Below are 57,671 nucleotides of genomic sequence, written 5' to 3'. Positions count from 1 at the left end.
CCCTCGACGCGGTCACCTTCGACATCCGTCGAGGCGAGATCCTGGGTCTGATCGGACCCAACGGGGCCGGCAAGACCACCTGCTTCAACGCGATCACCGGTGTCTACCGCCCCAGCGGCGGACACGTCAGGTTCGACGGCGCTCCGCTCGGCCGCATCAAGCGCCACCAGATCACCCGCCGGGGCATCGCGCGCACCTTCCAGAACATCCGGCTGTTCGGCGAGATGACCGCGCTGGAGAACGTGGCCGTCGGCACCGATGCGCGGCACCGGACCTCGGTGCCCGGCGCGTTGGTCCGCTCACCGCGGCACCGCCGGGAGGAACGCGACGCCGTGGAACGGGCGGCGGCGCTGCTGCAGTTCGTCGGGATCGCCCACCGCGGCGACGAAAAGGCGAAGAACCTGTCCTACGGCGATCAGCGGCGTCTGGAGATCGCCCGCGCGCTGGCCACCGAGCCGAAACTGCTATGCCTCGACGAGCCGGCCGCCGGGTTCAACCCGGGGGAGAAGGCCGCACTCATCGACCTGATCCGGAAGATCCGTGACGACGGCTACACGGTCCTGCTCATCGAGCACGACATGCGGCTCGTCATGGGCGTGACAGACCGGATCGTCGTCCTGGAGTTCGGCCGCAAGATCGCCGACGGTCTGCCCAAGGACATCCGCGAGGATCCCGCGGTGATCGCCGCCTACCTGGGGGTGCCCGATGACGAACTCCACTGACCGCACACCCATCCTCGAACTGCGCGACGTCGCCGTGAACTACGGCAGGATCGAAGCGCTGCACGGCATCTCGCTCGTCGTCCACGAAGGCGAGCTGGTGACGCTGCTGGGCAGCAACGGCGCCGGCAAGACCACCACCATGCGGGCGATCTCGGGGCTGCGGCCGCTCAGCCGCGGCTCGGTGTGGTTCGAGGGCCGGGACATCTCACGCGTCAAAGCGCATCGGCGGGTCGCCGACGGACTCATCCAGGCACCCGAGGGGCGAGGCGTCTTCCCCGGCATGTCCGTCGTCGAAAACCTCGAAATGGGCTGCTACGGGCGGAAATTCGCGTCCCGCGCCGAGCACCGCGAACGGCTCGACTGGGTGTTCGCCACCTTCCCGCGGCTGGCCGAGCGGCGCAGCCAGGTCGGCGGCACGCTCTCGGGCGGCGAGCAGCAGATGCTGGCGATCGGTCGGGCGCTGATGGCGCGACCACGGGTGCTGCTGCTCGACGAACCGTCGATGGGCCTCGCGCCGATGGTCATCTCGCAGATCTTCGGCATCATCGCCGAGATCAACGCCCAAGGCACCACGGTGCTGCTGGTCGAGCAGAACGCGCAGCAGGCGCTCAGCCGCTCCGATCGGGCATACATCCTGGAGACGGGGGAACTCACGCGCGAGGGACCCGCCCGTGAGCTCCTGCACGACGACAGCGTGCGGGCGGCGTACCTCGGGGTCGCCTGAGGCGGCACAGTGTCCAGGGGGGCGACATGGTGAGCAGCCGGGTGGGGCGTCGCCGCCTGACCGCGCTGGCCCTGGCTGCGATGCTCTGCGGCGGTGTCGTCGCCGCCGTCCGCCTGCACACCCCGGACCTGCACGTCGTGCCCGTCGCCCGGATCGGGCTCGACGGGGCGGTGCGCACCGATACCCCGACGGCCGCCGACCCGGCCGGCGACGGCGCCGCGGTGTGCGCACCGGTGTCGCTGGCGTTCCTCGGTCCGCTCAGCGGCGACGACGCCGGGCTGGGAGCCGACATCCGCGACGGCGTCCGGTCGGCCGTCGACCGCCACAACACCACGAATCCCGGCTGCCAGGTGCAGCTCAAGGAGTTCGACACCGGCGCCGACGAGCAGCGCAGCCGGCAGCTGGCCGGCGACCTGGTCGCCGACGTCTACACCCTCGGCGTCGTGGGCCCGGTGCTGTCGGACGTCGTCGAGGCCACCGCCGGGGCGTTCGAGAGCGCCGGCCTGGTCACCGCCACCGCATCCGCCCGGCGCGACGCGCTCGCCGAGCGGGGCCGCCGCACGTTCTTCCGCGGGCTGGCCGGAGTCGCCGCACAGGGCCGGGCGGTGGCCAACTACCTCACCGCCACACTCGACGCGGCGACGGTGTGCGTCACCGACGACGGCACGGCGTTCGGCACGGCGATGGCACATGCGGTCGCGGCCACGCTGGGTCCGGCCGAGTGCGGCGCAGCCGTCGGCCTGGCCGACCCGGACGCCGCGGCGCAGCGCCTGGCGAGCGAGGCGCCGGGCGCGGTGTTCGTCGGCGGCCGGGCCGAACCCGCGGCGCAGCTGTCGCGGCGTCTGCGGGAGCTCGGCTGCCCGGCAACAGTTCTCACCGCGGACTTCGTGCCGCCGGCCGAGCCGGTCGACGGCTCCGAGGGCATGCTGCTGTCCGATCCGTACGGCCCGACGCCGGCCGGCTTCGTCAGCTCCCACGCGGCGATCGGCTACGACCTCGCGACCGTCATGGTGCGCGGCATCGACGCCGGTGCGCTCACCCGCGCGCAGCTCGTCGACTGGATCCACCGCTACGACGGGCAGGGCGTGACCAACCACTACGCCTGGGATACCACCGGCGAACTGGTCGACCCGACGGTGTGGATCTCGCGGGTCGAGGAGCGCTAGTCAGCGCGCTTGCCGCTTTCGCCCGCTCAGCGCACTTGCGGCTTTCGCGCGCTCTCAGCGTGCGACCACCACCGCGGAGCCGTGCCCGAACAGCCCCTGGTTGGCCGTCACGCCGACCGTCGCGTTCTCGACCTGGCGACCGGTCGCCTGCCCGCGCAGCTGCCAGGTGAGCTCACAGACCTGCGCGATCGCCTGCGCGGGGATCGCCTCGCCGAAGCACGCCAACCCACCCGACGGGTTCACCGGGATGCGGCCGCCGAGGGTGGTCGCGCCGCTGCGCAGCAGGCTCTCCGCCTCGCCCTTCGGGCACAGCCCGAGGTGCTCGTACCAGTCGAGCTCCAGCGCCGTCGACAGGTCGTACACCTCGGCGACGCTGAGGTCCTCGGGCCCGATGCCCGCCTCGGCATAGGCCGCGTCGAGGATCTGGTCCTTGAACACCCGGTCCGGTCCGGGCACCACGGCCGTCGAATCGGTGGCGATGTCCGGCAGTTCGGGCAGGTGCTGCGGATACCGCGGCGTGACGGTGCTGACGGCCCGCACCGACGGCACGCCGGTCACCGACCCCAGGTGTTTCTCCGCGAACGCCTTGCTCGCGACGACCAGCGCGGCCGCGCCGTCGGACGTGGCGCAGATGTCGAGCAGCCGCAGCGGATCCGACACCACCGGGCTGGCGAGCACGTCCTCGACCGAGCTCTCCTTGCGGTAGCGGGCGTTGGGGTTGTTCAGCCCATGGCGGGCGTTCTTGACCTTCACCTGGGCGAAGTCCTCGAGCGTGGCGCCGTGGAGATCCATCCGCCGCCGCGCCAGCAGCGCGAAGTACACGGTGTTGGTGGCGCCGATCAGGTGGAAGCGCTGCCAGTCGGGATCGTTGCGGCGTTCCCCGCCCACCGGGGCGAAGAAGCCCTTCGGCGTGGTGTCGGCGCCGACGACCAGCGCGACGTCGCACAGGCCGGCGAGGATCTGCGCGCGGGCGCTCTGCAGCGCCTGCGAACCACTGGCGCAGGCGGCGTAGCTGGAGCTGACCGGCGTGCCGTTCCACCCGAGCTTCTGGGCGAACGTCGCACCGGCGACGAAGCCGGGATAGCCGTTGCGGATGGTGTCGGCGCCGGCGACGAATTGGATCTGCCGCCAGTCGAGGCCCGCCTCGGCCAGCGCTGCGCGGGCGGCGACGACGCCGTACTCGGTGAAGTCGCGCCCCCACTTGCCCCACGGGTGCATGCCCGCGCCGAGGATGTAGACCGGTTCGGGGCTCATGGGATCCTCCAGGCGTAGACCTCGCGGTCGACGCCGTCGTCGTCGGTGTAGAGCGTCATGGTGGTCAGTTCCATCTCCATGCCGACCCGCAGGTCCGCGGCCAGCGTGCCCTCGACGACCTTGCCGAGGATGATCAAGCCCTCGTCGGCCAATTGCACGGCGGCGACGGCGAACGGCTCGAACGGGTCGGGCGACGGATACGGCGGCGGCGGGGCGTACCGGTTCTCGGTGTAGCTCCACAGCGTGCCGCGCCGCGACAGCGGCACCTGCTCCAGCTCGTCGCCGTCGCACGCCGGGTTGGGGCAGTTCGACGAGCGGGGCGGGAAGACATAGGTGCGGCATCGTGTGCACCTGCCGGCGATGAGCCGGGTCTGCCCGTCCGCGTCGGTGTCGAACCAACCGTCGACGGCCGGTAGTCGGTGGGCGGTGTCTGCTGGTCCTGGCACGCGGGTCAGCGTACCCATCGCGCGGCCCGGAACTGAAACGTGTTCCAGTATCAGTTCTGTGCCACGTCGAGCAGGATCCGCAGCAGCTCCTCGGGTTTGTCGCGCATCAGGTTGTGCTTGCCGTCCAGTTCGTGGCACGTCCAATGCGGATCGTTGCGGACGCGCTCGTACGACTGCCGCAGGGGCGACTCGCCGGGCCAGTCCAGTGCGTAGACGTAGTCGCGCCGCCGGAACCGGTTGAGGTCGACGTCGAACCGCAGCGGCTGCATCACCGTCGCGAGGGGATGGGCGGTCGCCCGCGGGTCGAAGAACGGCAGCGGCGGCACGCCGAAGCCGGTCTCGTCGACACCGACGTACCAGGCGCGCTCCTCGTCGTTGACGACGTGCCAGCACGCCTCGCCGTCGCGGGGCACCACGGCATCGAGGTACACCAGCGCATCGACGCGGTCGGGAATGCGGTCGGCGACGCCGGTGATCACCATGCCGCCGTAGCTGTGTCCGACGAGCACGAGATCGCCCGGCTCGCCGGGCAGCGCCGCGATCGCGGCGAGCACATCGGCGATGTGGGTGTCGAGGTTGACGCCGCCGCGCAGCAGGTGCGCGCGCTCGGCCACGCCGGTCAGGGTCACCGCCAGGACGTCGTGGCCAGCGCCGCGCAGCCCGGCGGCGAGGTCGTCGAAACACCAAGCGCCGTGGCACATTCCGGGGACGAGGACGAAGGTGGTCATGATCGGGTGCTCCTTGCGAGGTCGTCGGGGTAGGAGGTGGTATTTCGGTAAGAGGTGGTGATGTGGGCGAGGCCCGCGGCGGTGTTGCCACCGGCAGCGTGCATTGCCCGGTTGGCGTAGACGACGCGGGCGGTGTCGGGCCGTCGCCGCACCGCGTAGCGCGCCAGCCCGGCGGGGATGCCGTGGCGGTCGACCATCGCGGCGAGCACGGCGCCGTCGACGACGGCCTGCGACGCCCCGTTGGCGCCGACCGGGTACATCGGGTGCGCTGCATCGCCGAGCAGTGTGACGCGGCCGGCGGTCCACCAGGGCAGCGGATCACGGTCGACCATCGCGTGCCGGGTCACCGGATGGGTGCGGCGTATCAGCGCCGCCGCGTCGAGCCACCCCAGCGACCAGCTCGCCACGTGCCGGGCCACGGCGTCGGCGTCCACCGGTTCCGGTGAACTGACCGGGCCGGTGAACGGGCCGGGGGTACCGGCGGGTACCTGCAGGACCCAGTTGAGCAGGTCGTCGCCGATTCGGTACAGCACCATGCTGACCCCGTCGTCACCCACGACGATGACCATGCTGCGGCCGTCGAGGAACGCCGGGGCGGTCGTGGCGCCGCGATACATCTGGATGCCCGACCACAGCAGTGGGTCACCGTCGGGGTGCAGTTGTCGGCGCACGGTGGAGTGCAAGCCGTCCGCGCCGATCAGCGCCGCGGCGGTGACCTCCGATGCGACGGTGTCGACGCGGACCCCCTCGGCGCACTGGCGGAATCCGGTGACGGCAGTGCCGGTGCGCACGCTGTCGGCGCCCAGCCGGGCGTGCACCGCCGAGAGCAGCAGGGATTGCAGCCGGCCGCGGTGCACCGACAGCTGCGGATGGCCGTAGCCGCCGGCCACGCCGCGGGGCTCGACGTAGATCTCTGCTCCCCGGGCGTCGACGTAGCGGAGGTACTCCGGGGCGACGGCGATGTCCGCGAGCGCGGCTCCGAGGCCGAGCCGGTGGAGCTCGCGCACCGCGTGCGGCAGGAGGTTGATTCCGACGCCGAGCGGCTCCAACTGCTGCGCACGGTCCACGACGATCGCCCGGATGCCGCGCGCGTACAGCGCGAGCGCGGCGGTCAGCCCGCCGATGCCGGCACCCGCGACCACGACGGGCGCTTCGGATTTCGTCATCGTTGCTCCTTTCGTCTTCTCCTTCCACGGTGGCGGCATCAGCGCGATAAGTCCAATACATGTTGGTGCTCTATCCCATAATTCATGGTTATGGATCTGCGTCAGCTGGAGTACTTCACGGCGGTGGTCGACGAAGGCGGTTTCACCCGGGCCGCGGGAAAGCTCCTGGTCGCCCAGCCTGCGGTCAGCGCCGCCGTCGCCCGGCTGGAACGCGAGGTCGGTCAGCCGCTCCTGGACCGCCGCGGGCGGTCGGTCCGGTTGACGGCCGCAGGGGAGGCCATGTTGCCGCACGCGCGGGCCGCCCTGCAGGCCGTGGCCCACGCCGCCGCCGCGGTGGACGAGGTCGCCCAGCTGGTCCGCGGCACCGTCGCGATCGGCGCCGTCACGTCCCATCCCGTCGACCTCGCGGCGCTCCTCGCGGAGTACCACGACCGTCATCCCGGCGTCGAGATCACGCTCGGCACCGACGCCTCCGCCGCGCTGCTCGCCGGGGTCCGCGACGGCCGATTCGACGTCGTGATCGCCTCGATCGGGCCGCACGAAACGCCCGCGGGGCTGTCCGTCGAGGTCGTGACGGACGAGGCGATCGAGGCGGCGGTGGCACCGCGGCATCCGCTGAGCAGCCGCACCGCCCTGCACCCGGCCGACCTGGCGCGGCATCCGCTCATCGCGTTGCCGGTGGGCACCGGCATCCGCCACCAACTGGACACCCTGTTGGCCGCCGCCGGCGTGACGGCCCGGATCGCGTTCGAAGCCACCAACCCGCTGGAGCTCGCCGAGCTCGCCGCGCGCGGGCTGGGCGTCGCGATTGTTCCCAGCTCGGTGTCGCGGCACCGAGCCGGCCTGCGCGCGCTGCCGATCGATCCGCCGATACGGGGCCGGCTGGTGCTGGCATGGCGGTCGTCCGGCCCCGTCAGCCCGGCGGCGCGGGCGCTGATCGCCCTCGCCCGGCATCAGGTCGTCAGTGCCGGTGCCTAGAGTTGACCGCGTGAGCCCAGCCCGGTCCGGCGTGACGAAGACTCAGGCAGCCGCACAGGCGGCCGCCAAGGCGTCCACCAAACCGACACTGCTGCTGCTCGACGGCAATTCGCTGGCCTTCCGGGCGTTCTACGCGCTGCCCGCCGAAAACTTCAAGACCCAGGGCGGGCTCCACACCAACGCGGTGTACGGGTTCACCGCCATGCTGATCAACCTGCTGCGCGACGAGACGCCCACCCACGTGGCGGCGGCGTTCGACGTGTCGCGGCAGACCTTCCGGGCCGAGCGGTATCCCGAGTACAAGGCCAATCGCTCCAGCACACCCGACGAGTTCCGCGGCCAGATCGAGATCACCAAGGAGGTGCTCGCCGCGCTCGGCATCACCGTGCTGGCCGAAGCCGGCTTCGAGGCCGACGACATCATCGCGACGCTCGCCACGCAGGCCGCTGCCGAGGGCTTCCGGGTCTTGGTGGTCACCGGCGACCGGGACTCACTGCAACTCGTCACCGACGACGTGACGGTCCTCTATCCCCGCAAGGGCGTCAGCGATCTCACCCGGTTCACCCCGGACGCGGTGCAGGAGAAGTACGGCCTCACCCCGGCGCAGTACCCGGACTTCGCGGCGCTGCGCGGCGACCCGAGCGACAACCTTCCCGGCATTCCGGGCGTCGGCGAGAAGACGGCGGCGAAGTGGATCGTCGAGTACGGCTCGCTGCAGGGGCTCGTCGACAACGTCGAGGAGGTGCGCGGCAAGGTCGGCGACGCACTGCGCGCCAACCTGTCCTCGGTGGTGCTCAACCGCGAGCTCACCGACCTGGTGCGCAACGTCCCGCTTCCGCACACCCCGGACACCTTGCGGCTGCAGCCGTGGGACCGCGACCACATCCACCGGCTGTTCGACGACCTGGAATTCCGCGTGCTGCGCGATCGGCTGTTCGAGACGCTCGCCGCCGTCGAACCCGAGGTGGACCAAGGCTTCGACGTGCGCGGCGGGGCACTGGTGGCCGGCGAACTCGCCTCCTGGCTCGCCGAGCACAGCGACGGCCGACGCTTCGGGCTTGCCGTCGTCGGCGCGAACCGGGTGTTCGATTCCGACGCCACTGCGCTGGCGATCGTGTCGGCCGACGGCGACGGCCGTTACATCGACACCACGGCACTGCACCCCGACGACGAGGCCGCGCTGGCGTCCTGGCTGGCCGAAACCGGACCGCCCAAGGCCCTGCACGAGGCCAAGCTCGCAATGCACAACCTCGCCGGCCGCGGCTGGAACCTTGCCGGCGTCACCTCCGACACCGCGCTGGCCGCGTACCTGGTGCGGCCGGGACAGCGCAGTTTCTCCCTCGACGACCTGTCGCTGCGGTATCTGCGGCGCGAACTGCGCGCCGACAACCCCGAGCAGCAACAGCTGTCGCTGCTCGACAGCCTGGACGGCGGCACCGACGACCAGGCGGTGCAGACGCTGATCCTGCGGGCCGTGGCGGTGCTCGACCTCGCCGATGCGCTCGACATCGAGCTGGCCCGCATCGAGTCGTCGTCCCTGCTGGAGCGGATGGAGCTGCCCGTGCAGCGGGTGCTCGCGCAGCTCGAGGCGGCCGGTATCGCCGTGGACGTCGACAAGCTCACCGAGCTGCAGAGCGACTTCGCCGCGCAGATCCGCGACGCCGCCGAGGCCGCGTATGCGGTGATCGGCAAGCAGATCAACCTCGGTTCGCCCAAGCAGCTGCAGACGGTGCTCTTCGACGAACTGGAGATGCCGAAGACCAAGCGCACCAAGACCGGCTACACCACGGATGCGGACGCGCTGCAGTCGCTCTTCGACAAGACCGGTCACCCGTTCCTCCAGCACCTGCTAACCCACCGCGACGTCACGCGGCTGAAGGTCACCGTCGACGGCCTGCTCGCTTCGACGGCCGAGGACGGTCGGATCCACACCACCTTCAACCAGACCATCGCCGCGACCGGCCGGCTCTCGTCGACGGACCCGAACCTGCAGAACATCCCGATCCGCACCGACGCCGGCCGGCAGATCCGCGACGCCTTCATCGTCGGCGAGGGTTACAGCGAGCTCATGACGGCCGACTACAGCCAGATCGAGATGCGGATCATGGCGCACCTGTCGCAGGACGCCGGCCTCATCGAGGCGTTCCGCACCGGGGAGGACCTGCACTCGTTCGTGGCGTCGCGGGCGTTCGACGTCCCCATCGACGAGGTGACGCCGGAGCTACGGCGCCGGGTGAAGGCCATGTCGTACGGGCTCGCCTACGGCCTCTCGGCGTACGGGCTGGCCGCTCAGCTCAAGATCTCCACCGACGAGGCGAAGCTGCAGATGGAGCAGTACTTCGCCCGGTTCGGCGGCATCCGCGACTACCTGCGCGACATCGTCGACCAGGCCCGCAAGGACGGCTACACCTCGACGGTGTTCGGCCGCCGGCGCTATCTGCCCGAGCTCGACAGCAGCAATCGCCAGGTCCGCGAGTCGGCCGAACGCGCCGCGCTCAACGCGCCGATCCAGGGGAGCGCCGCCGACATCATCAAGGTCGCGATGATCGACGTCGACCGGGCGCTACGCGACGCCGGGCTGCGGTCGCGGATGCTGCTCCAGGTGCACGACGAGCTGCTCTTCGAGGTCGCCCCCGGTGAGCGGGACACCGTCGAAGCGCTGGTGCGCGACAAGATGGGCGGCGCCTATCCGCTCGACGTGCCGCTGGAGGTCTCGGTGGGCTACGGCCGCAGCTGGGACGCGGCGGCGCACTGACGGTCGGGCCGTCCGGCGAACCGCTCGCGCTGAGTTGGCCGCGCTGTCCCGCGGATACTTCGACCAGACCGAGTTGTGGAGCAGGACAGCAGACTTGCTGATCACCGCGCACCAGCTGGTGTGCTTCAAGGACTGACGGTCGATGCGGTCACCGTGCCAGGCGGGTTTGTCCCGGTTTACCGCGTCGCGTAGCCTCGTTCGGTACCTGTGTGCGCGTTTCGCAGGCACAACACGAAATCTCTGTCCCTACGATTGAACCTGTCCGGAGCAACCCAAACATATGCCAAGTCCCGCCGTCACCTCGCCGCAAGTAGCCGTCAACGACATCGGCTCTGCCGAGGACTTCCTCGCCGCCATCGACAAAACGATCAAATACTTCAACGATGGCGACATCGTCGAAGGGACCATCGTCAAGGTTGACCGTGACGAGGTACTCCTCGACATCGGCTACAAGACCGAGGGTGTCATCCCCTCCCGCGAACTCTCCATCAAGCACGACGTCGACCCGAACGAAGTGGTGTCCGTCGGCGATGAGGTCGAAGCCCTGGTCCTCACCAAGGAGGACAAAGAGGGCCGGCTGATCCTCTCCAAGAAGCGCGCGCAGTACGAGCGCGCCTGGGGCACGATCGAGGAACTCAAGGAAAAGGACGAGGCCGTCAAGGGCACCGTCATCGAGGTCGTCAAGGGCGGCCTGATCCTCGACATCGGGCTGCGCGGCTTCCTGCCCGCGTCGCTGGTCGAGATGCGCCGCGTCCGCGATCTGCAGCCGTACATCGGCAAGGAGATCGAAGCCAAGATCATCGAGCTCGACAAGAACCGCAACAACGTGGTGCTGTCCCGCCGCGCGTGGCTGGAGCAGACGCAGTCCGAGGTCCGCAGCGAGTTCCTCAACAAGCTGCAGAAGGGCGCCATCCGCAAGGGTGTCGTGTCCTCCATCGTCAACTTCGGCGCGTTCGTCGACCTCGGCGGCGTCGACGGCCTGGTGCACGTTTCCGAGCTGTCGTGGAAGCACATCGACCACCCGTCGGAGGTCGTGCAGGTCGGCGACGAGGTCACCGTCGAGGTGCTCGACGTCGACATGGACCGCGAGCGGGTCTCGTTGTCGCTCAAGGCGACGCAGGAAGATCCGTGGCGGCACTTCGCCCGCACCCACGCGATCGGGCAGATCGTGCCGGGCAAGGTCACCAAGCTGGTGCCGTTCGGAGCGTTCGTCCGCGTCGAGGAGGGCATCGAAGGGCTGGTCCACATCTCGGAGCTGGCCGAGCGCCACGTCGAGGTGCCCGACCAGGTGGTGTCGGTCGGCGACGACGCCATGGTCAAGGTCATCGACATCGACCTGGAGCGTCGCCGGATCTCGCTGAGCCTCAAGCAGGCCAACGAGGACTACACCGACGAGTTCGACCCGTCGAAGTACGGCATGGCCGACAGCTACGACGAGCAGGGCAACTACATCTTCCCCGAGGGCTTCGACGCCGAGACCAACGAATGGCTCGAAGGCTTCGACAAGCAGCGCGAGGAGTGGGAAGCCCGCTACGCCGAGGCCGAGCGGCGCCACAAGATGCACACCGCGCAGATGGAGCGGTTCGCGGCCGCCGAGGCGGAAGCCGCCAGCCGGCCCGCGACGCAGAGCTCCTCGTCGCGGTCCGACGATTCGGGCAGCGGCGGCGGATCGCTGGCCAGCGATGCGCAGCTCGCGGCGCTGCGGGAGAAGCTCGCCGGCAACTCCTGAACCAGGCAGTGACGCGGCGCCCCGGATCTTCGGATCCGGGGCGTTGTCGTTGCCGGCGGACCTGACAGACTGTGGTGATGCTGCGCATCGGCCTGACCGGCGGGATCGGCGCCGGGAAATCGACCGTGTCGGCCACGTTCAACGAGCTCGGGGGAATCGTCGTCGACGGCGACGCCATCGCCCGCGAGGTCGTCGAACCGGGCACCGAGGGGTTGGCGGCGCTCGTCGAGGCGTTCGGGGAGCAGATCCTGCGCGACGACGGCAGCCTCGACCGGCCGGCGCTGGCGGCGATCGCGTTCAGCGACGACCAGCAGCGCGCCACGCTCAACGGGATCGTCCACCCGCTGGTGGGTAAGCGCCGCGAGGAGCTGATCGCGGCCGCACCCGACGACGCCGTGATCGTCGAGGACATCCCGTTGCTCGTCGAGTCGCACATGGCGCCGTTCTTCCCGCTGGTCGTGGTGGTCCATGCCGACGTCGAAACCCGCGTGCAGCGGCTCGTCGCGGCGCGGGGGATGGCCGAGCCCGACGCGCGGGCCCGCATCGCGGCGCAGGCCGACGACGAGCAGCGCCGCGCGGTGGCCGACGTGTGGCTCGACAACTCGGCGAGCCAGGACGATCTGACGGCGCGCGCACGCCGGCTCTGGCACGAGCGCATCGTGCCGTTCGCCGAGAACGTGCGGGCGCAGCGGCCCGCGGCGGCGCCGAGCACGCTGGTGCCGACCAATCCGGAGTGGGCCGCGCAGGCGAAACGGATCATCGCTCGGCTCACGACCGCGAGCGGTCACCGCGCGCTGCGGGTCGACCACGTCGGCTCGACGTCCGTACCGGGTCTGGAGGCCAGGGACGTCATCGACATCCAGGTCACCGTCGCAGCACTGGCCGACGCCGACGCGCTCGCCGAGGCACTGCTGACGGCCGGTTATCCGCGCGTCGCCGGGGTCGATGCGGACGTTCCGAAACCCGACGGCCGCAGCACCGTTGCGGAGTTCGACCACACCGACGACGCCGCGTTGTGGCGCACGCGGTTCCACGCCTCCGCCGATCCCGGCCGTCCGACACACGTGCACCTGCGGGTCGCCGGCTGGCCCAACCAGCAGTTTTCGCTGCTGTTCGCCGACTGGTTGCGGGAGCACCCGCGGATGGCCGACGACTACCTCGCCGCCAAGCGCAACGCCTTTGCCGCGCCGGACTACGGGACCGCCATGCAGCCGTGGTTCGCGGGCGCCTACCGGCGGGCGTGGGACTGGGCCGACGCGTCGGGCTGGCGACCCTAGGCGGCCGCCTCGGGAACCGCGGGCTCGGCCGGCGCCGGGTCGAGGACGCCGCCGACGGGCGCGGCGCAGGTGATCGCGCCGTAATCCGGGTCGTCGCGCATCGGGGTGACGCGCGGCGCGATGAAGTCGTCGGCCTGGGCGACCACGGCGTCGTCCACGAGGATCTCGCAGTGCAGGTTCGCGGAGTACGGCCACTCGATCGCCACCCGCATCGTGGCCTGCTGCGTCGGGGGAAGGACGGCGTACACCTCGAACACCCGGCCGGGCACCATCATCGGATCGGCCTGGCGCTCGCCGGCTTCGTCGGCGTAGGTGATCTTGGCGCCACGGGCGACGCCGTCGATGCGCGCCCGGTAGATGATGTTGCGCAGCGTCCCCGGTGGCGGCTGGGTGGCGCCCTCGAGCGTGGGCGCGGCGGGATCCGGTTCGGCCGCCGCGGGCGCCGGGATTAACTGGCCGCCGGCGAGGGCCACGGCGACGGATGCCACGCCGAGCCACCGGCGTGCGGTAACGGTCACGGTCGCTGAGGTTACGCCGTCCGCCACGTCAAATCCATGCCGTTGCCCGCAAGCCAGCGGTTCAGGTCATGACCGTGAGCGGCCAGCCCGGCCACGGCGGAGGTGGTCCGCAGGATCGCCCGCTCGGCGGCGACGGGGGACACGACGCCGTGGGTGAGCGCGGCCAGGAGTTCGTCCACGTCGACCACATCGGTGCCGACGCCGGTGTGCGTCACCAGGTCGATGTAGAGATCTTCGCCGCGCCAGGCCGTCTCGCCGGCCGTGTACTCGCCGACGTCGAGGTAGAAGTCCTGGTCCCGTTCGTGGCCCGGGTTGAAGTGGAAGACCGACGCCCGCAGCCCCAGCGACGGCAGCAGCCACGATTCGAGGTAGTAGAACTGCGCGCGGCCCGGCGTCGGCCGGGCCATGTACAGCCCCCAGGGCCGCACGGTGTAGACGTCGACGGCGCGCACGATGCCCTTGGGGTCGGTGTTGGTGCGCGCGACGAGGTCGAACGTCTCGGTCTTGGGCGGGTGCACGGCGGTGGGTTCGATGGGCTCAGCGTAGGTCCCGCGGTCGCGGAACAGAATCTGTCAGACCGTGGTTCTACGCTGGTGATCATGGCTTTCGCGACCGAACGTCCCGTGCTCGCGCACTCGGACTACCGCCCCGTCGAGGCGATGGTCCGCACCGGAGCGCCGTTCAAGGTGGTGAGCCCCTATCAACCCGCCGGAGACCAGCCGGCCGCCATCGACGAACTGGAACGCCGGATCCGGGCGGGTGAGCGCGACGTCGTCCTGATGGGCGCCACCGGCACCGGCAAGTCGGCCACCACGGCCTGGCTCATCGAACGGTTGCAGCGGCCCACGCTGGTGATGGAGCCGAACAAGACGCTCGCCGCGCAGATGGCCAACGAGCTGCGGGAAATGCTGCCCAACAACGCCGTCGAGTACTTCGTCTCGTACTACGACTACTACCAGCCCGAGGCCTACATCGCGCAGACCGACACCTACATCGAGAAGGACAGCTCCATCAACGACGACGTGGAGCGGCTGCGGCACTCGGCGACGTCGAGCCTGCTGTCCCGGCGCGACGTGGTGGTGGTCGCGTCGGTGTCGTGTATCTACGGCCTGGGCACGCCGCAGTCCTACATGGACCGGTCCGTCGAGTTGAAGATCGGGGACGAGGTGCCACGGGACGCGCTGCTGCGGCTGCTCGTCGACGTGCAGTACACCCGCAACGACGTCGCCTTCACCCGCGGATCGTTCCGGGTCCGCGGCGACACCGTCGAGATCATCCCGTCCTACGAAGAGCTCGCTGTCCGCATCGAGTACTTCGGCGACGAGGTCGAGGCTCTGTACTACCTGCACCCGCTGACCGGCGACGTCGTCCGCCGCGTCGACTCGCTGCGGATCTTCCCGGCCACCCACTACGTGGCGGGGCCCGAGCGCATGGCGCAGGCCATCTCCACCATCGAGGCCGAGCTCGAGAGCCGGCTGGCCGAACTGGAGTCGCAGGGCAAGCTGCTGGAGGCGCAGCGGCTGCGGATGCGCACGAACTACGACATCGAGATGATGCGGCAGGTCGGGTTCTGCTCCGGCATCGAGAACTACTCGCGCCACATCGATGCCCGCGGCCCGGGCACCGCGCCGGCGACGCTGATCGACTACTTCCCCGACGACTTCCTGCTCGTCATCGACGAATCGCACGTCACCGTGCCGCAGATCGGCGGCATGTACGAAGGCGACATGTCGCGCAAGCGAAACCTCGTCGACTTCGGCTTCCGGCTGCCGTCGGCCATGGACAACCGGCCGCTCACCTGGGAGGAGTTCGCCGACCGGATCGGGCAGACCGTCTACCTGTCCGCGACGCCGGGCCCCTACGAGCTGAGCCAGTCCGGTGGCGAATTCGTCGAACAGGTCATCCGGCCGACCGGGCTGGTCGACCCGCAGGTCGTGGTCAAGCCGACGAAGGGACAGATCGACGACCTGATCGGCGAGATCCGCAAGCGCACCGAGCGCGACGAGCGCGTGCTGGTGACGACGCTGACCAAGAAGATGGCCGAGGACCTCACCGACTATCTGCTCGAGATGGGCATCCGGGTGCGGTATCTGCACTCCGAGGTCGACACGCTGCGCCGCGTCGAGCTGCTGCGGCAGCTGCGGCTCGGCGAGTACGACGTGCTGGTGGGCATCAACCTGTTGCGCGAGGGCCTCGACCTGCCCGAGGTGTCGCTGGTGGCGATCCTCGACGCCGACAAGGAAGGCTTCCTGCGGTCGCCGCGAAGCCTCATCCAGACCATCGGCCGTGCGGCCCGCAACGTCTCCGGCGAGGTGCACATGTACGCCGACACCATCACCGACTCGATGAAGGAGGCCATCGACGAGACCGAGCGCCGCCGGGCCAAGCAGATCGCCTACAACAAAGAGCACGGCATCGACCCACAGCCGCTGCGCAAGAAGATCGCCGACATCCTCGACCAGGTGTACCGCGAAGCCGACGACAGCGAGAGCGTGGAGATCGGCGGTTCCGGCCGCAACGCGTCGCGTGGCCGGCGGGCGCCGGGGGAGGCCGGGCGCGCGGTCAGCGCCGGCATCGTCGAGGGCCGCGACACCAGGAACATGCCGCGCGCAGAGCTGGCCGACCTCATCAAGGACCTCACCGCGCAGATGATGACCGCGGCCCGGGACCTGCAGTTCGAGCTGGCGGCGCGCATCCGCGACGAGATCGCCGACCTCAAGAAGGAGCTGCGGGGCATGGATGCCGCGGGCTTGAAGTAAGCCGGGCGGCGGGACGGAGACCTCGCCGGTGGTGTCGCCCGGGCAACGCGTCTACGCCTGGGTGACGTCGGTGTACGGGCTGAGCGCGTACGGCGCCGGCAGCCTCGGGTGCGCACTGCCCCGACGATGGAGCTCCTCCTGCTGGGACGCGTGGTGCCGGGCGGGGTGCTTAACGCTCACCGCGAGCGAAACCATGGGCGCCGGGGTGGGGGGGGCTGGCACTGTGGGCGTCAGTGCGGGTGTGGCTGAGTGGCTAGGCACCGGCCTGCAAAGCCGTTTACACGGGTTCGAATCCCGTCATCCGCTCGCACTGTCGATCCGCATCGCCGTCGCCGGCAACGCGGCGACGCCACCGTGGGCGAACGCCGCCCAGCGCGACCGCATCCCGTGGGCGACGTCGTCGGGCACCGGGTGACGCCTGGCGCCGAGCATCGGCGCGTCCTCCCAGGCATCGGGTGCGCCGAACAGCAGGGGCAGCTCGATGCAGTGGCAGGCGCCGAGCGGCGCGTCCGGCGGCGCCCAGTCGACGCGGTAGGTGGCGGCCGTTCCGCCGTGCGACTCCCAAGTCGCCGCCAGGGTCGCGGCGGGTCGTCCGAAGATCCGCTCGGTCATCGCACGCCCGAGCCGGCGGGTGAGGAACCGCCCGGGGGCACCGGCGGCGGCGAGGCGGTGGGCCCGCCGGTCGAGCGCCACGAACGGCGCGGCGTCGTCGCGGGTGTGGCCCACCAAGATCTCGACGTCGCGTGCCCGCTCGGCGAGTCGGCTGCGCTCGTCGGCGGCGGCCGGCAGCGGGTCCGCGCCCGCGATCGGGGCGAACGGGAGTCCGCCGGGGGCGCCGAACCTGCGGGCGGCCGCCACGGCGGCGTCCTGGGCGTCGAGGAGTTGCGCCACGGTGGCCGACCCCGGTTCGGCGCCGCCCAGCGCCGCGGCGACCGCACGGCGCATGGCGGCCGTCATCGCCGAACGCCCGTGCCGGAGGCCCAGGGGTGCGCTCTGCAGGATCGCCCGGATGAACAGACCGGCGGTGTGCTCGCTGAGGATGAGCGACAGCACGGCGTCGCCGCCAGCCGACTGGCCGAACACGGTGACGCGCGCGGGGTCACCGCCGAAGGCGGCGATGTGCTGGTGGACCCAGCGAAGCGCGGCGATCTGATCCCGGAGGCCGAGATTCGCCTCGCCGTCGGGGTCGGGGTTCAGATACCCGAAGATGCCGAGCCGGTAGGTGACGCGGACGACCACCACCTGTCCCTCGAGCGCCAGCGCATCGGCGTCGTACTTGGCCGCCTCGCCGCTTCCCGACAGGTAGGCGCCGCCGTGGAACCACACCATCACGGGCAGCCGGGCGGCACCGGATGGCGCTGTCACGCTGAGGACCTGGCACGCCTCGCTGACGGCGAGCCCGTCGGTCACCGGACCGGCCACGAAGTCCAGCCGCGAACGACGTTGCGGACACGCCGGTCCCCGTGCGGTGGCATCGCGGGGCGCCGCGTGCGCACCGGTGGCCACCGGCGCGGCGAACCGGGCGGCGGTGGCGTAGCCGATGCCCCGCCCCCTCACCAGCCTGCCGTCGTCCTCGACGAGCAGCGGACCGGCTTCGGTCGGCAGGAGCCGGTGTGTCCCGCAAGCGCACATGCCGCGCTCAGCCGGCGAGCAGCGTCGCCGCCACCCGCAGGTCCGCGACGAAGCCGTCGAACGCCTTCTCCCGCTCCTCGGGTGGTCCGCGCAGGATGGACGACGGGTGGACGGTGGCGACGACGCGGGGATCGAACCCCGGATCGGCGTCGGGGAGCGCCAGCACCTGACCGCGCTGAGCGGTGATGCGGAAGTCGTTGCCGAGCAACGACTTCGCGGCGGTGGCGCCGAGCAGGACGACGATCTCCGGCCTGACGACGTCGAGCTCGGTGACGAGCCACGGCCGGCACGCCACCACCTCGGTCCGGCTCGGCGTCTTGTGCAGCCGCCGGCCGCCGCGCTCGGAACGGGTGAACTTGAAGTGCTTGACCGCGTTGGTGACGTACACCCGCTCGCGGTCGATCCCGGCGGCCACCAGGGCCTTGTCGAGCAGCTTGCCCGCCGGCCCGACGAACGGGGTGCCCGCCCGATCCTCCTGGTCGCCGGGCTGCTCACCGACCATCACCAGCCGCGCATCGGCCGAGCCGGCACCGAAGACGGCCTGCTCGGCGTCCCGGTACAGGTCGCAGCCCTGGCAGGCCTGCGCGGCGGTGGCGAGCTCGTCGAGGCGGTCGGTGACGGGGATGTAGGCCGCCGCGCCGGGTGCCGCCATGTCATCTGCCTCCGGAGGGGACTGCCTTGACTACCTGGGCGAAACTGAATTGCCACCGCTCGACGATGCGAAACCCCAGTTGCTGTGCGACGCCGTAGGCCGGTGCCTTCGCCAGGCGCGGCCCCGCCGGCAGCGACGCCCCGGCCGCGTGGTCCGGCTGGGTGAGGTCGCGTTCGGACACCAGCCACACCGTCGGGCACCCCGCGATCCTCCGGGTGACATTCCAGACGGGAATATGGCTGTCCCACAGCATGTTCCGCGCCCGCGCGGTGCGTCCCCGCGCCGGGTCGACGAGCGTGCGGTAGGTGTCGGGGCGGGCTGCGGTGAGCGGCCGGATCGGCCCGGGCAACCAGTCGGTGGTGTTGTCGAGCAGCAGGCAGTCACCCGGCGCGGCGCCGGCGTCGATCACGTCGGCGACGGCGCTGAAGTCCATCTCCTCCTTGGCGTAGGGACCCCGCTGCACGACGACGAAGTTGGGTGCCGCGGCCAGCGCGAGCGCCGCGATCAACGCCAGCACCGGTCCGCGGGCAGGGGCCACCGTCGCCAGGCACACACCGAGCAGCAGGGCCATGGCCGGCGCGGTGAACGTCAGGTACCGCGGGTAGTACACCGGATCGCCGACCACCGAGTACACGACCATGACGAGGGTCGGCGCCGCGGCCCAGGCGATCGCGAACACGGCCAGCCCCGCGGGGCGGTCACCGGGTGGCCGCGGCACGAGCCGCCAGCACAGGGCCGCGCCGACCAGCAGCGCACCGGCGGTCACGGCGAACGGCAGGCTGTTGTCGAAGTACTGCTCGACGGCCACCTCGCCGACGGTCTTTCCGCCCGGCGGCGTGATCCAGCCGACCTGGCGGATCTGGGTGCGCGCGAACAGCGCGAACGGCACCAGCGCGCCCGCGGCCGCGACCGTGGTCACCACCAGCCAGCAGCGGGCCCAGCGCCGGGCGCCGACCACCGCGGCGAGCACGGGAAAGGCGATCACCGTCAGCGCGACGAACATGTTCATCAGCACCGCCGACGCCAGCAGCAGCGGATAGAGCAGCCACAGCCACCACCGGTTGCGCCGTAACGCGGCAACGACGAACACCGTCAGCCAGACGGCGAGCAGCATGGCCATCGCGTACGGCCGCGCCTCGATCGCCGCCCAGGTCACCCGGGGCAGCAGCGCGAACACCACGCCGGCACACACCGCGACCGCCCGCGTGCTCAGCTGCCGGGCCAGCAGCACCACGCCCGCCGCGGCCCCGGCCACCGCCAGGCAGCTCGGCAGGCGTAACCAGAACTCGGTCGGCGGGAACACGTTGAGCCAGCCGTGCATGACCAGGTAGTAGAGGCCGTGGACTGCGTCGATGTTGCCGAGCAGTCTGGCGAGCTCGTCGAGCGGCCGCTGCGCCGCCGAGACCGTCGCCGCCTCGTCGAACCACAGCGACGGTCGCGACGCTCCCGCCGCACCCACCACGCCCGCGAGGACCGCAATCCACGCGGCGTCCCACCGGCCGGGTCGCCGGCGCTGCGGCGCCTTCGCCTCGACCGGCACCGCGTCGCGAGTGAGCACGGCGGCGTCGGGCACGGTTCAAATTAGCGTGTGCGCCGCAGGTCGGCGGTTCGCGGGCGGCGGCCCCGCCGACGCCAGGCCCCTGTCACCAACGTCACGTCAGCCGTCGCGCTCCCGTTTCCGCCGGTAGAGCCGGGGGCAGCCGTGGCCGGAGCGCCGCAGTGTCCTCAAACACTCCCGACGTCGACTGGCGAGAGGATAGGGTTCGGTGGCGAATGCGGCACATGCATCAGCTAATGGGATGGGAAGGTAGATGAGCGCTTATCAGACCGTGGTCGTCGGTACGGACGGTTCCGACTCGTCACTGCGTGCAGTCGAACGGGCGGCAGGCATCGTCGGATCCGACGCGAGGCTGATCGTCGCCACCGCCTACTTCCCGTCGAACGACGACCCGCGCGGGCAGGACCTGCTCAAGGACGAGGGGTACAAGCTCTCGGGCAACGCCCCGATCTACGCCATCCTGCGTGAGGCGCGCGAACGGGCGCACGCCGCCGGCGCCGCCAACATCGAGGAGAAGGCGATCGTCGGCGCCCCCGTCGACGCGCTCGTCGAGCTCGCCGAAGAGGTCAAGGCCGACCTGCTGGTGGTCGGCAACGTCGGTCTGTCGACCATCGCCGGCAGGCTCCTGGGCTCGGTGCCCGCGAACGTGTCCCGCAAGGCGAAGATCGACGTTCTGATCGTCCACACCACCTAGCCGGGGCGGGGCCGGTCACCAGCCCCGTTCCCGCCACTCAGCCAGGTGCGGCCGCTCGGCGCCGAGCACGGTGTCGTCGCCGTGGCCGGGATAGACCACGGTGGTGTCCGGGTAGACGTCGAACACCCGCTCGGTGACGTCTGCGAGCAGCTGCTCGAAGTCGCCGGGCTGCCAGGTCTTCCCGACGCCACCCGGAAACAGGCAGTCCCCGGTGAACAGGTGCACCGCGTCGCCCGCGGCCGCGCCGCCCAGCGCCAGGGCCACCGATCCCGGGGTGTGGCCGCGCAGGTGGATCACGTCGAATGTCAAGTCGCCGACCCGCAGGGTGTCGCCGCCTTCGAGCAACCGGTCCGGCGCCACCGGCAGGGGTTCGGCGTCGAGGGCGTGCGCCGCGGTGGGCACCCCGGTCGCTCCGGCGACCGCTTCGAGGGCCTGCCAGTGGTCGAAGTGCTGGTGGGACGTCACGAGCAGCGACAGCCGGGGCGCGTACCGGTCGATCAGCGACAGCAGCACGTCGGCGTCGTTGGCGGCGTCGATCAGCAAGGTCTCGCCGGTGCGGGAACAGGTGACCAGGTAGGCGTTGTTGTCCATCGGGCCCACCGAGACCTTCACGACGGACGCGCCGGGCAGCACCCGCCGCGCCGCGGTCCCGGGGTCCACGTGCCCGGTGTAGTGGTCGTCGACGGGGACGTTCGAGCCGGTCATGGCAGTCACGGTACTGGCATCGGAAAGACCTGTCGGTGGGGACACTTAGCATGGTGCGCAACTGCGTCTGCCGGGTCCCGTCGGGGTCCGTCGAGGAGGAAACGGGTGGCCGACCGGCTGATCGTCAAGGGTGCGCGCGAACACAACCTGCGCGGCATCGACCTCGACCTACCCCGGGACGCGCTCATCGTGTTCACCGGACTGTCCGGTTCCGGCAAGTCGTCGCTGGCGTTCGACACCATCTTCGCCGAGGGGCAGCGGCGCTACGTGGAGTCACTGTCGGCCTATGCGCGCCAGTTCCTCGGCCAGATGGACAAGCCGGACGTCGACTTCATCGAAGGCCTGTCGCCCGCGGTGTCCATCGACCAGAAGTCCACCAACCGCAATCCGCGCTCGACCGTCGGCACCATCACCGAGGTCTACGACTACCTGCGCCTGCTCTACGCGCGCGCCGGCTCGCCGCACTGCCCGGTCTGCGGGGAGCGCATCGCCCGGCAGACGCCGCAGCAGATCGTCGACCAGGTGCTCGCGATGGACGAGGGGCTGCGGTTCCAGGTGCTGGCGCCGGTGGTCCGCACCCGCAAAGGCGAGTTCGTCGACCTCTTCGAACGGCTGAACACGCAGGGCTACAGCCGCGTGCGCGTCGACGGCGTCGTGTATCCGCTGACCGACCCGCCCAAGCTGAAGAAGCAGGAGAAGCACGACATCGAGGTGGTGGTCGACCGCCTCACGGTCAAGGCCTCGTCCAAGCAGCGGCTCACGGACTCGGTGGAGACCGCGCTCGGTCTCGCCGACGGGATCCTGGTACTCGAGTTCGTCGACCGTGACGACGACCACCCGCACCGCGAGCAGCGGTTCTCCGAGAAACTCGCGTGCCCGAACGGCCACCCGCTGGCCGTCGACGACCTGGAACCGCGGTCGTTCTCGTTCAACTCGCCGTACGGCGCCTGCCCGGAGTGCAGCGGCCTGGGCATTCGTAAGGAGGTCGACCCCGACCTCGTCATCCCCGACCCGGAGCTGACGCTCGCCGAGGGCGCGGTGGCGCCGTGGTCCATGGGGCAGACGGCCGAATACTTCACCCGCATGCTGGCGGGGCTGGGCGACCAGCTCGGCTTCGACGTGAACACACCGTGGCGCAAGCTGCCCGCCAAGGCCCGCAAAGCCATCCTCGAGGGGTGCGACGAGCAGGTCCACGTCCGGTACCGCAACCGGTATGGCCGCACCCGCTCCTACTACGCCGACTTCGAAGGCGTCATGGCGTTCCTGCACCGCAAGCTGGAGCAGACCGAGTCCGAGCAGATGAAGGAACGCTACGACGGCTTCATGCGCGACGTGCCGTGCCCGGTCTGCGACGGCACCCGGCTCAAGCCCGAGATCCTGGCGGTCACCCTGGCCGCGGGCGAGCGGGGCCAGAAGTCCATCGCCGAGGTCTGCGACCTGTCCATCGCCGAGTGCTCGGAGTTCCTCGGTGCGCTGACGCTGGGGCAGCGGGAGCAGGCCATCGCCGGACAGGTGCTCAAAGAGGTGCAGTCGCGGCTGGGCTTCCTGCTCGACGTCGGGCTGGAGTACCTGTCGCTGTCCCGGGCCGCGGGCACGCTGTCCGGCGGCGAGGCGCAGCGCATCCGGCTCGCCACCCAGATCGGCTCGGGCCTGGTCGGCGTGCTCTACGTGCTGGACGAGCCGTCGATCGGGCTGCATCAGCGGGACAACCGCAGGCTCATCGACACCCTCACCCGGCTGCGGGATCTCGGGAACACGCTGATCGTCGTCGAGCACGACCAGGACACCATCGCCCACTCCGACTGGGTCGTCGACATCGGGCCCGCGGCCGGTGAGCACGGTGGCCGCGTGGTGCACAGCGGGCCCTATCCGGAGCTGTTGCGCAACGCAGACTCCATCACCGGGGCCTACCTGTCGGGCCGCGAACGCATCGAGGTGCCGGCGATCCGGCGGCCGATCGACCCGAAGCGGCAGCTCACCGTGGTCGGCGCGCGCGAGCACAACCTGCGCGGCATCGACGTGGCGTTCCCGCTCGGGGTGCTGACGTCGGTCACCGGAGTATCCGGCTCCGGCAAGTCGACGCTGGTCAACGACCTACTCGCGGCGGTGCTCGCCAACAAGCTCAACGGCGCCCGGCAGGTCCCGGGCCGCCACACCCGCGTCAACGGTCTCGACCAGCTCGACAAGCTGGTGCGGGTGGACCAATCGCCGATCGGACGCACCCCGCGGTCGAACCCGGCGACCTACACCGGCGTCTTCGACAAGATCCGCACGCTCTACGCGGCCACCACGGAGGCGAAGGTCCGCGGCTACCAGCCGGGCCGGTTCTCGTTCAACATCAAAGGCGGCCGCTGCGAGGCCTGCTCCGGCGACGGCACCATCAAGATCGAGATGAATTTCCTGCCCGACGTGTACGTGCCGTGCGAGGTGTGCCAGGGCGCCCGGTACAACCGCGAGACGTTGGAGGTGCACTACAAGGGCAAGACCATCGCCGAGGTGCTCGACATGTCCATCGAGGAGGCCGCCGACTTCTTCGAGCCCATCAGCTCGATCCACCGCTACCTCAGGACGCTGGTGGACGTCGGGCTGGGTTACGTACGGCTCGGGCAGCCGGCGCCGACGCTGTCGGGCGGCGAGGCGCAGCGCGTCAAGCTGGCTGCCGAGCTGCAGAAGCGGTCCACCGGCCGGACCATCTACATCCTCGACGAACCGACCACCGGGCTGCACTTCGAGGACATCCGCAAGCTGCTCAAGGTCATCAACGGGCTGGTCGACAAAGGCAACACCGTCATCGTCATCGAGCACAACCTCGACGTCATCAAGACCTCGGACTGGATCGTCGACATGGGGCCCGAGGGCGGGTCCGGCGGCGGCACCGTCGTGGCGCAGGGCACGCCGGAGGACGTGGCCGCCGAACCGGCCAGCTACACCGGGCGTTTCCTCGCCGAGCTGCTCGACGTCACGCCCGCGCGCGTGCCACGTCGCGGCGCCCGGCGGCGCGTCAGCGCGTAGCGCCCCGCTTCGACAGCGGCGACGGGAAGCGGGGGTTCACCCGGGTCCCGGCCAACCACGCGGTCAGCTCGTCGGCGTGCCGGTGCAGCGTTTGCTGTCCGTCGGCGCCGATGTCGTCGAGCAGCTGTAGCTGCACGCGCCCGTCGGCGTCCTGGCACCACCCGCCGGCCACGGCGCCGTTCCACCACGCGGTCGGGCCGGCGTTGCCGTTGCCGTCGAAGACGTGCGGGCGGTGCGGGCCGAGGTACCAGTCGCGGTTCGCCCAGCCCATGGTGGTCACGTCGAGTGCGGGCAACAGCGCGCCCCACGGCTCGGGCTCGGGTTCGTCGTCGAGGTCGTCGGGCAGTGCGACCCCCGGCGTGCCGTGCAGATCGACTTCGACCGCGCCGACCGTCGCAAGCGCCCGCCGCGCGGCCGTGACCGTGGTGCCGAACCACCACGTGACGTCGGCCGGTGTGGCCGGGCCGAACGCCCGCAGCCAGCCGGCCACCAGTGCGGCCAGCGCGTCGTCGGCGGACCCCGTCGCGGGCACCCGGCCGAGCCACTGTGCGGTTTCGGCCCACCGCGGGCGCGACGTCGTCCACCGTCCGTCGTTCGGGCCCCTGACCAGACGCCCCTGCGCGGCGGCGACCGTCAGCACCCGCGGCGCGACCGGCGTCGCGCCGCCGTAGGACTTGCCGGGCGCCGGGTCGTAGTGGCCGGCCAGCTCGGGCACGGCGGCGCGAATGTCCGCTGCGGGGCTCGGACCGGCCACGGCAACATAGCGAACCGCGGCGTCGACCGCCGACCGCAGCCATGTGTCGCCGTCGTCCGTCACCCCCGCCTTCTCGATGTCGGCGGCCAGCTTGCGCCATTCGCGCTCGGCGACCCGTGCGCCGGGACCGGCGAGCACGTCCGCCAGCGCGCCGGTCGGGACGACCCACAGCGTGCGGCGCATCGCCAGCTGCTTGACGACGGATCTGCGGTGATAGAGCGCGTCGTCGAGGTCGGCACACGTGAAACCCGGGATCCGCGCCCACAGCGTGAGGTACGGCGTGGCGGGATCGGTCGCGTGCAGGCCGAGGAGTGCCGACGTCACGGCATCGGTCGTCGCGCCGAGCGGACGCGTCAGGAAGTGGCGGACGCCCAGCCGCGCCCGCCGCTGCGCGACGGTGAACGACCGCACCGGTTCAGCACTCGTCGTCGTCGCGCATGGCGGCGCGGATCTGCGCCAGGCGTTCGGCGGCGGCGCGCTGCCGCGCCTCGTACTGCTCGCCGACCGCGCGGCCCTCCGGGGTGTCTTCGGCCAGCTCGGTGGCGCCGAGCGACGTTCCGTAGCGGGTCTCGATCTTCTCGCGCACCGCGTCGAAGGTCGGCACGCCGCCCGTGGTGTAGCCGGGGTCCGGAACCACCTCGGCGTCGATCACCGGTTCGGGCTCGGCGTCGTCCGGCATGACGTCACCGTACCGCCGTCGCGGCCGGCCGCGGGGTCAACCGCCGCGCGGCGCGGTGACCGCGATCCGCACGATGTGCGGTCCGGGCGACGCGGTGAGCCGGTCGGTGAGCCAGGGCAACGCCGCGGCCCACGCGGACGCCGCGAACGGCCAGTCGTGGTGCCCGGGTCGGGTGTGCACGTCGCAGTCGACGCCGCGGGCGCGGGCGGCGCCGCAGAGCACCGTCGCGGCGTCGAGCTGATCACCGGTCACCCGCGGGTCGCCGCGGTGCCCGCGCACGTCGCCGTTGACGTCGAACCACCCCGCCAACCCGTGGTAGGGACCGTGGCGGGCCATCACCGTGAGCGGGTCGAACGCCGACCACGCGGCCCGGTCGCCGCCGAACAGCCGCGCGACCGTCTGGTCGACCGTCCCGGAGTTCGGCGCAACGTCACCGGCGATGTCGACGAAGGCACTGAACACCTCCGGGTGCATGACGGCGAGGTCCACCGCGCAGGTGCCGCCCATCGACCACCCGGCGACGCCCCACCGCGCCGGGTGGCCCGCCGGCGAGAACCGGGCCGCGGCGGTCGGCACGACCTCGGCGACCAGGTGGTCGGCCGCCCGGCCCCGCGGGCCGTTGACGCACTCGGTGTCGTTGGCGAACGCGCCACCGGGGTCGGCGAAGACCAGGATCGGCGCGACGCCACGGTGCCGCGCCGCGTAGGCGTCGGCCGTGGTCACCGCGTTGCCGGTGCGGATCCAGTCCGCGGGGGTGTTGAACTCGCCGCCGATCATCAGCACGAGCGGAAGCGCGGGCGGCGGGCTGGAGCGGAACCACGCCGGCGGCAGGTACACCAACTCCTCGCGGTGGTGGAAGCCGGACACCGCCTCGCCGGTCACCAACGGCACCACCTTGCCCGTCGCCGGCATCGCGTGGTGGGCGACCAACACGGACACCGCCGTTCCGTCGGCTTCGTCCGGCAGCGGCCCGGACGTCAGCTGATTCCACGCGGTGCCGACGGTCGGCAGGTACCCGGTCCAGGTGTTGACCGCGAGCACCGCGCACAGCGCACACGCCGGCACCGCCGCGAGCTTGGCGACCCGCCGCCACCACCGCACCCCGCGCCACCGCGCGAGCACCAGCACCGCCGCCGCGGCGGTCGCCGCGAGCCACCACCACAGCTGCAGCGGCGCCGGCTCACCGGCCGAGCCGCTCAGCCGCAGACCGATCGCCGCGCCGGCCACGACCACGGCCGCGGCCAGCACCGCGCACAGCAGCCGGCGTCGCCGCGGCCGCCGGTCGACCGCGACCACCAGCGTCAGCGCCGCCGCCAGCTGGATGACGATCGGCAACCAGCCGGTCAGCAGCGACAGCTGCGCAGGAAAGCCCGCGATCACAGCCGATATGATGACCCCCGAAGCTGACGAAACCCTGTGAAACTACCGGGGCTTCGCCAGCGGGAAGGGCAGGGTCTCGCGGATGCTGCGCCCGGTGATGAGCATGACGACGCGGTCGACGCCCATGCCCAGCCCGCCGGTCGGCGGCATCGCGTATTCCATGGCCTGCAGGAAGTCCTCGTCGAGCTCCATCGCCTCCGGGTCGCCACCGGCCGCCAGCAAGGACTGCTCCTGCAGCCGGCGGCGCTGCTCCACCGGATCGGTGAGTTCGCTGTAGGCGGTGCCCAATTCGACGCCCCAGGCGACGAGGTCCCACCGCTCGGCGACGCCCGGCTTGCTGCGGTGCGGCCGGGTGAGCGGCGAGACGGACGTCGGGAAGTCGGTGTAGAAGGTCGGGGCCTCGGTGCGGTCCTCGACGAGGTGCTCGTACATCTCCAGCACGACGGCGCCCTCGTCCCACTGCGACTGGTAGGGGATGTGCGCGCCGTCGCAGAGCCGTCGCAGCGTCGCGAGATCGGTGCCGGCGTCGATGTGCTCGCCGAGCGCCTCGGACACCGCGTCGTGCACGGTCTTGACGGCCCATTCGCCGGAGATGTCGACCGGCTCCAGCGCGCCGGCCGGGTCGTCGGAGCGGGGCCGCAGGAACACGTGCGCGCCGTTCGCGGCCTGCGCCGCGTTCTGGATGAGCTCGCGGCAGCCGTCGATCCACGTCCGGTAGTCGGCGTGCGCCTGGTAGGCCTCGAGCAGGGTGAACTCCGGGTTGTGGCTGAAGTCGACGCCCTCGTTGCGGAACGCCCGGCCCAGCTCGAAGACCCGCTCGACGCCGCCGACGCAGAGCCGTTTGAGGTAGAGCTCCGGCGCGATCCGCAGGTACAGGTCGAGGTCGTAGGCGTTGATGTGCGTCAGGAACGGCCGCGCGTTCGCGCCGCCGTGGATCTGCTGCAGGATCGGCGTCTCGACCTCGATGAAGTCCTTGGCGAACAGGGTCTCCCGGATCGCGTGCAGCACGCCGCTGCGGGCCCGGATCAACTCGCGGGCCTCGGTGTTGATCGCCAGGTCGACGTAGCGCGCCCGCACCCGGGCCTCCTGGTCGGTCAGCCCCTTCCACTTGTCCGGCAGCGGCCGCAGGCATTTGCCGATGAGCCGCCACCGCGTCACCAGCAGCGACCGGGTGCCGTTCTTGCTGTACCCCATGGTGCCGGTGGCCTCGATGAGGTCGCCGAGGTCAACGGCGGTGTTGAAGTCGGCCGCCGTGCCCTCGAGCCGGGAATCGTCGAGCAGCAGTTGCACGTCGGCCGACCAGTCGCGCAGCTGGGCGAACACCACACCGCCGTAGTCGCGTTCGCGGAGCACGCGGCCGGCCACCGTGACAGTGGCCGTCTCGTCGGTGAGGGCCAGCGCCTGGGCGACCGTATGGCTCGGCGGGCGGCCGACCGGATAGGCGTCGACGCCGCGGTCCTGCAGCGCCTTGAGCTTGTCCATCCGCACGCGGACCTGTTCGGGCAGCCGGGTCCTGGGCTCCGACGGATCGGGGTCGGCGACGAGGGTGCTGACGTCGGGTGCGCTGCCGTCCTGGTGCAGCAGGCCCGTCGCCTTGACGGTCTGCGGCACGGCCGAGTGCTGACCGGTGTGCGGCGCCGGGCGGCGGCTGAAGGGCAGCACCAGGAAGCCTTCGGCGATCACCGAGGCCACGCCGACGCGAGGAATCTGGCGGGTGTCGGCGTAGCAGGCGAACCGCGGCACCCACTCCGGCTGGTACTTCATGTTGGAGCGGTACAGCGTTTCGAGCTGCCACCAGCGGGAGAAGAACACCAGCAGACCCCGCCACAGCCGCGCGACCGGACCGGCGCCCAGCCGCGCGCCCTCCTCGAACGCGGACCGGAACATCGCGAAGTTCAGCGAGATCCGGGTGATGCCGAACCGCTCGCCCTGCAGGCAGAGCTCGGTGACCATCAACTCGATGGTGCCGTTGGGGGACTGCGGCGACCGCCGCATCAGGTCCAGCGAGACGCCGTTCGTGCCCCACGGCACCAAGGACAGCATCGCGACGACGTCGCCGCCGTCGGCCGCCTCGCCACGGACTGCTTCGACGAGCAGGCAGTCCCCGTCGGCCGGGTCGCCGAGCCGGCCCAGCGCCATCGAGAAACCGCGCTCGGTCCCGGTGTCGCGCCAGCCGTCGGCGCGCCGGATCACCTCGGCCATCTCGTCGGCGGCGATGTCGCGGTGACGCCGGATCCGCACCGTCAGCCCGGCGCGGCGGGCGCGGGTGACCGCCTGCCGGACCGCGCGCATCTCGGGGCCCGACAGCTTGAAGCTGTCCGGGTGCAGGATCGCCTCGTCGCCCAGCTCGAGCGCGTTGAGGCCCGCCTCGCGGTAGACCTCGGCGCCTTCCTTGCTGGCGCCCATCACCCCGGGCGCCCAGCCGTACGCCTCGCAGAGGTTGAGCCAGGCCTCCACGGCCTGACCCCACGCGCGGGGGTCGCCGACGGGATCACCGCTGGCCAGGCAGACGCCGACCTCGACCCGGTAGGTGACGGCGGCGCGGCCGTTCGGCGAGAACACCACCGACTTGTCCCGGCGGGTGGCGAAGTAGCCCAGCGAGTCGTTCTTGCCCCACAGTTCCAGCAGCCCGCGGATCGCCGACTCGTCCTCGCCGGTCAGGGCGTTGTCGGCGCGCTGGGACAGGAACAGCACGATCGTGGCGACGATCAGCGCGACGGCGCCGAACAATCCGAACAGCATGTCGAGCACGATCGGCGGGCGGCCCACGAAGTTCTCGGCGTCGATGGCGCCGAACCCGCTCACCCGGTTGACGGCCCACCCGAGCCGGTACTCGGGTGCCAGCGTGTCGGGGAACAGCTCCAGCAGTCCCCAGGCGAGCAGGATGCCGATCGCCATGCCGATCACCAGCACGCCGGCCGCCCGCCACAGCGCCCCTCGCCGCACCCTGGCCCAGAACTGCCGGCGCGCCAGCAGCAGCACCGCGATCGCCAGCACGTGGACGACGAGCCCGATGAGCTCGCCGATCTCGGCGGTGACGGACTCGTCGCCGGTGAGCAGGTCGCCGACATTCCAGCCGACGGCCGCCACGAAGTAGAGCAGCAGGATCCACCACGCGATGCGTTTGCGGGCGGCCAGGGCACCGGCGAGCAGGCCCAACACGAACGCCCACGCGAAGCTGGTGGCGGGGAAGTTGAAGATGTAGGCGTCGACGAACTCGCGCGGCACCCGGATGAGCCAGCGCACCGCGGGGGAGATGCTCGCCAGCAGCGACAGCGTGGCGATGATCCCGATGAACCAGCCCGCCGCCGCCGGCACCCAGTGGTAGCGCGACGCGTTGCGCGCCGCCAGCGGCGGTCGTTCGGTGACAGACGTCATAGGCCGCGACAGTATTCGCCGGGTGGCCCGAATGGGCGGCAACGCGACGGCGCGGCCGGCCCCGGCGTCACCACACCGGGCCGGTGTACTTTTCGCCCGGACCCTTGCCCGGCTCGTCGGGTAGCGCGCTCAACTCGCGGAACGCCAACTGCAGTTGCTTCAGCCCGTCCCGCACCGGACCTGCGTGCGGTCCGAGATACTCGACGGAGGCCGTGACCAACCCAGCCAGCGCCGTGATGAGCCGCCGCGCCTCGTCGAGGTCGCGGTGCGGGCTGTCGGCGGGGTCGTCCGACGCCAGGCCGAGCTTTTCCGCCGCCGCGCTCATCAACATGACGGCCGAGCGACTGATGACCTCCACGGCGGGGATGTCGGCGAGCTCGCGAGCCGCCGGCTCGACCGGCGTCGGTTCGGTGGGGTCGGTCATGGCTGCTAGACTTCCATGCGCGACCGTCTCGGCTACCGCCAGGGACAGCAAGTGGAGCCCCGCTCCCACCGCCGACCTCATCGGTCACGCGGTTCCGGTCACGGGTACCTGGTGCCCGTTCCGCGCCAGCGCGCGGGTGACGTTTCGCCACGACCGGTCGGCAACGGGCCCTGCAACTGCAGGGCTTTTTTGCTGGCATCGGGATCTCCGCCTCGCTGCGCCCGGCGCGAAGAGCCGCGGTGGCCGCACCCACGGACACCAACCAGGGGAGGCCCCATCAGCACTGAGACCCGTGTCAACGAGCGCATCCGAGTACCCGAAGTCCGGTTGATCGGACCGGGCGGCGAGCAGGTCGGGATCGTGCGCATCGAGGACGCTCTGCGCGTGGCCGCCGATGCCGATCTCGACCTCGTCGAGGTGGCGCCGGACGCCAAGCCGCCGGTCTGCAAGATCATGGACTACGGCAAGTTCAAGTACGAGACGGCGCAGAAAGCGCGCGAGTCCCGCAAGAACCAGCAGCAGACCGTGGTCAAGGAACAGAAGCTGCGTCCCAAGATCGACCCGCACGACTACGAGACCAAGAAGGGTCACGTCGTCCGTTTCCTGGAAGCCGGGTCCAAGGTCAAGGTCACCATCATGTTCCGCGGCCGCGAGCAGTCCCGGCCGGAACTCGGCTACCGACTCCTGCAGCGCCTGGGCGCCGACGTCGCCGAATACGGCTTCATCGAGACGTCCGCCAAGCAGGACGGCCGCAACATGACCATGGTGCTGGCGCCGCACCGCGGCGCGAAGACCCGCGCCAAGGCCGCGCAGGACGCCGGCGACACCTCCGGGCCCGCCCCGGACCACGACTGACCACCACCACGAAGGACTGAGGACAGATGCCCAAGGCCAAGACCCACAGCGGCGCCTCGAAGCGCTTCCGGCGCACCGGGACCGGCAAGATCGTCCGGCAGAAGGCCAACCGCCGCCACCTGCTGGAGCACAAGCCCACCAAGCGCACCCGTCGGCTCGACGGCCGCACGACGGTGTCGGCCAACGACACCAAGCGCATCAACGCGATGCTCAACGGCTGACACGCCGCCGTTTTCCGCTACGACCACGCTTACCGAACGAGAGTAGGAACAACCCATGGCACGGGTGAAACGGGCGGTCAACGCCCAGAAGAAGCGGCGCACCGTCCTGAAGGCCTCGAAGGGCTATCGCGGCCAGCGGTCGCGGCTGTATCGCAAGGCCAAAGAGCAGCAGCTGCATTCGCTGAATTACGCCTACCGCGACCGGCGCGCCCGCAAGGGTGACTTCCGCAAGCTGTGGATCGCGCGGATCAACGCCGCGGCCCGCGCGAACGGCATCACCTACAACCGGCTGATCCAGGGCCTCAAGGCCGCCGAGGTGGACGTCGACCGCAAGAACCTCGCGGAGATCGCCGTCAGCGATCCCGACGCCTTCGCCGCGCTGGTCGAGGTGGCCCGCGCCGCCCTGCCCGCCGATGTGAACGCCCCCTCCGACGAGGCAGCCTGAGCCTCCCGGCGCATACCCGCTGAGCAGTGCTGACCGAGCGGTCCGGGCGGGTGGTGGCCGCGGCGAAGCTGCACCGCCACTCCGCCCGGCGCAAGGCCGGCCGGTTCCTGGCCGAAGGTCCCAACCTGGTGGCCGCGGCGCTGCGGCGCGGTGTGGCCGACGAGGTGTTCGTCACCGAGGAGGCGGCGGCGCGCTTCGCACCGCTGCTCGCTGACGTCCCGGTGACACCGGTGACCGCCAAGGCCGCAACGGCGCTGTCGGACACCGTCACCCCGGTGGGGCTGGTGGCGGTGTGCCGCGCCCCGGCCGTCACCCTGCCGGACGTGCTGGCGGGCTCGCCCCGGCTGTTCGCGGTGGCCGTCGGCATCGCCGAACCCGGGAACGCCGGAACGCTCATCCGCATCGCCGATGCGATGGGGGCCGACGGCGTCGTGTTCGCCGGCGACTCGGTCGACCCGTACAACGGCAAGTGCCTGCGCGCGTCGGCCGGCAGCATCTTCGGCGTTCCCGTGGTCGAGGTGCCCGACGCCGACGCCGCGCTCGCCGCGCTGGTGGCGGCGGGCCTGCAGACCTGCGCGACGACCGTCGACGGCGACACCGCGCTCGACGACGCGGACGACCTGCTGCGTGCCCCGACCGCATGGGTGTTCGGCCCGGAGGCGCACGGCCTGCCGCCCGCGATCGCGGCGGCGGCCACCCATCGCATCCGGATCCCGATGGCCGGGGCCGCCGAGAGCCTCAACGTGGCCGCGGCCGCGGCGATCTGCCTCTACCAGTCGGCTCGTGCGCACCGCCGCCGGTAGTCAGGCGGCCGGCGATCCCCGGCGCACACCGGCCAGCGACAGCGTGCCGTGCATCAGTGAGCCCGCCCGCGCCGCCAGCGAGCGGCGCCGCGGCACGTAGTGCACCGGTAGCGTGCGGCGGTCCCGCGGCGGCCCGAAGAACGCCGGCGCCTCGACCAGCGGGGCGTCGCCGCGTTGCCGGCCCGCCGCGCGCCGGTACGCCGACAGCGCCCGCGGATGCAGCCGGATCTCGTCGGGTACGGCCAGGAACGCCAGCTCGACCGCCTTGCCGAACAGGCGCAGCAGCACCTCGTCGCCGGGCGTCCAGCGCAGTCCCGCCTTCTCGCGGACCGCGGGGTCGAACAGTCCGGCCGCGATCCAGCGCTGACCGGCCAGCATCGGTTTGAACAGCTGGTCCCACACCGGGGTCGGCACAGCGACGAACCACGGCTTCGGGATGCGCATCGTGAGGATGTCACGGGCGGCGGGGTTCAGCTCCAGCTCGTCGCGACAGACCCGGTCCCAGTACTCGCAGAACTCCTCCCAGCTCCGCGGGACCGGGCGCATGCTCATGCCGTACATGCGGTACCACTGCACGTGCTCGTCGAAGAGCTGCCGCTTCTCGGCTTCGGTGAGCCCGCCGCAGAAGTATTCGGCCGTCTTGACCACCAGCATGAAGAACGTCGCGTGCGCCCAGTAGAACGTCTCGGGGTTCAGGGCGTGGTAGCGACGGCCCGATGCGTCGACGCCCTTGATCGACGCGTGGTAGCCGCGGACCTGCTCGCCGGTCGCGCCGGCCCGGACGCCGTCGTAGACCACGCCCATGATCGGGTACACCGATCGCGCCACCCGCTGCAGCGGCTCCCGCATGACGATGGAGTGCTGCTCGACCGCGGCGCCCAGCTCCGGGTACATGTTCTGCAGCGTGCCGATCCAGATGCCCATCATGCCGGTGCGCAGGTCGCCGAAGTACTTCCAGGTCAACGAGTCAGGACCCAGTGGGGTGGGGGAATCCGTGGTCATCGCGAACCTCCTAGGACGACCGGACACCACCACGATAAGTGTGACAACAGCTGTTGTCCATCACCTGGCCACGATGGCGTGGGCAACCGTCGCCAGCCGGTGCGCGGCCGCTCTACCTGCGCATATACCGCACCCCAGCGACGTCGGCGTTGCCGGGCGCTCCGCCGTGCCCGTAGGCTGGCGCCGTGGCGGCCGAGCGGATAACCGATGATCCTGCCGAGGCCGCACCGCCGCCGGACGGCGACCGCGCCTGGTTCCGCGACCCCAACCACCACCCCGGGGTGATCAACGCGATCCGCCGGGCGCGCCAGGCGCTGCCCGGCGACCCCAACTTCGGTGACCCGCTGTCCGTCGCCGGGTTCGGCGGCCCGGAAGCCGCGGCACGCGCCGCCGGCCGGCTGTTGGGCGAGCGGCGGGCCGCGTCGCGCGAGCTCAGCCTGGCCGGCCTGCAGGTGTGGCAGGCGCTCGCCGAGAAGGTCACCCGCAAGCCGGTCAACGACGAGGTGACACTGGTGTTCACTGATCTGGTCGGCTTCTCCACCTGGGCGCTGCAAGCCGGCGACGACGCCACGCTGCGGCTGTTGCGCCAGGTCGCGCAGGTGGTGGAGCCGCCGATGCTCGACGCCGGCGGCCGGGTCGTCAAGCGGCTGGGCGACGGCATCATGGCGGTCTTCGACGACCCCGTGACCGCCGTACGGGCGGTGCGCACCGGTCGTGCGGCCCTGCGGGAGATCGAGGTCGACGGCTACACCCCGCGCATGCGGGTCGGCATCCACACCGGCCGTCCGCAGAAGATCGGCTCCGACTGGCTGGGCGTCGACGTCAACATCGCGGCGCGGCTGATGCAGTCCGCCGGCAAGGGACACATGGTGGTGTCGGGCGCCACGCTCGAGCGGATCGCCGACGACCTCGACGAGCTCGGCGTCACCGCGCGCCGGCTCCGCCGCCCGCTCTTCGCGCCGCGGCTGCCCGGTGTCCCCGCCGACATCGAGCTGTACCGACTCGAGAGCCGCCGCGACGGCCGCGCGTCGTCGTCCTGACCCGCACGGCGCCGCGCACGTGGCGCAGGTCTCATCGGCCGATCTCCTATGATCGCCGGGTGGCTGAGCCGCCCATCGACGTCTCCGAAGCAGCGCTGACCGAGGCGGTCAGCGCCGCCCGCCGCGCGTTCGCCCAGGCCGCCGATCTCGACGCGCTGGCCCGCGCGAAGTCCGAGCACCTCGGCGACCGTGCGCCGCTGGCGCTGGCGCGGCAGTCGCTGGGCGCGCTCGACAAGAGCATGCGCGCCGACGCCGGCCGACGGGTGAACGCCGCCCGCGGCGAGGTGCAGCGCAGCTACGACGAACGCCTGGCCGTCCTGCGCGCGGAGCGCGACGCCGCGGTGCTGGTGGCCGAGCGGATCGACGTCACGCTGCCCTCCACGCGGCAGCCCGTCGGCGCCCGCCACCCGATCACCATCCTCGCCGAGCACGTCGCGGACACCTTCGTCGCGATGGGCTGGGAGCTGGCCGAAGGGCCCGAGGTCGAGAACGAGCACTTCAACTTCGACGCGCTGAACTTTCCCCCGGACCATCCGGCCCGCAGTGAACAGGACACCTTCCACATCGCGCCGGAGGGCTCGCGGCAAGTGCTGCGCACCCACACCTCGCCCGTGCAGATCCGGGCGCTGCTGAACCGCGAGCTGCCGGTCTACATCGTCTCGATCGGTCGCACGTTCCGCACCGACGAACTGGACGCCACCCACACGCCGGTGTTCCACCAGGTCGAGGGGCTGGCGGTCGACCGCGGCCTGACGATGGCGAACCTGCGCGGCACGCTCGACGCCTTCGCCCGCGCCGAGTTCGGTCCCGAGGGCCGCACCCGCATGCGGCCGCACTTCTTCCCGTTCACCGAACCGTCGGCCGAGGTCGACGTCTGGTTCGCGAACAAGAAGGGCGGTCCCGGCTGGGTCGAGTGGGGCGGCTGCGGCATGGTGAACCCGAACGTGTTGCGCGCGTGCGGGATCGACCCCGAGGAGTACTCCGGGTTCGCGTTCGGCATGGGACTGGAGCGCACCCTGCAGTTCCGCAACGGGATCCCCGACATGCGTGACATGGTCGAGGGCGACGTCCGCTTCTCCCTGCCGTTCGGGGTCGGCGCCTGATGCGGATCGCCTACAGCTGGCTGCGCGACGTGGTGTCGGCCGGCGCACCGGGCTGGGACGCGTCACCGGCCGACGTCGAAGCGGCGTTCATCCGCATCGGGCACGAGGTGGAGGACGTCATCGCCCTCGGGCCGGTGACCGGACCGCTCACCATCGGACGGGTCGCCGAGATCGAGGAGCTCACCGAGTTCAAGAAACCGATCCGCGCCTGCCGGGTCGACGTCGGCGAACCGCAGCCGCGCGACATCGTGTGCGGGGCCCGCAATTTCGCGGTCGGCGACCTGGTGGTCGTCGCGCTGCCGGGCACCGTCCTGCCCGGTGACTTCGCGATCGCGACCCGCAAGACCTACGGCCGCACCTCCGACGGCATGATCTGCTCGGCCGCCGAACTCGGCCTCGGCGCCGACCATTCCGGCATCCTGGTGCTGCCGCCCGGCACCGCCGCACCGGGCGACGACGCGGCGGCGGTGCTCGGGCTCGACGACGTGGTGTTCGACCTCGCCGTCACCCCCGACCGCGGCTACTGCCTGTCGGTGCGCGGCCTGGCCCGTGAGATCGCCTGCGCCTTCGACCTCGACTACGTCGATCCGGCACGCGTCCCGCCGCTACCCGCCCAGGGTGAGGCGTGGCCGCTGCGCATCGACCCGGCGACCGGGGTTCTGCGGTTCGGGCTGCGGCCGGTGACGGGCATCGACCCCGCCGCGGTGTCCCCGTGGTGGTTGCAGCGGCGGCTGCTGCTCTCGGGCATCCGCGCGATCTCGCCGGCCGTCGACGTCACCAACTACGTCATGCTCGAGCTCGGCCACCCCATGCACGCCCACGACCGCAACCGCATCACCGGCGGCCTGACCGTGCGCTTCGCCGCCGACGGCGAGAAGGTGGTCACCCTCGACGACGTGGAGCGCACGCTCAACTCCGGTGACGTGCTCATCGTCGACGACGTCACCACCGCCGCCATCGGCGGCGTGATGGGCGCCGGCTCGACCGAGGTCCGCGACGACTCCACCGACGTGCTGCTGGAGGCCGCGGTGTGGGATCCGGCCGCGGTGTCACGCACCCAGCGCCGGCTGCGCCTGGCCAGCGAGGCGGGCCGACGCTACGAGCGCTCGGTGGACCCGGCGATCTCGGTCGCGGCGCTCGACCGCTGCGCGGCGCTCCTCGTCGAGATCGCCGGCGGCACCGCCGAGCCGACGCTCACCGATTGGCGGGGCGAGCCGCCGCGCGACGACTTCTCGCCGCCGCCGCTGACCATCGACGCCGACGCCCCCGACCGCACGGCCGGTGTGCGGTACGCCCCGGGCACCACCCGGCGCCGGCTCGAGCAGATCGGCGCCGGCGTGACCGGCGACGGCACGTTGACGGTGATCCCGCCGACCTGGCGCCCGGATCTGCGGCAGCGTGCCGACCTGGTCGAGGAGGTGCTGCGCCTGGAGGGGCTGGACGTCATCCCCTCGGTGCTGCCGGCCGCGCCCCCCGGCCGCGGGCTCAGCCCGCTGCAGAAGCGGCGCCGTGCCGTCGGCACGTCGCTCGCGCTGAGCGGGTTCGTCGAGGTGCTGCCGACGCCGTTCCTGCCCGCCGGCGTCTTCGACCAGTGGGGATTGCCCGCCGACGATCCCCGGCGCGTCACCGCCAGCGTGCTGAACCCGCTGGAGGCCCACCGGCCGCAGCTGGCCACCACGCTGCTGCCCGGTCTGTTGGAAGCGTTGGCGCGCAACGTGTCCCGCGGCGCGGTCGACGTCGCGCTGTTCGCGATCGAGAGCGTGGTCATCCCGACCCCACAGACGCGGGGCATCGACCCACTGCCGATCGACCGCCGGCCGACGGCCGCGGAGCTGGCGTTGCTCGACGCGTCGCTGCCCGCGCAGCCGCAGTACGTGGCGGCCGTGCTGACGGGCCTGCGGGAGCGACGCGGCCCGTGGGGTCCCGGCCGACCCGTCGAGGCCGCCGACGCCTTCGAAGCGGTGCGCATCGTCGCCCGCGCCTGCCGTGTCGAGGTGACGCTGCGGTCCGCGCAGCGGTTGCCGTGGCATCCCGGCCGCTGCGCCGAGGTTGTCGTCGTCGGGTCCGCCGAAGACACCGTCGTCGGGTATGCCGGCCAGCTGCACCCGGCGGTGATCGAGCGGACCGGGCTGCCGAAGGGCACTTGCGCGGTGGAGCTCGACCTCGACGCCATCCCGGTCCTCGAGGTGCTGCCGGCGCCGCGGGTGTCGCCGTTCCCGGCCGTCTTCCAGGACGTGGCGCTGGTGGTCGACGCCGACGTTCCCGCCCAGACCGTCATCGACGCCGTCCGCGAGGGCGCGGGGGAGCTGCTCGAGGACGTGTCGCTGTTCGACGTCTACACCGGCCCGCAGGTCGGCGAGGGCCGCAAGTCGCTCGCGCTGGCGTTGCGCTTCCGGGCGCCGGACCGCACGCTCACCGAGGACGAGGCCAGCGAGGCCCGCACGGCCGCGGTGGCGGCTGCCGGGCGCGTCGGCGCCAGCCTGCGCACCTGAGTAATGAATTTGCATGCCTGTGCATAACCATGCACACTGACGGCATGACCTCGTCCCTGAGCGTAGCGGTGGCCGGCGCCAGCGGATATGCCGGCGGTGAGATCCTGCGGCTGCTGCTCGGCCATCCCGCGCTGGCCGACGGCCGGTTGACCATCGGCGCGTTGACCGCCGCGGCCAGCGCCGGCAGCCGGCTCGCCGAGCATCATCCGCACCTGCTGCCGCTGGCCGACCGGGTGCTGGAGAACACCGACGCCCAGACGCTCGCCGGCCACGACGTGGTGTTCCTCGCGCTGCCGCACGGCCACTCCGCGGTGCTCGCCGAGCAGCTGGGTTCGGACCCGCTCATCATCGACTGCGGCGCTGATTTCCGGCTGACCGACGCGAGCGTGTGGAACCGCTTCTACGGCGGCGAGCATGCGGGCAGCTGGCCCTACGGCCTGCCCGAGCTGCCCGGTGGCCGCGACCGCCTGCGGGGGACCCGGCGCGTCGCCGTGCCCGGCTGCTATCCGACCGCGGCGCTGCTCGCGCTGTGGCCGGCCGTCGCAGCGAGCCTCATCGAGCCGGCGGTCACGATCGTCGCCGTCAGCGGCACGTCGGGCGCCGGCCGGGCCGCCAAGACCGACCTGCTGGGTTCGGAGGTGATGGGGTCGGCGCGGGCCTACAACATCGCGGGCGCACACCGGCACACGCCCGAGATCGCGCAGGGGCTGCGCGCCGCGGGCGACGGCGAGGTCACGGTGTCGTTCACGCCCGTACTCGTCCCGATGTCCCGGGGCATCCTCGCGACGTGCACCGCGCGCACCACGGCGTCGTCGTCGGAGCTGCGCGCCGCCTACGAAAAGGCCTACGGCGCAGAGCCGTTCATCCACCTGCTGGCCGACGGCGCTCTGCCGCGCACCGGCTCGGTCATCGGCAGCAACGCCGCGCAACTGGCCGTCGGCGTCGACGAGGACGCCTCGACGTTCGTGGCGGTGTGCGCGATCGACAACCTCGTCAAGGGCACGGCGGGCGCCGCGGTGCAGTCGATGAACCTGGCGCTCGGTTGGCCCGAGACCGACGGGCTCTCGACGGTCGGAGTGGCGCCGTGACGCTGCTGCGCAGCCAGGGCGTCACCGCCCCGGCCGGTTTCCGTGCCGCCGGCATCGCCGCGGGCATCAAGGCGTCGGGCAAGCGTGACCTGGCGCTGGTGCTCAACGAGGGTCCGGACCACGCCGCGGCCGGCGTCTTCACCCGCAACCAGATCAAGGCCGCGCCGGTGCTGTGGACCCGGCAGGTGCTCACCACCGGCCGGCTGCGGGCGGTGGTGCTCAACTCCGGCGGCGCCAACGCCTGCACCGGGCCCGCGGGGTTCCAGGACACCCATGCCACCGCCGAAGCCGTCGCGGCGGCGCTCAGCGACTGGGGCACCGAGACCGGGGCCATCGAGGTCGGCGTGTGCTCGACCGGGCTGATCGGCGACCGGCTGCCGATGGATCGGGTGCTCGCCGGCGTCCGGGACATCGTGCACGAGATCGGCGGCGGGCTGTCCGGCGGCACCGAGGCCGCCGAGGCGATCATGACCACCGACACCGTGCCCAAGCAGGTGGCGCTGCACCACCCGGGCAACTGGACCGTCGGCGGCATGGCCAAGGGCGCCGGCATGCTGGCGCCGTCGCTGGCCACGATGCTCGCGGTGATCACGACGGACGCGGTCGCCGACGCCGCCGCGCTGGACCGCGCGCTGCGACACGCGGCGGCGCAGACGTTCGACCGGCTCGACATCGACGGCAGCTGCTCCACCAACGACACGGTGCTGCTGCTCGCCTCCGGCGCCAGCGAGGTGCGGCCGGGCCGAGACGAGCTGGACGCCGCAGTGCGCGCCGTCTGCGACGACCTGTGCGCGCAGCTGCAGGCCGACGCCGAGGGAGTCACCAAGCGCGTCGTCGTCACAGTGTCCGGCGCGCCGACCGAGGACGACGCCGTCGCCGTCGCCCGGACCGTGGCCCGCGACAGCCTCGTCAAGACCGCGCTGTTCGGCTCGGATCCCAACTGGGGGCGCGTGGTCGCCGCCGTGGGCATGGCCCCGGTGACCCTCGACCCCGAGCGGATCACCGTGGCGTTCAACGGCACCGCCGTGTTCACCGACGGCACCGGCGTACCCGGCGCGCGGGAGGTCGACCTGTCCGGCGAGGACATCGAGGTGACGGTGGACCTCGGGCTGGGTGAGGCCCGGGCCGCGATCCGCACCACGGACCTCTCACACGGCTACGTCGAAGAGAACTCGGCGTACAGCTCGTGACCGCCACCCCGACGAAGGCCCGGGTGCTGGCCGAAGCGCTGCCGTGGCTCAAGGAGCTGCACGACAAGATCGTCGTGGTCAAGTACGGCGGCAACGCGATGACCGACGACGCGCTCAAAGCCGCGTTCGCCGCCGACATGGTGTTCCTGCGCAACTGCGGCATCCACCCGGTCGTCGTGCACGGCGGCGGCCCGCAGATCACCGCCATGCTGACGCGCCTCGGGATCGCCGGCGAGTTCAAGGGCGGCTTCCGCGTCACCACGCCCGAGGTGCTCGACGTCGCCCGGATGGTGCTCTTCGGGCAGGTCGGCCGCGAGCTGGTCGGCCTGATCAACGCGCACGGCCCGTACGCGGTCGGCATCACCGGCGAGGACGCCGGGTTGTTCACCGCGGTGCGGCGCAGCGTGCTCGTCGACGGCGTGGCCACCGACATCGGGCTGGTCGGCGACGTCGATCGGGTGAACACCGCCGCGGTGGTGGATCTCATTGCCGCCGGCCGCATCCCGGTGGTGTCGACCATCGCCCCGGACGCCGACGGCGTGGTCCACAACATCAACGCCGACACCGCCGCGGCCGCGCTGGCCGAGGCGCTCGGAGCGCACCGACTGCTGATGCTCACCGACATCGAGGGCCTGTACACCCGCTGGCCGGACCGCGGGTCGCTGGTCAGCGAGATCGACAGCGCCGCGCTCGCGCAGCTGCTGCCGACGCTGGAGACCGGCATGGTGCCCAAGATCGAGGCCTGCCTGCGGGCGGTCGGCGGCGGTGTGCCCAGCGCCCACGTGATCGACGGCCGCGTCGAGCACTGCGTGCTGGTCGAATTGTTCACCGACGCCGGAACGGGAACGAAGGTCATTCGATGACGGACGAACTGTTGACGCGGTGGAACGCCGTGATGATGAACAACTACGGCACCCCGCCGCTGGCGCTGGTGAGCGGCGACGGCGCGGTGGTGGTCGACGAGGCGGGCAAGAGCTACCTCGACCTGCTCGGCGGGATCGCGGTGAACCTGCTCGGCCACCGCCACCCGGCGGTGATCGCCGCGGTCACCGAACAACTGTCGACGCTCGGGCACACCTCGAACCTGTACGCGACCGAACCCGCGATCGCGCTCGCCGAGGCGCTCGTCGCGCACCTGGGCGTCGGCGGGGCGACGGCGGACGTCACGGCCAGGGTCTTCTTCTGCAACTCCGGCGCCGAGGCCAACGAGGTCGCGTTCAAGATCACCCGGCTGACCGGCCGGACGAAGATCGTTGCGGCACAGGGCGCTTTCCACGGCCGCACCATGGGGTCGCTGGCGCTCACCGGCCAGCCGGCGAAGCAGGCGCCGTTCGCGCCGCTGCCCGGCGACGTCAGCCACGTGCCCTACGGCGACGTCGAGGCGCTCACCGCGGCGGTCGACGATCGCACCGCCGCGGTGTTCCTCGAGCCGATCATGGGGGAGGGCGGCGTCGTCACGCCGCCGCCCGGCTATCTGGCGGCGGCCCGCGAGGTGACGACCCGGCACGGCGCGTTGCTGGTGCTCGACGAGGTACAGACCGGAATGGGCCGCACCGGAACGTTTTTCGCCCACCAGCAGGCCGGCATCACGCCCGACGTGGTGACGCTCGCCAAGGGCCTCGGCGGCGGGCTGCCCATCGGCGCCTGCCTGGCCGTCGGCGACGCGGCCGACCTGCTGACGCCCGGCCTGCACGGCAGCACGTTCGGCGGGAACCCGGTGTGCGCGGCCGCCGCCCTCGCCGTGCTGCGCACGCTGGCCGCCGACGATCTGCTGAATCGTGCTGCGGCGCTGGGCAAGACGCTGCACTCCGGCATCGAGGCGCTGCACCATCCGCTGGTCGACCACGTCCGGGGCCGCGGCCTGCTGTGTGGGATCGTGCTGACGGAGCCGCAGGCCAAGGCCGTCGAGCTCGCCGCGCGCGACGCCGGCTTCCTGGTGAACGCCGCCGCGCCCGACGTGGTGCGGCTCGCGCCGCCGCTGATCCTCACCGACGCGCAGCTGGAGTCGTTTCTCACCGCCCTGCCCGCCGTGCTCGACGCGAGCGTGGCGTCGTGAGCGGGCCGCGCCACCTGCTGCGCGATGACGATCTGCAGCCCGCCGAGCAGGCCGAGATCCTCGCGCTGGCCGCCGAACTGAAGCGCGCGCCGACCAGCCGCCGCCCGTTGGAGGGGCCGCGCGGCGTCGCGGTGATCTTCGACAAGAACTCCACGCGCACCCGGTTTTCGTTCGAGGTCGGCATCGCCCAGCTCGGCGGCCACGCCGTGGTCGTCGACGGCCGCAGTACGCAGCTCGGCCGCGACGAGACGCTCGAAGACACCGGCCGGGTGCTGTCGCGCTTCGTCGACGCCATCGTGTGGCGCACCTTCGGCCAGGAGCGGCTGACGGCGATGGCCGCCGGGGCGACGGTGCCGGTCGTCAACGCGCTCTCCGACGACTTCCATCCCTGCCAGGTGCTCGCCGACCTGCAGACGCTCGCCGAGCGCAAGGGGTCGCTGCGGGGCCTGCGGATGTCCTACTTCGGTGACGGCGCCAACAACATGGCGCACTCGCTGCTGCTGGGCGGCGTGACCGCCGGGATCGACGTCACGGTCGCCGCGCCCGCCGCCTTTTCCCCGGCCGCGGGCGTGCTGGCCGCGGCCCGCGAGCGCGCCACCCAGACCGGGGCCCGCGTCGAGGTCACCGACGATCCCGCGGCCGCCGCCCGCGGCGCCGATGTCCTGGTCACCGACACCTGGACGTCGATGGGGCAGGAGGACGACGGCCTCGACCGCGTCGGACCGTTCCGCCCCTACCAAGTGAACGGCGACCTGCTGGCGCTCGCCGATTCGGCTGCCGTCGTGCTGCACTGCCTGCCCGCCCACCGCGGCGAGGAGATCACCGACGAGGTGCTCGACGGGCCGCGCAGCGCGGTGTGGGACGAGGCCGAGAACCGGCTCCACGCCCAAAAGGCGCTACTGGTGTGGCTGCTGGAGCAGTCGTCGTGAGCTCGGCGCCCGAGGTCAGCACGAACCGCGCCGGCCGGCAGGCACGCATCGTCGCCATCCTCGCCGAGCGTGCTGTGCGCAGCCAGGGTGAGCTCGCGGCGGCGCTGGCCGCCGAGGGCATCGAGGTCACCCAGGCGACGCTGTCCCGCGATCTCGACGAGCTCGGGGCGGTCAAGCTGCGCGGCGCCGACGGCGGACCGGGCGTCTACGTGGTGCCCGAGGACGGCAGCCCGGTGCGCGGCGTGTCCGGTGGCACCGAGCGGCTGTCGCGGCTGCTGGGCGACCTGCTGGTGTCCACCGACGCCAGCGGCAACCTCGCGGTGCTGCGCACCCCGCCCGGCGCGGCGCACTATCTCGCCAACGCGATCGACCGGGCCGCGCTGCCCTACGTCGTGGGCACCATCGCCGGCGACGACACCATCGCCGTCGTCGCCCGCGAGCCCGTCACCGGCGCCGAGCTGGCGCACCGGTTCGAGACCCTCACCTAGCAGTACCGAGTAAGGAGAACCCCTCATGTCCGAACGCGTCATCCTGGCCTACTCCGGCGGGCTCGACACCTCGGTGGCGATCAGCTGGATCGGCAAGGAGACCGGCCGCGAGGTCGTCGCCGTGGCGATCGATCTCGGCCAGGGCGGCGAGGACATGGAGGTGGTGCGGCAGCGTGCGCTCGACTGCGGCGCGGTGGAGGCCGTCGTCGTCGACGCCCGCGACGAGTTCGCCGAGCAGTACTGCCTGCCGACCATCCAGTCGAACGCGCTCTACATGGACCGCTATCCGCTGGTGTCGGCGATCAGCCGGCCGCTGATCGTCAAGCACCTGGTGGCGGCGGCCCGCGAGCACGGCGGCAGCACCGTCGCGCACGGCTGCACCGGCAAGGGCAACGACCAGGTGCGCTTCGAGGTCGGTTTCGCCTCGCTCGCACCGGATCTGCAGGTGCTGGCACCGGTCCGCGACTACGCCTGGACCCGCGAGAAGGCCATCGCATTCGCCGAGGAGAACGCCATCCCGATCAACGTCACCAAGCGCTCGCCGTTCTCGATCGACCAGAACGTCTGGGGCCGGGCGGTCGAGACGGGCTTCCTGGAGCACCTGTGGAACGCGCCGACCAAGGACGTCTACGACTACACCGAGGATCCGACCGTCAACTGGAGCACGCCCGACGAGGTGGTCGTCGGCTTCGAGCGCGGGGTGCCGGTCTCCGTCGACGGCCGTCCGGTGTCGGTGCTGGAGGCGATCGTCGAGCTGAATCGCCGCGGCGGCGCGCAGGGCGTCGGCCGGCTCGACGTGGTGGAGGACCGGCTGGTGGGCATCAAGAGCCGCGAGATCTACGAGGCGCCCGGGGCGATGGTGCTCATCACCGCGCACACCGAGCTGGAGCACGTCACCCTCGAGCGCGAACTGGGCCGGTTCAAGCGGCACACCGACCAGCGGTGGAGCGAGCTGGTATACGACGGGCTGTGGTACTCGCCGCTCAAGACCGCGCTCGAGGCCTTCGTCGCGCACACGCAGGAGCACGTCAGCGGCGAGATCCGGCTCGTGCTGCACGGCGGGCACATCGCGGTGAACGGACGCCGGAGCCGGGAATCTCTCTACGACTTCAACCTGGCGACCTACGACGAGGGCGACACCTTCGACCAGTCGGCCGCCAAGGGCTTCGTCCACGTCCACGGCCTGAGCTCGGCGATCTCGGCCCGCCGCGACCTGGGCCTCACGTGACCGCCGCCCCCCCGTCACCGCGACCGTGCGTGTCTGTACGCCGGCACGCCGCGCAATGCGGACAACAGCGCACGCTCGCGGGGCTTCGGTGAGCACCGGCGGCACCAACGAGGGATCGCTGTGGGGCGGCCGGTTCGCCGCTGGCCCGTCGCCGGCGCTGGCCGCACTCAGCAAGTCGACGCACTTCGACTGGGTGCTCGCGCCCTACGACATCGCGGCGTCCACGGCGCACACCAAGGTGCTGCACGCCGCCGGCCTGCTGACCGACGAGCAACGCGACGGCCTGCTCGCCGGCCTCAACCAGCTCGCCGCCGACGTCGCCGACGGCAGCTTCGGCCCGGCCGACAGCGACGAGGACGTGCACGGTGCGCTGGAACGCGGCCTGATCGAACGCGTCGGCGCCGACCTCGGCGGCCGGCTGCGCGCGGGCCGGTCCCGCAACGACCAGGTGGCGACGCTGTTTCGGCTGTGGCTCCGCGACGCCGTCCGACGCGTCGCCCGCGGCGCGCTACAGGTCATCTCGGCGCTGACGACGCAGGCGGCCGCCCACCCGACCGCGATCATGCCGGGCAAGACCCATTTGCAGTCGGCGCAGCCGGTGATGCTGGCCCACCACCTGCTGGCGCACGCGCATCCGCTGCTGCGCGACCTCGACCGGCTCGCCGACGCCGACCGCCGCGCCGCGGTGTCCCCGTACGGCTCCGGCGCGCTGGCCGGGTCGTCGCTGGGCCTCGATCCCGACGCGATCGCGGCCGATCTCGGCTTCGCGGCCGCGGCGGACAACTCGATCGACGCGACCGCTGCCCGGGACTTCGCCGCCGAGGCCGCGTTCGTCTTCGCGATGATCGCCGTCGACCTGTCCCGGCTGGCCGAGGACGTCATTCTGTGGAGCTCGACGGAGTTCGGCTACGTGACGCTGCACGACGCGTGGTCGACGGGCAGCTCGATCATGCCGCAGAAGAAGAACCCGGACATCGCGGAGCTGGCGCGCGGCAAGGCCGGGCGGTTGATCGGCAACCTCACCGGGCTGCTCGCGACGCTCAAGGCGCAGCCGCTGGCGTACAACCGCGACCTGCAGGAGGACAAGGAGCCGCTGTTCGACGCAGTGGCGCAACTCGAGCTGCTGCTGCCGGCGATGGCGGGGCTGGTCGGCACCCTGACCTTTCACACCGATCGCATGGCGGCGCTGGCCCCGGCCGGCTACACCCTGGCCACCGACATCGCCGAGTGGATGGTGCGCCGCGGCGTGCCGTTCCGGATCGCGCACGAGGCAGCGGGCGCCGCGGTGCGGGCGGCGGAGGCCCGCGGCGTCGGGCTGGCCGACCTCGGAGACGACGAGTTCGCCGCCATCCACCCGACGCTCACCGGGGAGGTGCGCGACGTGCTCACGATCGAAGGGTCGGTGGCGTCCCGCGACGCCCGCGGCGGCACCGCACCCGCCCAGGTCGCCCGCCAGCTCGCCGTGGTGCGCGAGACCGCCGACCGGCTCGCGGCACGCCTCCTCGGCTGACCCGCGTCCGGTGCGCCGACGGGTCGACGCGGATCGTCAGTCGTCGGCGGCGGCCAGCCAGGCGTTCTCCAGCTCGTCCTTGCGGGTCTGGAGGTCGTCCAGTTCGCGGTTGAGCTCACCGAGCCGCACGTGATCGTTGGCGGCGTCGGCCATGGTCTGGTGCAGCCGGCCGATCCGGTCGTCCAGCTTGCCGAGCTGACTTTCGATGCGGCCCAACTCCTTGGCGGTGCGGCGCTGCCGTGCCGCGTCGGACTCGCCGCGCTCGACCGGTTGTGCCCGCGACGGGTTCTGCTCGCGGCCGCTGCGCTGCTCCAGGTACTGGTCAAGCCCACCCGGCAGCATGACGCACCGCCCGTCGCCGGTCATCGCGTAGGTGACGTCGCAGACCCGCTCCAGGAAGTACCGGTCGTGGGTGACGACGAGCAGGGTGCCGGGCCAGCCGTCGAGGTAGTCCTCGATGACGGTCAGGGTGTCGATGTCCAAGTCGTTGGTGGGCTCGTCGAGCAACAGCACGTTCGGCTCGTCGAGCAGCATCCGCAGGAACTGCAGCCGGCGCTTCTCGCCGCCGGACAGCTCGCCGATGCGGGTGGTCAGCTTGTCGCCGGTGAAGCCGAACTCCTCCAGCAGTGTCGACACGCTCGTCTCGCGACCGCCCGCCAGCTCGGTGATGCGGCGGCGGCTCTCGACCGCGTCGAGCACCCGGTCGGCCGGGTCGAGCTCGCTCAGCCCCTGGCTCAGATGCCCGATCCGCAGCGTCGTCCCGCGCTTGACGGTGCCCGCCGTCGGCTGCAGGTCACCGGCCAGCAGCCGCAGCACCGTCGTCTTACCGCTGCCGTTGACCCCGACCAGCCCGATCCGGGCGCCCGGTCCGATGGACCAGTCGAGCCCGTCGAGCACCCGCTGCGGCGGATCGCCAACCTCGAGCATCACCCGATGCAGGTCGAAGACGTCCTTGCCCAGCCGCGACATCGCAAACCGCTGCAGCACCAGCGGGTCGCGTGGCGGCGGTTCGTCGGCGATCAGCGCGTTCGCGGCCTGGATGCGGAACCGCGGTTTCGACGTGCGGGCGGGTGGGCCGCGGCGCAGCCACGCCAGCTCCTTGCGCAGCAGGTTCTTGCGCCGCGCGGCGACGCCCGCTGCGAGGCGGAGACGCTCGGCGCGGGCGAGGACGTACGCCGAGTAGCCGCCGTCGTAGGCGTCGACCGTGCCGTCGTGCACCTCCCACATCCGGGTGCACACCGCGTCGAGGAACCACCGGTCGTGGCTCACCACGATCAGCGCCCGCGGGCGTCGGGTGGTGAGCTGCTGCGCCAGCCAGCCGATGGCCTCGACGTCGAGGTGGTTGGTCGGCTCGTCGAGCACCAGCACGTCGTGATCGCCGAGCAGGATTGCGGCCAGCGCCACCCGCCGCCGCTCGCCGCCACTGAGACCGCGGACCGATGCGTCCATCGGCACGTCGCCCAACAGCTGCTCCACCACGGTCCGGGTGGCGGCGTCGGCGGCCCAGACGTGGTCGTCGCGGCCGTTGACGACGATCCGGCGCACGGTCGCGGTGTCGTCGAATTCGTCGGCCTGCGTCAGATAGCCGATCGAGAGTCCCGCCGTGTGCGTGACCCGCCCGCTGTCCGGCGGGTGCACCTTCGTCAGCACCTCGAGCAGCGTCGTCTTCCCGCCGCCGTTGCGGCCCACCACACCGAGCGCGTCGCCGTCGTCGACACCGAGGCTCACGTCGCGCAACAGCGTGCGCGTGCCGTAGCTGACGGTCACCCGTTCGGTGTTGATGAGATTTGCCATCGCACGCCGATCCTAGGTGCTATCCCGGAGTGCCGATCTCGCCGAGGGCCTACCGGGTGCTGTGCCATGATGACCCGGTGACGAGGGGTTTTTGCGTCCTGCGCAGGGAGCGGCCGTGGTGAGCCTGTCGCCGATCACCCGGCCGGTCGGTCGGCTGCTGGCGACCGCGCAGAACGGCATCGAGGTGCTGCGGTACGGCGGCCTGGAAACCGGCACCAAGCCGTCGCCGTTCCAGGTGGTCGAGAGCGTGCCGATGTACCGGCTACGCCGCTACTTCCCGGCCGACGACCGCCCCGGGAGCCGGTCGGCCGGCCCGCCGGTGCTGATGGTGCACCCGATGATGATGTCGGCCGACATGTGGGACGTGACCCGTGAGGACGGCGCGGTCGGTATCTTGCACCGCGCCGGGATCGACCCGTGGGTCATCGATTTCGGTTCTCCGGATCGCGTCGAGGGCGGCATGCAGCGCACGCTCGCCGACCACGTGGTCGCGGTCAGCGAGGCGGTCGACACCGTCCGGCGGATCACCGACCGCGACGTCCACCTCGCCGGCTATTCGCAGGGTGGCATGTTCTGCTACCAGTCGGCCGCCTACCGCCGGTCGAAGGACCTCGCGAGCATCATCACGTTCGGTGCGCCCGTCGACACGCTGGCCGCGTTGCCCCTGGGGATCCCCGCCGGGCTCGGCGCCGCCGGTGCGAACTTCATGGCCGACCACGTGTTCAACCGCATCGACATCCCGGGCTGGTTGGCGCGCACCGGCTTCCAGATGCTCGACCCGATCAAGACGGCGCAGGCCCGCATCGACTTCCTGCGCCAGCTCCACGACCGCGAAGCGCTGCTGCCGCGGGAGAACCAGCGGCGCTTCCTGGCGTCGGAAGGGTGGATCGCCTGGTCGGGCCCGGCCATCTCCGAGCTGCTCAAGCAGTTCGTCGCGCACAACCGGATGATGACCGGCGGATTCTCCATCAACGGCGAGTTGCTGACGCTCAACGACATCAACTGCCCCGTGCTGGCGGTCGTCGGCGAGGTCGACGACATCGGGCAGCCGGCGTCCGTGCGCGGCATCAAACGCGCCGCACCGCAGGCCGACGTCTACGAATTCTCCATCCGCGCAGGACACTTCGGCCTGGTCGTCGGATCCCGCGCAGCGTCGGAGACGTGGCCGACGGTCGCCGCCTGGGTGCGGTGGCTGGAGGAGGGCGGCGACATGCCCGAGGACGTGACGCCGATGTCGTCGCAACCGGTCGAGCCGGACCAGAGCGGCGTCGCGCTGACGTCGCGCCTGGCACACGGCGCGGCCGCCGCCACCGAGGTCACCCTGGACCTCGTGCGCTCCGCCGCGGGCGCGGCGGTGTCGGTGAACAAGTCGGCCCGTGCGCTCGCGGTCGAGACCGCCCGCACGCTGCCGCGGCTGGCTCGCCTCGGTCAGATCAACGACCACACCCGCATCTCGCTCGGCCGGATCATGGGCGAGCAGGCGGCGGGCGCGCCGAGCGGCGAGTTCCTGCTGTTCGACGGCCGGGTGCACACCTATGAGGCCGTCGACCGCCGCGTCGACAACGTCGTGCGTGGCCTCATCGCGGTGGGCGTGCGGCAGGGCGCGCACGTCGGTGTCCTGATGGAGACGCGGCCCAGCGCCCTGGTGGCGATCGCGGCGCTGAGCCGGCTGGGCGCGGTGGCGGTGCTGATGCCGCCCGACGCCGACCTCGCCAAGGCGGCGCGGCTCGGCGGTGTCAGCGAGATCATCACCGACCCGGCGAACCTCGATGCGGCGCGGCAGCTCCCCATCCAGGTGCTGGTGCTCGGCGGCGGCGAGAGCCGCGACCTCAACCTGCCCGCGGACTCCGACGTCATCGACATGGAGAAGATCAACCCCGACGGGGTGGCGCTGCCCGGCTGGTACCGCCCGAACCCGGCGCTCGCCCGCGACCTGGCGTTCGTCGTGTTCAGCTCCGTCGGCGGCGACCTGATCGCGCGGCAGATCACCAACCACCGCTGGGCGCTGTCGGCGTTCGGCACCGCGTCGGCGGCGAACCTGTCGCGCGGGGACACCGTGTACTGCCTCACGCCGCTGCACCACCAGTCGGGCCTGCTGGTGGCGCTCGGCGGCGCGGTCGTCGGCGGCTCCCGCATCGCGTTGTCCCGTGGCCTCCAGCCGGACCGGTTCATCCACGAGGTGCGCCGCTACGGCGTGACGGTGGTGTCCTACACCTGGGCGATGCTGCGCCAGGTGATCGACCATCCGGGCTTCACGATGCAAGGCAACCACCCGGTGCGGCTGTTCATCGGCTCCGGGATGCCGACCGGTCTGTGGAAGCGGCTCACCGACCACTTCGCCCCCGCGGGCGTCGTGGAGTTCTTCGCCACCACCGACGGACAAGCCGTGCTGGCCAACGTCTCGGGCGCGAAGATCGGCAGCAAGGGCCGGCCGCTGCCCGGCGGTGGCCAGATCGCCCTGGCCGCCTACGACCCCGAAGACGACCTCATCCTCGAGGACGACCGCGGGTTCGTCCGTCGCGCCGAGACCGGCGAGGTCGGGGTGCTGCTCGCACGGCCGCGCGGCCCGATCGATCCCGAGGCATCCGTCAAGCGCGGTGTCTTCGCGCCGGCCGACACCTGGATCTCCACCGAGTACCTGTTTCGCCGCGACGCCGACGGCGACTACTGGCTGGTGGCGAACCGCTCGAACGTCGTCCACACCGAGCGCGGACCGGTGTTCCCCGAACCGGTGACCAACGCGGTCGGCCTGCTCGCCGGGGCGGATCTCGCGGTCACGTACTGCATCTCGGTGAACGGCCGCCAGCTGGCGGTCACCGCGATGACGCTGTGCCCGGGCGGCGAACTCTCGGCCGGCGACCTCAACGAGGTGCTCGCACCGCTGCCACCGGCCGAGCGGCCCGACATCGTGCACGTCGTCGGCGACCTACCGCTGACGGCGACCTACCGGCCGACGGTCGGACCGCTGCGCAAGCGCGGCATCCCCAAGGCGGGCCGCTCCGCCTGGTACCTGGGCGCCGACGGGGGCTACAAGCGGCTGACGGCTGCCGCCCGCGAGGCGCTGCTCGAGGGCGAGCGCCCGACGTGATGACACTGTTACGCTTCCCGCGGGCGGCAGCAGGTCGCCCGCTCGACCGGCTGGAGGACGAATGCCCTTGCGCGGCCCGAAGAAGCTCCTGACCGCCGTCTCGTCGACCATCGTGGTGGCTGCCGCCGTGAGCGGCGTCTCGCTGGGCGTCGGGACGGCCACCGCCTCCGCCGACGTGATCCGCGACCTGGCGTGCGAGTACAGCTCCGCCGGCGGCGCCGGCACGGTGTCCAGCCTGTTGAACGAGTCGTTGACCCTGAGCTCGCAGGGCTTCCGGCCCACGAAGGCGCAGCTGGCCGCGATCGAGGAGTCGCTGTCGTCGCGGCCGAACCAGGGACCGCTGATCAAGGCACTGCAGACCACCGTGGCCGCGCAGAAGGTGCTGCAGTCCGAGCAGCAGCTGCTCGCCGGCCAGCAGAGCCCGGTGTCCATCGGCGTGGTGCAGGGCGACCCGAACGATCCGTTCGCCACCTCCAATCCGCCGATCACCAGCGGTATCACCATCGGCGGCGGCGGCACCTACAAGATCGGTTCCAGCGCGGGCACGGTGCCCGGCGGATCCTGCGGCTGACCGGCGGTGCTCGACGAACGGCTGCTCAGCATCCTGGTCTGCCCCGCAGATCGCGGTCCGTTGCTGCTGGTCGGCGACGAGCTGCTCTACAACCCGCGGCTGCGCCGGGCGTACCGCATCGACGACGGCATTCCGGTGTTGCTGATCGACGAGGCGGTGGACGTCGACGAGGCGCGCCACCAGGAGCTCATCGCTCGAGCAGGGCGGCCGGAAGCTCGGTCGTGAAGTAGCGCTGCAGGTTCGGCGCGATCATCTCGACGATCGCGGGAACCGGCAGCGACGCCATGGGTTCCAGCTGCAGGATGTGGCGGGCCACCGCGATGCCGAGGATCTGGCTTGCGACGAATTCGGCCCGTATCGCGCCGGTGCCCGGGGGATCGTCCACCCTCGCCGCGAGTTCGGTGACGACGACGTCGCGCAGGAACGACCGGAACATCGCGATCTGTTCACCGGCCAGCGCCGATCGCAGCGACGCCACGAAGCCGACGCCGGCCTCCGAATCCCACAGCGACAGCACCAGTGTCGGCAGCACGACGCCGAGCTCGTCGACGGGCGCCGCACGCAGCCTCGTCAGCACCGCGCCCGGATCGACGTCGACGTCGATCGCGGCGGCGAACAGCCGCTCCTTGGTACCGAAGTAGTGGTGCACCAGCGCGGAGTCCACCCCGGCGTCGGCGGCGATCGCCCGCACCGAGGTCTTGCCGATCCCGTTCCGGGCGAACAGCTCCCGCGCACTGGCCAGAATCCGGTCCCGGCTGTCCGATCCGCCGCGCGGACGGCCCGGACGTTTCCCGGCGGCGCTCGTCGGCAACGCGTCAGGGCGTCCGGCGGCGCAAGGTGGCTGCCGCCAGCCCGAGCGCCGCGATCGCAAAGGACATGACGACGATGATGTCACGCAGTGCGGTCGACGTGAGATCCGGATGGGTGCCCACCTGCTGCAGCGCTTCGAGTGCGTAGCTTGCGGGCAGCGCGTTGCTGATCCACTCCAACCACTGCGGCATCAGGCTGCGGGACACGATGATGCCGCACAGCAACAGCTGCGGCACCACCACCACCGGCATGAACTGCACCGCCTGGAACTCGGTCCGGGCGAAGGCGCTGCACAGCAGCCCCAGCCCGACGCCGAGCACGGCGTTCGCGATTGCGATGACGAACACCCACAGCGGATGGCCGGACGTCTCGAAGCCGAGCAGCCAGAACGCGACCAGGCAGGTGACGGTGGCCTGCGCGGCCGCCGCGAGCGAGAACGCCGTGCCGTAGGCCGCGAGCAGGTCGGTGCGCCGCAGGGGCGTGGTCAGGATCCGCTCCAAGGTTCCCGAAGCGCGCTCCCGTTGCATCGAGATGGCGGTGATCAGGAACATCACGACCAGCGGCAGCAGCCCGAGCAGGATCAGGCAGGCGTGCTGGAAGGGCGCCGGGGCGCCCGGCCGCACCGGAACGTTCTGGAACATGAAGTACATCAGCGTGATGATCACGCTGGGGACCACCAGGATCATCGCCATGCTCCGGTGGTCGGCGGCGAGCTGACGCAGGATGCGGCGGGTCGTGGCGAGGTAGGGCCGCAGGCCGTTCGTCGTCACCGCGCCGGCGCGTCGTGGGGATCGGTGCTGCGCCGGATGACGGACAGGAACGCTTCCTCCAGTGACGTGCATGAGGTCTCCTCCCGGAGTCGTTGCGGGGTGGTGTGGGTCAGCAGCCGGCCGTCGCGCATCAGCAGCAGGTCGCCGCAGTGGTCGGCCTCGTCCATGACATGGCTCGAGACGAGCAGGGTGGTTCCGCCGCGAGCCAGTTCGCCGAATTGGTCCCATAGTTCGGTGCGCAGCACCGGGTCGAGGCCCACGGTGGGTTCGTCGAGCAGGAGGAGGTCGGGCCGGCCGACCAGCGCACACGCCAGCGAGACGCGGCTGCGCTGGCCGCCCGAGAGGGAACCGGTCATCGCGGTGCGGTGCGTCGTCAGTCCCACCCGGTCGACGGCGTCGTCCGCGTCGGCCGTCGACGCCCCCTGCAGTGCCGCGAAGTAGCGCACGTTGTCGACCACCCGCAGGTCGTCGTACACCGTGGGTGCCTGGGTGACGTAGCCGATCCGGTGCCGCAGCTCCGGCGAGCCGGCGGGCAGTCCCAACACCCGGACGGACCCCGCGGCGATCAGCTGAGTCCCCACGATGCTGCGGATGAGGGTCGTCTTCCCGCAGCCCGAGGGCCCGAGCAGGCCGGTGATGGTGCCGGCGGCAATCCGCACCGTGAGGTCGTGCAGGGCCGGCCGGCCGCCACGGACGACGCGGAGCCCGCGGATGTCGACCGCGGGCGTCCCGCCCGCGCACATTTCACCGCTCGATGAACTCATCATGTGATGAATATCCGCCTCGGCGGCAGGCGGTGTCAAGGGCCGGGCAGAATCGGCTCGGTGAGTGCCGCGGAACTGCTCGTCGACCCGGTGGCCGCGGCCCGCCGACTGCTCGGCGCCCGGCTCACCGGACGGGATGTCACCGCCGTGATCGTCGAGGTCGAGGCCTATGGCGGCACGCCGAGCGGCCCGTGGCCGGACGCCGCGGCACACTCGTACCGCGGTCCCGGCCCCCGCAATGCGGTGATGTTCGGGCCGCCTGGGCGGCTGTACACGTATCGGAGCCACGGCATCCACGTGTGCGCAAATGTGTCGTGCGGCCCGGACGGCACCGCCGCAGCCGTGCTGCTGCGGGCCGCCGCCATCGAGGACGGTGTTGCGGCGGCCCGCCGCCGGCGCCGAGACCTGGCCGATCCCGTCGCGCTGGCACGGGGACCGGGGAATCTGTGTGCGGCGCTCGGCATCACGCTGGCCGACAATGGCCGCGACCTGTTCGACGACCACGGCCCGGTGCGGCTGCGATTGAGCCGGCCGGCCGGCGACGACGAGATCGTCAGCGGACCGCGCGTCGGGGTGACCCAGGCCGCCGACCGCCCGTGGCGGCTCTGGCTCGCGGATCGGCGCGAGGTGTCGGCCTACCGGCGCAGCCCGCGCGCGGTCGCCCCCGGGCGAAGCGATTGAGCGGCTGCGGAAAGATCGCAGCATGTCCCCGACGATCATCGACGAGTTGCAGTGGCGCGGACTGATCGCGCAGTCGACCGACCTGGACGCGCTGACGGCCGAGATCAGCGCCGGACCGGTCACGGTGTACGCCGGATTCGACCCGACCGCGCCGAGCCTGCACGCCGGACATCTCGTGCCGCTGCTCGCGCTCCGGCGCTTCCAGCGCGCGGGTCATCGGCCGATCCTGCTGGCCGGCGGGGCCACCGGTCTGATCGGTGATCCCCGCGAGGTCGGGGAGCGCACCTTGAACACGGCCGACACCGTCGCGGAGTGGGCCGAACGCATCCGCGGGCAGCTCGAGCGGTTCGTCGACTTCGACGGGTCGGCGACCGGCGCGATCGTCGAGAACAACCTGACCTGGACGCGCGAGCTCGGTGCCATCGAGTTCCTCCGCGACATCGGGAAGTACTTCTCGGTGAACGTGATGCTCGACCGCGACACGATCCGGCGCCGGCTGGCGGGGGAGGGCATCTCCTACACGGAGTTCAGCTACATGCTGTTGCAGGCCAACGACTACGTCGAGCTGCACCGCCGCCATGGTTGCCGGCTTCAGATCGGCGGCTCCGACCAGTGGGGCAACATCGTCGCCGGCGTCCGGCTCGTCCGCCAGCAGTTGGGTCGAAGCGTCCACGCCCTCACCGTGCCGCTGGTCACCGCCGCAGACGGCACCAAGTTCGGGAAGTCGACCGGCGGCGGCAACCTTTGGCTCGACCCGGAGCTGACGAGCCCGTACGCGCTGTACCAGTACTTCATCAACACCGCCGACGCCGACGTGATGCGCTATCTGCGCTGGTTCACGTTCCTTTCCGCCGGCGAGCTCGCCGAGCTCGCCGACGCCACCGCGAACCGGCCCCACGAACGACGGGCGCAGCGACGCCTGGCCCAAGAGCTGACCACGCTGATCCACGGCGAGCAGGCCACCCGGGCGGTGGAACACGCCAGCCAGGCGCTGTTCGGTCGCGGCGACCTCGCCGCCCTCGACGAACGCACGCTTCGCGCCGCGTTGCAAGAGACCACCGTGGCGACCCTGGCGCCCGAGGCACCGGACGGCATCGTCGACCTCCTCGTCGACACCGCATTGTCGGCGAGCCGGGGAGCGGCCCGCCGCACCATCGCCGAGGGCGGCGTCTCGGTCAACAACGTGCGGATCACCGACGAGGACTGGCGCCCGTCACCCGGTGACTTCCTTCACGGCCAGTGGCTGGTGCTGCGCCGCGGGAAGCGGAACGTCGCCGGCGTGCGTCGGGTCGACGCATCCGGACGGTGACGAACCGGTGCGGCCGTGACAGCTCAGATCCGCCGTCTAGCAGGCGATTTGACTCGGCGTTAGCCCTGACGTAACTTATCTCAGGTCGCTGCGACACGGGTTTCGGCCCGGTGAGCGCGGCGGCCTCCCGGAGGATCATCCGCTGGTCGGATGTCTCCACTGTCCGCTCGACACGAACGCGGCTCTATGCCGCGGGATGGTTGCGCGAACGGCACGGGTGTGTTGTTTGAGAACTCAATAGTGTGTTTGGTGGTTTTTGTTTGTTGTTTTTTGGCTGCACCCTGTTTTCCCGTTTGTGGGTGTGGTTGTTTTTGTCAGCCTGTTGGTTGATGTTTGTCAGGTTT

Annotated in this window: 50 protein-coding genes and 1 tRNA gene (1 of these 51 running past the window's edge); 31 read left to right on the top strand and 20 right to left on the bottom strand. The window is 71.5% G+C overall.

The features are described 5' to 3' along the window. The 3 genes in view from LV457_RS14420 to LV457_RS14410 are tightly spaced (at most 26 nt apart) and all read left to right on the top strand, a layout consistent with a single transcriptional unit that may run on beyond the window. On the top strand, positions 1-722 hold the 3' portion of the coding sequence (locus tag LV457_RS14420; protein ID WP_232171896.1) for an ABC transporter ATP-binding protein. It extends 136 nt beyond the left edge of the window; 722 of the gene's 858 nt are visible here — the last part of the coding sequence; the start codon falls outside the window, past its left edge; the stop codon is at positions 720-722. Continuing rightward, entirely contained in the window at positions 706-1,446 is a 741-nt protein-coding gene (locus LV457_RS14415; protein WP_232171895.1) for an ABC transporter ATP-binding protein, read from the top strand. Before LV457_RS14420 ends, LV457_RS14415 begins: the two co-directional genes overlap by 17 nt. Positions 1,447-1,472: 26 nt before the next feature. Beyond that, on the top strand, positions 1,473-2,612 hold the full coding sequence (locus LV457_RS14410) for a branched-chain amino acid ABC transporter substrate-binding protein (protein WP_232171894.1): 1,140 nt from the start codon (positions 1,473-1,475) through the stop codon (positions 2,610-2,612). 54 nt (positions 2,613-2,666) lie between these two features. Here the strand turns inward: LV457_RS14410 and LV457_RS14405 are convergent, their stop codons facing one another. The 4 genes from LV457_RS14405 to LV457_RS14390 are packed head-to-tail and all read right to left on the bottom strand — an operon-like array spanning position 2,667 to position 6,206. Beyond that, positions 2,667-3,866, bottom strand: coding sequence for a lipid-transfer protein (locus LV457_RS14405; RefSeq protein ID WP_232171893.1), 1,200 nt, complete (start codon positions 3,864-3,866; stop codon positions 2,667-2,669). Next, on the bottom strand, positions 3,863-4,330 hold the full coding sequence (locus tag LV457_RS14400; RefSeq protein WP_374198855.1) for a Zn-ribbon domain-containing OB-fold protein: 468 nt from the start codon (positions 4,328-4,330) through the stop codon (positions 3,863-3,865). Before LV457_RS14400 ends, LV457_RS14405 begins: the two co-directional genes overlap by 4 nt. Before the next feature lie 32 nt (positions 4,331-4,362). After that, entirely contained in the window at positions 4,363-5,040 is a 678-nt protein-coding gene (locus LV457_RS14395) for an alpha/beta fold hydrolase (RefSeq protein ID WP_232171891.1), read from the bottom strand. Further along, positions 5,037-6,206, bottom strand: a complete 1,170-nt coding sequence (locus tag LV457_RS14390) for an FAD-dependent monooxygenase (RefSeq protein ID WP_232171890.1) — start codon at positions 6,204-6,206, stop codon at positions 5,037-5,039. Before LV457_RS14390 ends, LV457_RS14395 begins: the two co-directional genes overlap by 4 nt. Before the next feature lie 90 nt (positions 6,207-6,296). On the opposite strand from LV457_RS14390, the gene LV457_RS14385 reads away from it, so the two are divergent. From LV457_RS14385 to coaE, 4 genes are all read left to right on the top strand, one after another. Continuing rightward, on the top strand, positions 6,297-7,184 hold the full coding sequence (locus tag LV457_RS14385; protein WP_232171889.1) for a LysR family transcriptional regulator: 888 nt from the start codon (positions 6,297-6,299) through the stop codon (positions 7,182-7,184). A 31-nt stretch (positions 7,185-7,215) separates the two neighbouring features. Then, the gene (gene polA, locus LV457_RS14380) at positions 7,216-9,939 is read left to right on the top strand and encodes a DNA polymerase I (protein ID WP_232172116.1); all 2,724 of its coding nucleotides are present in this window, start codon (positions 7,216-7,218) and stop codon (positions 9,937-9,939) included. A 280-nt stretch (positions 9,940-10,219) separates the two neighbouring features. Beyond that, positions 10,220-11,668, top strand: a complete 1,449-nt coding sequence (gene rpsA, locus LV457_RS14375) for a 30S ribosomal protein S1 (RefSeq protein WP_232171888.1) — start codon at positions 10,220-10,222, stop codon at positions 11,666-11,668. A gap of 77 nt (positions 11,669-11,745) precedes the next feature. Beyond that, entirely contained in the window at positions 11,746-12,945 is a 1,200-nt protein-coding gene (coaE, locus tag LV457_RS14370) for a dephospho-CoA kinase (protein WP_232171887.1), read from the top strand. On the opposite strand, the gene LV457_RS14365 is transcribed toward coaE, so the two are convergent. Further along, the gene (locus LV457_RS14365; RefSeq protein ID WP_232171886.1) at positions 12,942-13,463 is read right to left on the bottom strand and encodes a hypothetical protein; all 522 of its coding nucleotides are present in this window, start codon (positions 13,461-13,463) and stop codon (positions 12,942-12,944) included. The two genes, coaE and LV457_RS14365, sit on opposite strands and share 4 nt — an antisense overlap. Before the next feature lie 11 nt (positions 13,464-13,474). Beyond that, positions 13,475-13,981 (bottom strand): DUF402 domain-containing protein, encoded by a 507-nt coding sequence (locus LV457_RS14360; protein ID WP_232171885.1) that lies wholly within the window; start codon positions 13,979-13,981, stop codon positions 13,475-13,477. An 81-nt stretch (positions 13,982-14,062) separates the two neighbouring features. Between LV457_RS14360 and uvrB the strand changes: the two genes are divergently transcribed. Next, a complete protein-coding gene (gene uvrB / locus LV457_RS14355) occupies positions 14,063-16,222 on the top strand; it encodes an excinuclease ABC subunit UvrB (protein WP_232171884.1) in 2,160 nt (719 codons plus the stop codon). Between the two features lie 235 nt (positions 16,223-16,457). Beyond that, a tRNA-Cys gene (locus LV457_RS14350) sits at positions 16,458-16,528 on the top strand. Here LV457_RS14350 and LV457_RS14345 read toward each other — a convergent pair. From LV457_RS14345 to LV457_RS14335, 3 genes are read right to left on the bottom strand one after another with little or no spacing between them, the layout of a single operon-like run. Next, on the bottom strand, positions 16,520-17,854 hold the full coding sequence (locus LV457_RS14345; RefSeq protein WP_232171883.1) for a carboxylesterase family protein: 1,335 nt from the start codon (positions 17,852-17,854) through the stop codon (positions 16,520-16,522). The two genes, LV457_RS14350 and LV457_RS14345, sit on opposite strands and share 9 nt — an antisense overlap. A gap of 7 nt (positions 17,855-17,861) precedes the next feature. Continuing rightward, on the bottom strand, positions 17,862-18,506 hold the full coding sequence (locus LV457_RS14340) for a UdgX family uracil-DNA binding protein (RefSeq protein WP_232171882.1): 645 nt from the start codon (positions 18,504-18,506) through the stop codon (positions 17,862-17,864). Between the two features lies 1 nt (position 18,507). Continuing rightward, positions 18,508-20,079, bottom strand: a complete 1,572-nt coding sequence (locus tag LV457_RS14335) for a glycosyltransferase family 39 protein (RefSeq protein ID WP_232171881.1) — start codon at positions 20,077-20,079, stop codon at positions 18,508-18,510. 238 nt (positions 20,080-20,317) lie between these two features. Between LV457_RS14335 and LV457_RS14330 the strand changes: the two genes are divergently transcribed. Then, on the top strand, positions 20,318-20,758 hold the full coding sequence (locus LV457_RS14330; protein ID WP_232171880.1) for a universal stress protein: 441 nt from the start codon (positions 20,318-20,320) through the stop codon (positions 20,756-20,758). A 15-nt stretch (positions 20,759-20,773) separates the two neighbouring features. Here LV457_RS14330 and LV457_RS14325 read toward each other — a convergent pair whose 3' ends face one another. Beyond that, positions 20,774-21,463, bottom strand: a complete 690-nt coding sequence (locus tag LV457_RS14325) for an MBL fold metallo-hydrolase (protein ID WP_232171879.1) — start codon at positions 21,461-21,463, stop codon at positions 20,774-20,776. A gap of 105 nt (positions 21,464-21,568) precedes the next feature. Here LV457_RS14325 and uvrA point away from each other — a divergent pair, with 105 nt between their 5' ends. Beyond that, positions 21,569-24,475, top strand: a complete 2,907-nt coding sequence (gene uvrA, locus LV457_RS14320; RefSeq protein ID WP_232171878.1) for an excinuclease ABC subunit UvrA — start codon at positions 21,569-21,571, stop codon at positions 24,473-24,475. Here uvrA and LV457_RS14315 read toward each other — a convergent pair. The 5 genes from LV457_RS14315 to LV457_RS14295 form a co-directional block, all read right to left on the bottom strand. After that, the gene (locus LV457_RS14315) at positions 24,465-25,640 is read right to left on the bottom strand and encodes a winged helix DNA-binding domain-containing protein (RefSeq protein WP_232171877.1); all 1,176 of its coding nucleotides are present in this window, start codon (positions 25,638-25,640) and stop codon (positions 24,465-24,467) included. The two genes, uvrA and LV457_RS14315, sit on opposite strands and share 11 nt — an antisense overlap. A 4-nt stretch (positions 25,641-25,644) precedes the next feature. Further along, positions 25,645-25,908 (bottom strand): hypothetical protein, encoded by a 264-nt coding sequence (locus LV457_RS14310; RefSeq protein ID WP_232171876.1) that lies wholly within the window; start codon positions 25,906-25,908, stop codon positions 25,645-25,647. 36 nt (positions 25,909-25,944) lie between these two features. Next, on the bottom strand, positions 25,945-27,288 hold the full coding sequence (locus LV457_RS14305; protein WP_232171875.1) for an alpha/beta hydrolase family protein: 1,344 nt from the start codon (positions 27,286-27,288) through the stop codon (positions 25,945-25,947). A 42-nt stretch (positions 27,289-27,330) separates the two neighbouring features. Then, on the bottom strand, positions 27,331-30,666 hold the full coding sequence (gene lysX / locus LV457_RS14300; RefSeq protein ID WP_232171874.1) for a bifunctional lysylphosphatidylglycerol synthetase/lysine--tRNA ligase LysX: 3,336 nt from the start codon (positions 30,664-30,666) through the stop codon (positions 27,331-27,333). 67 nt (positions 30,667-30,733) lie between these two features. Then, a complete protein-coding gene (locus LV457_RS14295) occupies positions 30,734-31,090 on the bottom strand; it encodes a DUF1844 domain-containing protein (protein ID WP_232171873.1) in 357 nt (118 codons plus the stop codon). 276 nt (positions 31,091-31,366) lie between these two features. Here LV457_RS14295 and infC point away from each other — a divergent pair, with 276 nt between their 5' ends. The 4 genes from infC to LV457_RS14275 are packed head-to-tail and all read left to right on the top strand — an operon-like array spanning position 31,367 to position 33,414. Then, positions 31,367-31,945 (top strand): translation initiation factor IF-3, encoded by a 579-nt coding sequence (infC, locus tag LV457_RS14290; RefSeq protein WP_232172114.1) that lies wholly within the window; start codon positions 31,367-31,369, stop codon positions 31,943-31,945. A 26-nt stretch (positions 31,946-31,971) separates the two neighbouring features. Next, on the top strand, positions 31,972-32,166 hold the full coding sequence (rpmI, locus tag LV457_RS14285) for a 50S ribosomal protein L35 (protein ID WP_232171872.1): 195 nt from the start codon (positions 31,972-31,974) through the stop codon (positions 32,164-32,166). 55 nt (positions 32,167-32,221) lie between these two features. After that, complete coding sequence (rplT, locus tag LV457_RS14280; protein ID WP_232171871.1) at positions 32,222-32,611, top strand: 50S ribosomal protein L20; 390 nt, start codon at positions 32,222-32,224, stop codon at positions 32,609-32,611. Between the two features lie 26 nt (positions 32,612-32,637). Continuing rightward, positions 32,638-33,414 carry an RNA methyltransferase gene (locus LV457_RS14275; protein ID WP_232171870.1) on the top strand — a complete coding sequence of 259 codons (777 nt, stop codon included), beginning with the start codon at positions 32,638-32,640 and terminating at the stop codon, positions 33,412-33,414. On the opposite strand, the gene LV457_RS14270 is transcribed toward LV457_RS14275, so the two are convergent. Next, positions 33,415-34,416: an oxygenase MpaB family protein gene (locus LV457_RS14270; protein WP_232171869.1), complete on the bottom strand. Its 1,002-nt coding sequence runs from the start codon at positions 34,414-34,416 to the stop codon at positions 33,415-33,417. It lies immediately after the preceding gene. 185 nt (positions 34,417-34,601) lie between these two features. Here LV457_RS14270 and LV457_RS14265 point away from each other — a divergent pair, with 185 nt between their 5' ends. The 11 genes from LV457_RS14265 to argH are packed head-to-tail and all read left to right on the top strand — an operon-like array spanning position 34,602 to position 47,540. Then, entirely contained in the window at positions 34,602-35,456 is an 855-nt protein-coding gene (locus LV457_RS14265) for an adenylate/guanylate cyclase domain-containing protein (protein WP_374198854.1), read from the top strand. A 59-nt stretch (positions 35,457-35,515) separates the two neighbouring features. Further along, positions 35,516-36,559: a phenylalanine--tRNA ligase subunit alpha gene (pheS, locus tag LV457_RS14260; RefSeq protein ID WP_232171868.1), complete on the top strand. Its 1,044-nt coding sequence runs from the start codon at positions 35,516-35,518 to the stop codon at positions 36,557-36,559. After that, positions 36,559-39,051: a phenylalanine--tRNA ligase subunit beta gene (gene pheT / locus LV457_RS14255; RefSeq protein WP_232171867.1), complete on the top strand. Its 2,493-nt coding sequence runs from the start codon at positions 36,559-36,561 to the stop codon at positions 39,049-39,051. Before pheS ends, pheT begins: the two co-directional genes overlap by 1 nt. Before the next feature lie 44 nt (positions 39,052-39,095). Next, positions 39,096-40,139: an N-acetyl-gamma-glutamyl-phosphate reductase gene (argC, locus tag LV457_RS14250; protein WP_232171866.1), complete on the top strand. Its 1,044-nt coding sequence runs from the start codon at positions 39,096-39,098 to the stop codon at positions 40,137-40,139. After that, on the top strand, positions 40,094-41,329 hold the full coding sequence (gene argJ, locus LV457_RS14245; protein WP_374198853.1) for a bifunctional glutamate N-acetyltransferase/amino-acid acetyltransferase ArgJ: 1,236 nt from the start codon (positions 40,094-40,096) through the stop codon (positions 41,327-41,329). The genes argC and argJ overlap by 46 nt, the downstream gene beginning before the upstream one ends. After that, the gene (argB, locus tag LV457_RS14240) at positions 41,326-42,192 is read left to right on the top strand and encodes an acetylglutamate kinase (RefSeq protein WP_232171864.1); all 867 of its coding nucleotides are present in this window, start codon (positions 41,326-41,328) and stop codon (positions 42,190-42,192) included. Before argJ ends, argB begins: the two co-directional genes overlap by 4 nt. Further along, positions 42,189-43,385 (top strand): acetylornithine transaminase, encoded by a 1,197-nt coding sequence (locus LV457_RS14235; protein WP_232171863.1) that lies wholly within the window; start codon positions 42,189-42,191, stop codon positions 43,383-43,385. The genes argB and LV457_RS14235 overlap by 4 nt, the downstream gene beginning before the upstream one ends. Next, on the top strand, positions 43,382-44,314 hold the full coding sequence (gene argF, locus LV457_RS14230) for an ornithine carbamoyltransferase (RefSeq protein ID WP_232171862.1): 933 nt from the start codon (positions 43,382-43,384) through the stop codon (positions 44,312-44,314). Before LV457_RS14235 ends, argF begins: the two co-directional genes overlap by 4 nt. Continuing rightward, positions 44,290-44,802: an arginine repressor gene (locus LV457_RS14225; protein ID WP_232171861.1), complete on the top strand. Its 513-nt coding sequence runs from the start codon at positions 44,290-44,292 to the stop codon at positions 44,800-44,802. The genes argF and LV457_RS14225 overlap by 25 nt, the downstream gene beginning before the upstream one ends. A gap of 25 nt (positions 44,803-44,827) precedes the next feature. Beyond that, a complete protein-coding gene (locus LV457_RS14220) occupies positions 44,828-46,030 on the top strand; it encodes an argininosuccinate synthase (RefSeq protein WP_232171860.1) in 1,203 nt (400 codons plus the stop codon). A gap of 55 nt (positions 46,031-46,085) precedes the next feature. Next, on the top strand, positions 46,086-47,540 hold the full coding sequence (gene argH / locus LV457_RS14215; protein WP_232171859.1) for an argininosuccinate lyase: 1,455 nt from the start codon (positions 46,086-46,088) through the stop codon (positions 47,538-47,540). A 36-nt stretch (positions 47,541-47,576) separates the two neighbouring features. Here the strand turns inward: argH and LV457_RS14210 are convergent, their stop codons facing one another. Continuing rightward, positions 47,577-49,334, bottom strand: a complete 1,758-nt coding sequence (locus LV457_RS14210) for an ABC-F family ATP-binding cassette domain-containing protein (RefSeq protein ID WP_232171858.1) — start codon at positions 49,332-49,334, stop codon at positions 47,577-47,579. Positions 49,335-49,452: 118 nt separating this feature from the next. Between LV457_RS14210 and LV457_RS14205 the strand changes: the two genes are divergently transcribed. From LV457_RS14205 to LV457_RS14195, 3 genes are all read left to right on the top strand, one after another. Beyond that, on the top strand, positions 49,453-52,422 hold the full coding sequence (locus LV457_RS14205) for an acyl-CoA synthetase (protein WP_374198852.1): 2,970 nt from the start codon (positions 49,453-49,455) through the stop codon (positions 52,420-52,422). Between the two features lie 61 nt (positions 52,423-52,483). Further along, positions 52,484-52,993, top strand: a complete 510-nt coding sequence (locus LV457_RS14200) for a hypothetical protein (RefSeq protein WP_232171856.1) — start codon at positions 52,484-52,486, stop codon at positions 52,991-52,993. Positions 52,994-52,999: 6 nt separating this feature from the next. After that, positions 53,000-53,218 carry a Trm112 family protein gene (locus tag LV457_RS14195; protein WP_232171855.1) on the top strand — a complete coding sequence of 73 codons (219 nt, stop codon included), beginning with the start codon at positions 53,000-53,002 and terminating at the stop codon, positions 53,216-53,218. On the opposite strand, the gene LV457_RS14190 is transcribed toward LV457_RS14195, so the two are convergent. From LV457_RS14190 to LV457_RS14180, 3 genes are read right to left on the bottom strand one after another with little or no spacing between them, the layout of a single operon-like run. Further along, a complete protein-coding gene (locus tag LV457_RS14190) occupies positions 53,181-53,804 on the bottom strand; it encodes a TetR family transcriptional regulator (RefSeq protein WP_232171854.1) in 624 nt (207 codons plus the stop codon). The two genes, LV457_RS14195 and LV457_RS14190, sit on opposite strands and share 38 nt — an antisense overlap. A 4-nt stretch (positions 53,805-53,808) precedes the next feature. Further along, positions 53,809-54,558 carry an ABC transporter permease gene (locus tag LV457_RS14185; protein ID WP_232172110.1) on the bottom strand — a complete coding sequence of 250 codons (750 nt, stop codon included), beginning with the start codon at positions 54,556-54,558 and terminating at the stop codon, positions 53,809-53,811. A gap of 11 nt (positions 54,559-54,569) precedes the next feature. After that, on the bottom strand, positions 54,570-55,340 hold the full coding sequence (locus LV457_RS14180) for an ABC transporter ATP-binding protein (RefSeq protein WP_232171853.1): 771 nt from the start codon (positions 55,338-55,340) through the stop codon (positions 54,570-54,572). 57 nt (positions 55,341-55,397) lie between these two features. On the opposite strand from LV457_RS14180, the gene LV457_RS14175 reads away from it, so the two are divergent. Both LV457_RS14175 and tyrS read left to right on the top strand, forming a co-directional pair. Beyond that, the gene (locus tag LV457_RS14175; RefSeq protein ID WP_232171852.1) at positions 55,398-56,018 is read left to right on the top strand and encodes a DNA-3-methyladenine glycosylase; all 621 of its coding nucleotides are present in this window, start codon (positions 55,398-55,400) and stop codon (positions 56,016-56,018) included. Positions 56,019-56,040: 22 nt separating this feature from the next. Next, positions 56,041-57,327, top strand: a complete 1,287-nt coding sequence (gene tyrS, locus LV457_RS14170; protein WP_232171851.1) for a tyrosine--tRNA ligase — start codon at positions 56,041-56,043, stop codon at positions 57,325-57,327. The last annotated feature ends 344 nt before the right edge of the window (positions 57,328-57,671 follow it).

Origin of the sequence: Mycobacterium sp. MYCO198283 (genome assembly GCF_021213805.1) — a bacterium.
In the GTDB taxonomy this organism is placed as follows: domain Bacteria; phylum Actinomycetota; class Actinomycetes; order Mycobacteriales; family Mycobacteriaceae; genus Mycobacterium.
The sequence above is the reverse complement of the archived record's forward strand: the minus strand, read 5'-3'. Positions and strand labels throughout refer to the sequence as shown.

What these genes read in the sequence shown, in the direction of transcription:
- LV457_RS14395 (WP_232171891.1), bottom strand. Translation starts at nt 5,040, where the DNA reads ATGACCACCTTCGTCCTCGTCCCCGGAATGTGCCACGGCGCTTGGTGT.
- uvrB (WP_232171884.1), top strand. Translation starts at nt 14,063, where the DNA reads ATGGCTTTCGCGACCGAACGTCCCGTGCTCGCGCACTCGGACTACCGC.
- argH (WP_232171859.1), top strand. Translation starts at nt 46,086, where the DNA reads ATGCGGACAACAGCGCACGCTCGCGGGGCTTCGGTGAGCACCGGCGGC.
- LV457_RS14390 (WP_232171890.1), bottom strand. Translation starts at nt 6,206, where the DNA reads ATGACGAAATCCGAAGCGCCCGTCGTGGTCGCGGGTGCCGGCATCGGC.
- rplT (WP_232171871.1), top strand. Translation starts at nt 32,222, where the DNA reads ATGGCACGGGTGAAACGGGCGGTCAACGCCCAGAAGAAGCGGCGCACC.
- tyrS (WP_232171851.1), top strand. Translation starts at nt 56,041, where the DNA reads ATGTCCCCGACGATCATCGACGAGTTGCAGTGGCGCGGACTGATCGCG.
- LV457_RS14340 (WP_232171882.1), bottom strand. Translation starts at nt 18,506, where the DNA reads ATGGCGGCACCCGGCGCGGCGGCCTACATCCCCGTCACCGACCGCCTC.
- LV457_RS14200 (WP_232171856.1), top strand. Translation starts at nt 52,484, where the DNA reads ATGCCCTTGCGCGGCCCGAAGAAGCTCCTGACCGCCGTCTCGTCGACC.
- LV457_RS14210 (WP_232171858.1), bottom strand. Translation starts at nt 49,334, where the DNA reads ATGGCAAATCTCATCAACACCGAACGGGTGACCGTCAGCTACGGCACG.
- LV457_RS14310 (WP_232171876.1), bottom strand. Translation starts at nt 25,908, where the DNA reads ATGCCGGACGACGCCGAGCCCGAACCGGTGATCGACGCCGAGGTGGTT.
- LV457_RS14330 (WP_232171880.1), top strand. Translation starts at nt 20,318, where the DNA reads ATGAGCGCTTATCAGACCGTGGTCGTCGGTACGGACGGTTCCGACTCG.
- argC (WP_232171866.1), top strand. Translation starts at nt 39,096, where the DNA reads ATGACCTCGTCCCTGAGCGTAGCGGTGGCCGGCGCCAGCGGATATGCC.
- LV457_RS14400 (WP_374198855.1), bottom strand. Translation starts at nt 4,330, where the DNA reads ATGGGTACGCTGACCCGCGTGCCAGGACCAGCAGACACCGCCCACCGA.
- LV457_RS14415 (WP_232171895.1), top strand. Translation starts at nt 706, where the DNA reads ATGACGAACTCCACTGACCGCACACCCATCCTCGAACTGCGCGACGTC.
- LV457_RS14270 (WP_232171869.1), bottom strand. Translation starts at nt 34,416, where the DNA reads ATGACCACGGATTCCCCCACCCCACTGGGTCCTGACTCGTTGACCTGG.
- rpmI (WP_232171872.1), top strand. Translation starts at nt 31,972, where the DNA reads ATGCCCAAGGCCAAGACCCACAGCGGCGCCTCGAAGCGCTTCCGGCGC.
- LV457_RS14295 (WP_232171873.1), bottom strand. Translation starts at nt 31,090, where the DNA reads ATGACCGACCCCACCGAACCGACGCCGGTCGAGCCGGCGGCTCGCGAG.
- rpsA (WP_232171888.1), top strand. Translation starts at nt 10,220, where the DNA reads ATGCCAAGTCCCGCCGTCACCTCGCCGCAAGTAGCCGTCAACGACATC.
- LV457_RS14405 (WP_232171893.1), bottom strand. Translation starts at nt 3,866, where the DNA reads ATGAGCCCCGAACCGGTCTACATCCTCGGCGCGGGCATGCACCCGTGG.
- LV457_RS14325 (WP_232171879.1), bottom strand. Translation starts at nt 21,463, where the DNA reads ATGACCGGCTCGAACGTCCCCGTCGACGACCACTACACCGGGCACGTG.
- LV457_RS14235 (WP_232171863.1), top strand. Translation starts at nt 42,189, where the DNA reads ATGACGGACGAACTGTTGACGCGGTGGAACGCCGTGATGATGAACAAC.
- pheT (WP_232171867.1), top strand. Translation starts at nt 36,559, where the DNA reads ATGCGGATCGCCTACAGCTGGCTGCGCGACGTGGTGTCGGCCGGCGCA.
- LV457_RS14180 (WP_232171853.1), bottom strand. Translation starts at nt 55,340, where the DNA reads ATGATGAGTTCATCGAGCGGTGAAATGTGCGCGGGCGGGACGCCCGCG.
- LV457_RS14220 (WP_232171860.1), top strand. Translation starts at nt 44,828, where the DNA reads ATGTCCGAACGCGTCATCCTGGCCTACTCCGGCGGGCTCGACACCTCG.
- LV457_RS14385 (WP_232171889.1), top strand. Translation starts at nt 6,297, where the DNA reads ATGGATCTGCGTCAGCTGGAGTACTTCACGGCGGTGGTCGACGAAGGC.
- LV457_RS14345 (WP_232171883.1), bottom strand. Translation starts at nt 17,854, where the DNA reads ATGTGCGCTTGCGGGACACACCGGCTCCTGCCGACCGAAGCCGGTCCG.
- lysX (WP_232171874.1), bottom strand. Translation starts at nt 30,666, where the DNA reads ATGACGTCTGTCACCGAACGACCGCCGCTGGCGGCGCGCAACGCGTCG.
- LV457_RS14410 (WP_232171894.1), top strand. Translation starts at nt 1,473, where the DNA reads ATGGTGAGCAGCCGGGTGGGGCGTCGCCGCCTGACCGCGCTGGCCCTG.
- coaE (WP_232171887.1), top strand. Translation starts at nt 11,746, where the DNA reads ATGCTGCGCATCGGCCTGACCGGCGGGATCGGCGCCGGGAAATCGACC.